The sequence below is a fragment of the Spirosoma pomorum genome, assembly GCF_054776615.1.
This window is the reverse complement of sequence record NZ_BAAHBP010000023.1, coordinates 1-57,671: the sequence shown is the minus strand read 5'-3', so window position 1 is coordinate 57,671 and position 57,671 is coordinate 1. Positions and strand designations below refer to the sequence as shown.

Annotated in this window: 50 protein-coding genes, 1 tRNA gene and 2 rRNA genes (1 of these 53 running past the window's edge); 21 read left to right on the top strand and 32 right to left on the bottom strand. The window is 51.6% G+C overall.

What is annotated here, in order from left to right:
- From purL to ACYVAD_RS12990, 3 genes are all read right to left on the bottom strand, one after another.
- Positions 1-702: the beginning of a phosphoribosylformylglycinamidine synthase gene (purL, locus tag ACYVAD_RS13000; protein WP_461139927.1), read on the bottom strand. It extends 2,970 nt beyond the left edge of the window; only the first 702 of its 3,672 coding nucleotides appear in the window; it begins with the start codon at positions 700-702; the stop codon falls past the left edge of the window.
- 217 nt (positions 703-919) lie between these two features.
- Positions 920-1,873, bottom strand: coding sequence for an acetyl-CoA carboxylase carboxyltransferase subunit alpha (locus ACYVAD_RS12995; protein WP_461139926.1), 954 nt, complete (start codon positions 1,871-1,873; stop codon positions 920-922).
- Between the two features lie 108 nt (positions 1,874-1,981).
- Positions 1,982-3,412 (bottom strand): MBL fold metallo-hydrolase RNA specificity domain-containing protein, encoded by a 1,431-nt coding sequence (locus tag ACYVAD_RS12990; RefSeq protein WP_461139925.1) that lies wholly within the window; start codon positions 3,410-3,412, stop codon positions 1,982-1,984.
- Between the two features lie 439 nt (positions 3,413-3,851).
- Between ACYVAD_RS12990 and ACYVAD_RS12985 the strand changes: the two genes are divergently transcribed.
- Positions 3,852-5,165 (top strand): esterase-like activity of phytase family protein, encoded by a 1,314-nt coding sequence (locus ACYVAD_RS12985; RefSeq protein WP_461139924.1) that lies wholly within the window; start codon positions 3,852-3,854, stop codon positions 5,163-5,165.
- 124 nt (positions 5,166-5,289) lie between these two features.
- Here ACYVAD_RS12985 and ACYVAD_RS12980 read toward each other — a convergent pair whose 3' ends face one another.
- Positions 5,290-5,508 carry a hypothetical protein gene (locus ACYVAD_RS12980; protein WP_461139923.1) on the bottom strand — a complete coding sequence of 73 codons (219 nt, stop codon included), beginning with the start codon at positions 5,506-5,508 and terminating at the stop codon, positions 5,290-5,292.
- Positions 5,509-6,094: 586 nt separating this feature from the next.
- Here ACYVAD_RS12980 and dacB point away from each other — a divergent pair.
- A complete protein-coding gene (dacB, locus tag ACYVAD_RS12975) occupies positions 6,095-7,603 on the top strand; it encodes a D-alanyl-D-alanine carboxypeptidase/D-alanyl-D-alanine endopeptidase (protein WP_461139922.1) in 1,509 nt (502 codons plus the stop codon).
- A 38-nt stretch (positions 7,604-7,641) separates the two neighbouring features.
- Here the strand turns inward: dacB and ACYVAD_RS12970 are convergent, their stop codons facing one another.
- The 4 genes from ACYVAD_RS12970 to ACYVAD_RS12955 form a co-directional block, all read right to left on the bottom strand.
- Positions 7,642-8,106, bottom strand: coding sequence for a response regulator (locus ACYVAD_RS12970; RefSeq protein WP_461139921.1), 465 nt, complete (start codon positions 8,104-8,106; stop codon positions 7,642-7,644).
- Positions 8,057-9,544: a sensor histidine kinase gene (locus ACYVAD_RS12965; RefSeq protein ID WP_461139920.1), complete on the bottom strand. Its 1,488-nt coding sequence runs from the start codon at positions 9,542-9,544 to the stop codon at positions 8,057-8,059. Before ACYVAD_RS12965 ends, ACYVAD_RS12970 begins: the two co-directional genes overlap by 50 nt.
- A 99-nt stretch (positions 9,545-9,643) precedes the next feature.
- Entirely contained in the window at positions 9,644-10,186 is a 543-nt protein-coding gene (gene hslV, locus ACYVAD_RS12960; protein WP_461139919.1) for an ATP-dependent protease subunit HslV, read from the bottom strand.
- Positions 10,187-10,468: 282 nt separating this feature from the next.
- The gene (locus tag ACYVAD_RS12955) at positions 10,469-10,948 is read right to left on the bottom strand and encodes an Lrp/AsnC ligand binding domain-containing protein (protein ID WP_461139918.1); all 480 of its coding nucleotides are present in this window, start codon (positions 10,946-10,948) and stop codon (positions 10,469-10,471) included.
- Between the two features lie 510 nt (positions 10,949-11,458).
- Between ACYVAD_RS12955 and lepA the strand changes: the two genes are divergently transcribed.
- From lepA to ACYVAD_RS12925, 6 genes are all read left to right on the top strand, one after another.
- A complete protein-coding gene (gene lepA / locus ACYVAD_RS12950; RefSeq protein WP_461139917.1) occupies positions 11,459-13,246 on the top strand; it encodes a translation elongation factor 4 in 1,788 nt (595 codons plus the stop codon).
- A 129-nt stretch (positions 13,247-13,375) separates the two neighbouring features.
- On the top strand, positions 13,376-14,443 hold the full coding sequence (locus ACYVAD_RS12945; protein ID WP_461139916.1) for a hypothetical protein: 1,068 nt from the start codon (positions 13,376-13,378) through the stop codon (positions 14,441-14,443).
- A gap of 352 nt (positions 14,444-14,795) precedes the next feature.
- Entirely contained in the window at positions 14,796-15,521 is a 726-nt protein-coding gene (locus ACYVAD_RS12940; protein ID WP_461139915.1) for an OmpA family protein, read from the top strand.
- Between the two features lie 73 nt (positions 15,522-15,594).
- Positions 15,595-16,371, top strand: coding sequence for an oxygenase MpaB family protein (locus ACYVAD_RS12935; RefSeq protein ID WP_461139914.1), 777 nt, complete (start codon positions 15,595-15,597; stop codon positions 16,369-16,371).
- Positions 16,372-16,391: 20 nt separating this feature from the next.
- A complete protein-coding gene (locus tag ACYVAD_RS12930; protein WP_461139913.1) occupies positions 16,392-17,777 on the top strand; it encodes an L-serine ammonia-lyase in 1,386 nt (461 codons plus the stop codon).
- A 96-nt stretch (positions 17,778-17,873) separates the two neighbouring features.
- Entirely contained in the window at positions 17,874-18,941 is a 1,068-nt protein-coding gene (locus tag ACYVAD_RS12925) for an AI-2E family transporter (protein ID WP_461139912.1), read from the top strand.
- 84 nt (positions 18,942-19,025) lie between these two features.
- On the opposite strand, the gene ACYVAD_RS12920 is transcribed toward ACYVAD_RS12925, so the two are convergent.
- Positions 19,026-21,563 (bottom strand): PspC domain-containing protein, encoded by a 2,538-nt coding sequence (locus ACYVAD_RS12920; protein WP_461139911.1) that lies wholly within the window; start codon positions 21,561-21,563, stop codon positions 19,026-19,028.
- 21 nt (positions 21,564-21,584) lie between these two features.
- On the bottom strand, positions 21,585-21,992 hold the full coding sequence (locus ACYVAD_RS12915) for a PadR family transcriptional regulator (protein ID WP_461139910.1): 408 nt from the start codon (positions 21,990-21,992) through the stop codon (positions 21,585-21,587).
- Between the two features lie 159 nt (positions 21,993-22,151).
- Here ACYVAD_RS12915 and ACYVAD_RS12910 point away from each other — a divergent pair, with 159 nt between their 5' ends.
- From ACYVAD_RS12910 to ACYVAD_RS12900, 3 genes are all read left to right on the top strand, one after another.
- Entirely contained in the window at positions 22,152-23,018 is an 867-nt protein-coding gene (locus ACYVAD_RS12910) for a tetratricopeptide repeat protein (RefSeq protein ID WP_461139909.1), read from the top strand.
- A gap of 169 nt (positions 23,019-23,187) precedes the next feature.
- Positions 23,188-27,189 (top strand): putative type IX secretion system sortase PorU2, encoded by a 4,002-nt coding sequence (gene porU2 / locus ACYVAD_RS12905; protein WP_461139908.1) that lies wholly within the window; start codon positions 23,188-23,190, stop codon positions 27,187-27,189.
- Positions 27,186-28,298 carry an acyltransferase family protein gene (locus ACYVAD_RS12900; RefSeq protein WP_461139907.1) on the top strand — a complete coding sequence of 371 codons (1,113 nt, stop codon included), beginning with the start codon at positions 27,186-27,188 and terminating at the stop codon, positions 28,296-28,298. The genes porU2 and ACYVAD_RS12900 overlap by 4 nt, the downstream gene beginning before the upstream one ends.
- On the opposite strand, the gene ACYVAD_RS12895 is transcribed toward ACYVAD_RS12900, so the two are convergent.
- The 5 genes from ACYVAD_RS12895 to moaC all read right to left on the bottom strand — a co-directional run bounded on the left by ACYVAD_RS12895 (position 28,279) and on the right by moaC (position 31,614).
- Positions 28,279-28,941, bottom strand: a complete 663-nt coding sequence (locus ACYVAD_RS12895) for a thiamine diphosphokinase (RefSeq protein ID WP_461139906.1) — start codon at positions 28,939-28,941, stop codon at positions 28,279-28,281. The two genes, ACYVAD_RS12900 and ACYVAD_RS12895, sit on opposite strands and share 20 nt — an antisense overlap.
- Positions 28,942-29,066: 125 nt before the next feature.
- On the bottom strand, positions 29,067-29,861 hold the full coding sequence (locus ACYVAD_RS12890) for a nucleotidyltransferase domain-containing protein (protein WP_461139905.1): 795 nt from the start codon (positions 29,859-29,861) through the stop codon (positions 29,067-29,069).
- A 64-nt stretch (positions 29,862-29,925) separates the two neighbouring features.
- On the bottom strand, positions 29,926-30,534 hold the full coding sequence (locus ACYVAD_RS12885; RefSeq protein WP_461139904.1) for a DUF6992 family protein: 609 nt from the start codon (positions 30,532-30,534) through the stop codon (positions 29,926-29,928).
- A gap of 14 nt (positions 30,535-30,548) precedes the next feature.
- Complete coding sequence (locus ACYVAD_RS12880; protein ID WP_461139903.1) at positions 30,549-31,160, bottom strand: NTP transferase domain-containing protein; 612 nt, start codon at positions 31,158-31,160, stop codon at positions 30,549-30,551.
- The gene (gene moaC / locus ACYVAD_RS12875; protein ID WP_461139902.1) at positions 31,141-31,614 is read right to left on the bottom strand and encodes a cyclic pyranopterin monophosphate synthase MoaC; all 474 of its coding nucleotides are present in this window, start codon (positions 31,612-31,614) and stop codon (positions 31,141-31,143) included. The genes ACYVAD_RS12880 and moaC overlap by 20 nt, the downstream gene beginning before the upstream one ends.
- A gap of 80 nt (positions 31,615-31,694) precedes the next feature.
- On the opposite strand from moaC, the gene ACYVAD_RS12870 reads away from it, so the two are divergent.
- A complete protein-coding gene (locus ACYVAD_RS12870) occupies positions 31,695-32,921 on the top strand; it encodes a molybdopterin molybdotransferase MoeA (RefSeq protein ID WP_461139901.1) in 1,227 nt (408 codons plus the stop codon).
- Between the two features lie 3 nt (positions 32,922-32,924).
- On the opposite strand, the gene ACYVAD_RS12865 is transcribed toward ACYVAD_RS12870, so the two are convergent.
- Both ACYVAD_RS12865 and ACYVAD_RS12860 read right to left on the bottom strand, forming a co-directional pair.
- Positions 32,925-34,103: a PepSY-associated TM helix domain-containing protein gene (locus ACYVAD_RS12865; protein ID WP_461139900.1), complete on the bottom strand. Its 1,179-nt coding sequence runs from the start codon at positions 34,101-34,103 to the stop codon at positions 32,925-32,927.
- 33 nt (positions 34,104-34,136) lie between these two features.
- A complete protein-coding gene (locus tag ACYVAD_RS12860) occupies positions 34,137-36,614 on the bottom strand; it encodes a TonB-dependent siderophore receptor (protein WP_461139899.1) in 2,478 nt (825 codons plus the stop codon).
- A gap of 175 nt (positions 36,615-36,789) precedes the next feature.
- Between ACYVAD_RS12860 and ACYVAD_RS12855 the strand changes: the two genes are divergently transcribed.
- Positions 36,790-37,356, top strand: a complete 567-nt coding sequence (locus ACYVAD_RS12855; protein WP_461139898.1) for a DinB family protein — start codon at positions 36,790-36,792, stop codon at positions 37,354-37,356.
- 74 nt (positions 37,357-37,430) lie between these two features.
- Here ACYVAD_RS12855 and ACYVAD_RS12850 read toward each other — a convergent pair whose 3' ends face one another.
- On the bottom strand, positions 37,431-39,137 hold the full coding sequence (locus ACYVAD_RS12850) for a helix-hairpin-helix domain-containing protein (protein ID WP_461139897.1): 1,707 nt from the start codon (positions 39,135-39,137) through the stop codon (positions 37,431-37,433).
- A 179-nt stretch (positions 39,138-39,316) separates the two neighbouring features.
- Between ACYVAD_RS12850 and ACYVAD_RS12845 the strand changes: the two genes are divergently transcribed.
- Both ACYVAD_RS12845 and ACYVAD_RS12840 read left to right on the top strand, forming a co-directional pair.
- On the top strand, positions 39,317-39,886 hold the full coding sequence (locus ACYVAD_RS12845) for a DUF2306 domain-containing protein (RefSeq protein WP_461139896.1): 570 nt from the start codon (positions 39,317-39,319) through the stop codon (positions 39,884-39,886).
- Between the two features lie 68 nt (positions 39,887-39,954).
- Positions 39,955-40,239 (top strand): 2TM domain-containing protein, encoded by a 285-nt coding sequence (locus ACYVAD_RS12840; RefSeq protein ID WP_461139895.1) that lies wholly within the window; start codon positions 39,955-39,957, stop codon positions 40,237-40,239.
- An 85-nt stretch (positions 40,240-40,324) separates the two neighbouring features.
- Here ACYVAD_RS12840 and ACYVAD_RS12835 read toward each other — a convergent pair whose 3' ends face one another.
- Both ACYVAD_RS12835 and ACYVAD_RS12830 read right to left on the bottom strand, forming a co-directional pair.
- Positions 40,325-41,119: a thymidylate synthase gene (locus ACYVAD_RS12835; protein ID WP_461140036.1), complete on the bottom strand. Its 795-nt coding sequence runs from the start codon at positions 41,117-41,119 to the stop codon at positions 40,325-40,327.
- A 117-nt stretch (positions 41,120-41,236) separates the two neighbouring features.
- A complete protein-coding gene (locus tag ACYVAD_RS12830) occupies positions 41,237-41,695 on the bottom strand; it encodes an OsmC family protein (protein WP_461139894.1) in 459 nt (152 codons plus the stop codon).
- 59 nt (positions 41,696-41,754) lie between these two features.
- Between ACYVAD_RS12830 and ACYVAD_RS12825 the strand changes: the two genes are divergently transcribed.
- On the top strand, positions 41,755-42,108 hold the full coding sequence (locus ACYVAD_RS12825) for a hypothetical protein (protein WP_461139893.1): 354 nt from the start codon (positions 41,755-41,757) through the stop codon (positions 42,106-42,108).
- 10 nt (positions 42,109-42,118) lie between these two features.
- Here the strand turns inward: ACYVAD_RS12825 and mtgA are convergent, their stop codons facing one another.
- The 3 genes from mtgA to ACYVAD_RS12810 all read right to left on the bottom strand — a co-directional run bounded on the left by mtgA (position 42,119) and on the right by ACYVAD_RS12810 (position 44,717).
- On the bottom strand, positions 42,119-42,964 hold the full coding sequence (gene mtgA, locus ACYVAD_RS12820; protein ID WP_461139892.1) for a monofunctional biosynthetic peptidoglycan transglycosylase: 846 nt from the start codon (positions 42,962-42,964) through the stop codon (positions 42,119-42,121).
- Positions 42,965-43,059: 95 nt separating this feature from the next.
- Positions 43,060-44,217, bottom strand: a complete 1,158-nt coding sequence (gene hemW / locus ACYVAD_RS12815; RefSeq protein ID WP_461139891.1) for a radical SAM family heme chaperone HemW — start codon at positions 44,215-44,217, stop codon at positions 43,060-43,062.
- A gap of 47 nt (positions 44,218-44,264) precedes the next feature.
- A complete protein-coding gene (locus tag ACYVAD_RS12810) occupies positions 44,265-44,717 on the bottom strand; it encodes a GNAT family N-acetyltransferase (protein ID WP_461139890.1) in 453 nt (150 codons plus the stop codon).
- A 250-nt stretch (positions 44,718-44,967) separates the two neighbouring features.
- Between ACYVAD_RS12810 and ACYVAD_RS12805 the strand changes: the two genes are divergently transcribed.
- A complete protein-coding gene (locus tag ACYVAD_RS12805) occupies positions 44,968-45,786 on the top strand; it encodes a DUF4198 domain-containing protein (protein ID WP_461139889.1) in 819 nt (272 codons plus the stop codon).
- Between the two features lie 7 nt (positions 45,787-45,793).
- Here the strand turns inward: ACYVAD_RS12805 and ACYVAD_RS12800 are convergent, their stop codons facing one another.
- From ACYVAD_RS12800 to ACYVAD_RS12790, 3 genes are all read right to left on the bottom strand, one after another.
- Positions 45,794-46,594 (bottom strand): PhzF family phenazine biosynthesis protein, encoded by an 801-nt coding sequence (locus tag ACYVAD_RS12800; RefSeq protein WP_461139888.1) that lies wholly within the window; start codon positions 46,592-46,594, stop codon positions 45,794-45,796.
- Between the two features lie 35 nt (positions 46,595-46,629).
- Complete coding sequence (gene hxpB / locus ACYVAD_RS12795; protein WP_461139887.1) at positions 46,630-47,319, bottom strand: hexitol phosphatase HxpB; 690 nt, start codon at positions 47,317-47,319, stop codon at positions 46,630-46,632.
- A 188-nt stretch (positions 47,320-47,507) separates the two neighbouring features.
- Positions 47,508-47,801 (bottom strand): YciI family protein, encoded by a 294-nt coding sequence (locus tag ACYVAD_RS12790; RefSeq protein WP_461139886.1) that lies wholly within the window; start codon positions 47,799-47,801, stop codon positions 47,508-47,510.
- A 224-nt stretch (positions 47,802-48,025) separates the two neighbouring features.
- On the opposite strand from ACYVAD_RS12790, the gene ACYVAD_RS12785 reads away from it, so the two are divergent.
- The 4 genes from ACYVAD_RS12785 to ACYVAD_RS12770 all read left to right on the top strand — a co-directional run bounded on the left by ACYVAD_RS12785 (position 48,026) and on the right by ACYVAD_RS12770 (position 51,826).
- Positions 48,026-50,452 (top strand): S9 family peptidase, encoded by a 2,427-nt coding sequence (locus ACYVAD_RS12785; RefSeq protein ID WP_461139885.1) that lies wholly within the window; start codon positions 48,026-48,028, stop codon positions 50,450-50,452.
- Between the two features lie 31 nt (positions 50,453-50,483).
- Entirely contained in the window at positions 50,484-50,981 is a 498-nt protein-coding gene (locus tag ACYVAD_RS12780) for a hypothetical protein (protein ID WP_461139884.1), read from the top strand.
- A gap of 26 nt (positions 50,982-51,007) precedes the next feature.
- Positions 51,008-51,250 carry a hypothetical protein gene (locus ACYVAD_RS12775; protein WP_461139883.1) on the top strand — a complete coding sequence of 81 codons (243 nt, stop codon included), beginning with the start codon at positions 51,008-51,010 and terminating at the stop codon, positions 51,248-51,250.
- 486 nt (positions 51,251-51,736) lie between these two features.
- Positions 51,737-51,826 (top strand) — tRNA-Ser (locus ACYVAD_RS12770).
- A 70-nt stretch (positions 51,827-51,896) separates the two neighbouring features.
- On the opposite strand, the gene ACYVAD_RS12765 is transcribed toward ACYVAD_RS12770, so the two are convergent.
- From ACYVAD_RS12765 to ACYVAD_RS12740, 6 genes are all read right to left on the bottom strand, one after another.
- Complete coding sequence (locus ACYVAD_RS12765; RefSeq protein ID WP_461139882.1) at positions 51,897-52,703, bottom strand: M90 family metallopeptidase; 807 nt, start codon at positions 52,701-52,703, stop codon at positions 51,897-51,899.
- Positions 52,704-52,904: 201 nt separating this feature from the next.
- Positions 52,905-54,317: an MBL fold metallo-hydrolase gene (locus ACYVAD_RS12760; protein WP_461139881.1), complete on the bottom strand. Its 1,413-nt coding sequence runs from the start codon at positions 54,315-54,317 to the stop codon at positions 52,905-52,907.
- Between the two features lie 200 nt (positions 54,318-54,517).
- Positions 54,518-56,665, bottom strand: a complete 2,148-nt coding sequence (locus ACYVAD_RS12755; RefSeq protein ID WP_461139880.1) for a xanthine dehydrogenase family protein molybdopterin-binding subunit — start codon at positions 56,663-56,665, stop codon at positions 54,518-54,520.
- A 2-nt stretch (positions 56,666-56,667) separates the two neighbouring features.
- Positions 56,668-57,132 (bottom strand): (2Fe-2S)-binding protein, encoded by a 465-nt coding sequence (locus ACYVAD_RS12750; RefSeq protein WP_461139879.1) that lies wholly within the window; start codon positions 57,130-57,132, stop codon positions 56,668-56,670.
- 123 nt (positions 57,133-57,255) lie between these two features.
- Positions 57,256-57,367, bottom strand: a 5S ribosomal RNA gene (rrf, locus tag ACYVAD_RS12745).
- Positions 57,368-57,501: 134 nt separating this feature from the next.
- Positions 57,502-57,671, bottom strand: a 23S ribosomal RNA gene (locus ACYVAD_RS12740); the annotation flags it as partial.

Below are 57,671 nucleotides of genomic sequence, written 5' to 3'. Positions count from 1 at the left end.
TTCGTAGAAATCAGGCTTGTCAGCTGACTTAGGCGCAAACTGCGTTACCGTTGGTCCTTTGACGAACGCTACGTTGTCTTTGTAAGCCGAAACAATGTCGTTCGGATGGGCCTCCGACGTTTTTTTGATGAGCTTGAACAACGACGTTGGCATTTCTTCGCCATCGATCACGAACGTACCGTTGAAGATCTTGTGTCGGCAGTGCTCCGAGTTGGCCTGCGAGAAGGCAAACACTTCGGAGTCAGTGAGTTTTCGACCAATTTTAGCAGCCAGATTAGTCAGATAGCCAACCTCTTCAGGACTCAGGGCCAGCCCTTCCTGCTTGTTGTAGGCATCAATATCGTCAATTTCCAGAACTGGTTCCGGCGTAATATTGATGCTGTAGATGTCCTGGGTCAGCGCCGTGTATTTCTGCGCGATCATCGGATCGAACTCGTTGAAATCAGCCGGAACCGGCTTAAACTCTTCGATGCGGATAATACCAACGATACCCATGTTCTGGGTAATTTCGACGGCGTTGGTGCTCCAGGGCGTAACCATCGCGGCCCGAGGGCCCACGTAGGACCGGCTCACAACGGCTTCGTCTGCTTGTTTCGCGTTGCCGAAGAGCCAGTTAAGTTTTTGACTATCTTCTGTTGAAAGTTGATTTTCTGTTTGAACACCATAGACGTAATCTGACGGGTTCACAAAGAAATGAATCATTATATTGGCTTGTAAAGTAGTCGGTGAACTGAAACGCAAATTTACTAAATTAACCGCTCTTCCTTGTCAATTCAGCGATTTGACCTCTATTGACTAACCGTTCTGAAATAATCCGGGTTCGCTGTAGCCTATTCCACTCGGGCGATCCAGTGCCTTAAAAAGCAAAAAGCCGCCGGGATTATTCCCAGCGGCTTCATTGATCATACAGTCTCAATTTCTATTCAACCACCACGCCCATCGAGCAGAATTTGTCGATTCGCTGGTTGATCCGTTCCTGCGGATCGATAGCGTTCAGCTCGCTGAGCAGGTTCAGAATAGTTTCTTTTAGGTGCTGCGCCATGGCCTGGTGGTCGTTGTGCGCCCCACCTAGTGGCTCGTCCACAATACCGTCCACCAGTTTGAAGGTCGTCATATCCTTGGCCGTTACCTTCATAGCTTCGGCTGCCTGCTCTTTGAAATCCCAGCTCCGCCACAGAATCGTCGAACAGTTTTCGGGCGAGATAACTGAGTACCAGGTATTTTCCAGCATGAGCACCCGGTCGCCGATGGCAATGCCCAGTGCCCCACCCGAAGCGCCTTCGCCGATCACGATGCAGATAACCGGCACCGTCAGCATGAACATTTCTTTCAGGTTGCGGGCGATAGCTTCGCCCTGGCCGCGCTCCTCGGCTTCCAGTCCCGGGAAGGCACCCGGGGTGTCGATTAGCGTAACGATGGGCTTGTTGAATTTTTCAGCCAGCTTCATCAGCCGCAGGGCTTTCCGATAGCCTTCAGGGTTGGGCATCCCGAAGTTCCGGTGTTGCCGCTGCTTGGTGTTACGTCCTTTCTGCTGACCGATCAGCATGACGGTCTGCCCGCCAATTTCGCAAAAACCGCCCACCATGGCCGGATCATCGCGAACGGTACGGTCGCCGTGCATCTCAATAAACTGGTCGCACATGAGCGAAATATAATCGAGCGTGTACGGCCGGTCCGGGTGGCGCGACAACTGAACGCGCTGCCAGCGGGTCAGATTCTGAAAAATATCCCGACGCAGTTTGTCGATGCTGCTCTCCAGCGCGGCAACCGCTCCACTGACGTCTACATTGTTGGTTTTAGCCAATCGTTTGGTTTCTTCCAGCCGTGCTTCGAGGTCAGCAATCGGTTTTTCAAAGTCAAGGTATGTTCTCATAAATAGAAGGGAGGAAGGAGGAGAGTGAGGAGAGGAGGAGAGGAAATATCCCGACGTAACGGGCACACTTTTTCCTTTCTTCCCTCTCTTCCTTCCTCCCTTTGCTCCTTATAATTCAAAACTTTCGCCTTTTTTCGGGATGACTACCTGGGGGTATCCTTCTTCGGCTAGGGTTACCTTAAAGGCTTCCATACTGTCAAATTCGCCGTGCACCAGGAAGATGTTCTTCAGGGTTTCGGGCGATTGCATTCGCACAAAATCCAGCAGGTCATTTCGGTCGCCGTGTCCACTGAACACGTCAATCTTCTCAATGTTTGCCAGCACCTGCCGTTCTTCGCCTTTGATAGTCAGCGTCGACTGACCGTTCAGTAACCGCCAGCCCAGCGTTCCTTCGGCGCAGTAACCAATAATCAGGATGGTCGAATAAGGGTTGCTGATGTTTTCGGCAACGTGGTACTCAACCCGCCCACCCTGCACCATCCCCGACGAGGAGATAATGATACATGGTTCGCCGTAATTCGACGCGGCTTTACTGGCTTTCGACGATTCCAGAAACTCAAAGTTCTGAAAATCAAACAAGGTTTCGTTTTCCTTGTAGAATTCCTTAGCCTCGCCATTCAGCATTTTGATGTGCTGCATGTAAATCTTGGTACTCTCAAATCCCATCGGACTGTCTGAGAATACCTTGATGGGCGGGAATCCACGCTCCGTATAGAGCCGGTTCAACGTATAAAGCAGCGCCTGCGTCCGGCCAACGCTGAACGACGGAATGATCAGCCGACCGGGAATATCGATACAAGTGCGCTGAATTATATCGGCCAGCGCGTCCTCCGGCGACATCCGGTTTTCGTGGAGCCGGTTGCCGTACGTGCTTTCGCAGACTAAGTAATCGACGGCCGGAACGGGAGACGGATCCACCAGCAGCGGGTAATTTTTGCGACCAATATCACCCGAGAAACAGATACTTTTCTTCTCGCCGTTCTCCATAACGTTGATCACGATATGAGCCGCTCCCAGCAGGTGACCCGCTGGAAAGAACGTTACGTCTACGCCCTCGGCTACCCGGAATTTCCGGTTAAAAGCAATAGGGACGACGTTTTCCATCGTCTCTCTCACCTGCCTATCCAGAAACAGATCTTTCTGCATCTGAATCTGGCGATCTTTTACGCGCTGTTTCTTACTGGCGTTCAGTTCGTTGATGCGCTTCTGATTGATCGAAGCCGCATCTTTGAGCAATACGTTCGTGAGGGCAAAGGTTGGCTCAGTGCATAGAATCTGACCTTCGTAGCCTTCGCGGAAAAGGTTGGGCAGATTCCCCGAATGATCAACGTGGGCGTGGGTAAGCAGTACTAAATTTATACTCGAAGCCTCAAACGGGAAAAACCCCAGTTGAGGAGTTGTTGGAGCGGGCTGGTCGTTTGGGCCAGATCGTTGCAGATCAGACCCGCAGTCAACCAGGATTCGGTAATCGTCTTCTAGTTCCAGCAGGTACATGCTACCGGTTACCTGCCGGGCCGCCCCCAGAAATGATAATTTCATGCGTCAGCTTAAATATCCGATGTTATTAATGTCTTGTAATGGTTGAGGTAGCGCAAGTTGGGTGGCCTGATGCCTAAGTTTGCAAAAGTACGAATTCGAAAGCAGATAGCCGCTATTTCCTTTTAATACGCTCTGTTTTCCGCGTTAAAAAGCCTCTCTCCTGCTATGTACCGTTCGGTTGCTTTCAATACATAGAGCAGGCGCTGTCATCCCTCCAATCCCATCCAGTTTCTGTCTTTCTCACCGTCAACTGACCTATCATTTCCGGCAGTTTTCGCAAGCAAACCCGCGCTAGGCAGACTATGCCAGCAGGATAAACTAAGTCATTTTCAAAGCTTAATCGCTACGTAATATACCAGCCTCTGAAATCACAATAGGGTAATATAGTGCATTTTACCTTTGCGGATACAACGCTGTCTACCTCAGCGCTACACTCCCCATGAAACTACCGTTTACGTCTTTTTTTCCGGCGCTCAGTTGTACGGTGCTGGCTGGTCTTTTTGTCGTCTCCTGCAATGATCACCTCGTTTCAGCGATCAATTACCCTGCTTTTGCCGAAGCTTCGAACCCCAGTGTGTTGTCGACCGCGCCGAATGGTACCATTATCTACAATGGCGGGTTTGGCTCGGCCCTGGCAACCGACCCAACGGATGCGAATGTCTTTTATCTGCTAACCGACCGCGGTCCCAACGCAGCAGGGTCGGCCGCTAACTCCATTATTTTTGGCAAAGACGATTTTACGCCCCAGATTGGCAAATTCCGGCTGGTTAACAATCAACTGGTGCTGGAACAGACAATCCTGCTCAAAAACGCGGCCGGTCAGTTGCTGACGGGGCTACCAAACCCATCGGGGCAGGGCAGCACCGGCGAAACGGCTCTCGATCTAAATGGGCAGCCTATTACGCCCGATCCGAACGGTCTGGACTCGGAAGGGCTCGTCCGGGCGTCGGATGGTAGCTTCTGGATCAGCGACGAATACGGCCCTCACATCGTACACGTCGACGCAACGGGCAAAACGCTGGAACGCATCAACCCATTCGGCACCGGCACGGGCGGTCGTACCTTGCCCAAAGTACTGGCCCGTCGTCGGCCGAACCGGGGCATGGAAGGCCTAACTATTACGCCCGATGGCAAAACGCTGGTTGGCCTGATGCAGTCGCCCATGTACAATCCGTCGTCGTCTGCGGTTTCGGGCTCGACGGTGCTGCGTGTCGTTACGTTCGATATCGCTACCGGTGCCACCAAGCAATACCCTTACCTGATGGAAAACGCCAGCCTGACGGGATGCAGTGAAATTGCCGCTATTACGTCCACAACGTTCCTGGCGCTGGAACGGGATGGCGACTACGGCGGTAATCCAGCCAAGCCCGCTACGTTTAAGCGGATTTATAAATTTGATCTAGCTGGGGCAACCGACATTTCTGACCCAACCAATGCTGATGCTGGCAAGCTCTACAATGGCCTGACAGTAGAGCAGCTGAAAGATAAAGCGGGTTTGCAAAACGCAGGCGTGGTCCCCGTTACAAAAACGCTGGTTTTTGATCTATTGACCCAGATTTCGCCGGTCTACCCCCACGACAAGGCGGAGGGGATCGCTCTGATTGGCAATAATCGGTTGGCCATTTCGAACGATGATGATTTCGGCGTAGTCGACAACGGGCAGAATGGCTTTGCCCCTAAGATTCTGCCCGCAACCGGTAAGGTCGACCGGAACCGCATTTATTTCGTTACGTTGCCAACGGCACTAAAATAGGGCATCACGTATCTTTACAAAACGCAAAACCGCGTTGCGGACCCAATCGGGTTTTGCAACGCGGTTTTGCGTTTTTCTACGTCCAGTTGCGCGCTCGCTATCTGATTACGCTGGCAAGTTTTGATCAGTAAGTCGGCTGTTCTTTATCACTAAGAATTCGCTTGATAACTCCGTAACGGCCGCCGTTTTTCTGTCGCGCTTTGTTTAAGTGATAGCAGCATAAACAGCCCGGCTTCCCTCCTTTACCCTGCTGCCGATCGCCGGCGTCAATACTTTTTCCCTGAGGACAGTCTTCGTTCGTATGGTATACCAACTGACTCCGGCAATAAAATGGTGTTGTCATAAGTTTGCGTCGTCGTGCGACAATTTCGCGGGCAAAGTAAGTGCCGAATGGCGAATAAAATGGGCTGCGAGCGGATTCATAATAGTTCCGTAACAATGGCTCATCCGCTTGTCAGACGGGCTGGAGACGTAAGCAACTCGTTTTGTGGGAGCTACCGATTCCAGGTTTAGCACATCCACCAGATTAGCCAAGGCAACGCCAGAAAGGTGAGCATAACAAGAAGGAAAACTAACTTGATTCGACGCGGGTACTGGACATATCGGCTGTTGCCGGCCAACAAATTCATTAATTCATTTACCCAGTGGGAAATCATAAAGACGTAAAACGGTGACTAGTCATGCTTTGACGTTGGTTACCGCACTCGTCACCGACTGGCTGATTACGAAATTGTAAACAGATTACTCCGTCTAATAAAATCCGGAGAACGTTAGCGGTTCCCTCAATTGCCAGGGTCTGGTCCTATATTTGTTGCTCCACACCTCGGGAGGCAACGTATCGATTGGATCATCCGGAAAAGCATGTCCGTTGACCGGGTACAATTTGCCAAACCATGTAGCCCTGCCATTGCCTACTCGAAAATCATTCTATGCCGCGTTTTTATCTGCTGATTTTTACCTTATTTCTTACGTATCCCCTGCCCCTTCGGGCACGTCATTTTTCGTCGGCTGACTCGCTGGTTCTCCAGCGACTGTACAAACAGTTAGAGTCGTTCCAGGCCGGCCCGGCAGCTCGGTATGGCACCGTGGCGCTGTCCGTTCGGCGGGTGCGGGATGGCGCCGAACTCGTTGGGTATAATCATCAAAAAAGTCTTTCGTCAGCATCAACGCTCAAACTCATTACAACAGGAACGGCGCTGGCCGTGCTGGGCAGCGACTATACATACACAACCACCCTGGAATACGACGGTACTGTCAGGGACAGCATACTAACCGGGAATTTGTACATCCGGGGCACAGGAGATCCTTCACTGGGTAGCTGGCGTTTTCCCAACTATTACGATCTGACTGCTTTACTGGCGAGTTGGGCTGATGCGGTTAAAGCCAAAGGTATCCGGCAGATCCGGGGGACCGTCGTCGGTGATGCTGGACTATACAAGGATCTGACCACGCCCAACACCTGGCCTTTCAGCGATCTGGGCAACTATTACGGCGCTAGTTTAAGCGCGCTGAACATTAACGAAAATTTGTACCGCGTCTTTTTCAAACCTGGTCGGGCGGTGGGTCAGGCAGCCACTTATTCGCGGACAGATCCGTCGTTGCCCTACCTAACGTTTCAGAACACAGTGACGACCAACGCGGCAAAAACCGGTGACCAGGTGACTATCTACGGCGCTCCGTTCCAGACGCAACGCTGGTTGGCGGGCAAGGTGCCGCTGGGGCCGGAATTCGGCGTCAAAGGCTCCCTACCCGACCCGGCCTTCTTTACGGCCTACGCTTTGCAGCAAACCCTCACCAGCCGGAACGTAACGATCAATAATCCCCCCGTTTCCGTTGGCGGAGGGAATGGTATGACCGTCAAAGCCAACGGTAAACGAACGATGTTATCCCAGCATAAGTCCCCCCCATTACTTGAGATAGCCCAGCAAACTAACTTTCAGAGTATAAATCTCTACGCTGAAGCGCTGCTACGCACAACGGCACTGACCCTCGACAAAAACGTTCGTTCGACGGAAGCTAGCATCAATACCCTAATTGCGTACTGGATAAAGAAAGGAGTCAATCTGAATGGCTTCCGGATTCGGGATGGCAGCGGGCTGTCGACTACGGGTGCCCTGACGGCCACTACCATGACGGGCGTACTGAGCGCGCTGGGGCGGGAGAAAACCTTCCCGCAGTTTTACGAGACGATTCCGGTAGTCGGTCAGACGGGAACAGTGCGCGGACTGGCGCGGGGAACAACTGCGGCCGGAAGAATCCGGGCGAAAAGCGGCTCGATCGAGGGCGTCCGTGCCTACGCCGGTTACTTCACCGCAGCCGACGGGGAGCCGATGTGTTTCTGCGTGATTGTAAACAAATTTACCCCCGGCCATAACCGAACCGTTACGTCCGAACTGGAGAAATTATTTGTCAACCTGGTTAGCTTATCGGGCCGGTAGCCAGAGCAGCTGATCTCCTCCGGCCACCAGCCAATATTCTATTCTTCGGTTTCGTGTTCACAAACGGTCACGACATTGAACCAATACTGACCAATAGCTTTGGTCACTTCGCTCAGGCGTTGGAACGTCGGGGGCTTCGTGATAAAGCTGTTAGCGCCGTTATGGTATGAGGTTTCAATGTCTTCCTTAGCGTCAGACGTTGTCAGAACAACAATAGGTATGTGCCGCAGTTGATCGCTCGTTTTTATTTCCCGCAGGGCTTCGCGACCATCTTTCCGGGGCATGTTCAGGTCCAGTAGAATCAATTCCGGCAGGGTATGAGCCGCCCCATTGTACCGGCCCCGGTAATACAGGAAGTCTAACAGGTCTTCACCATCTTCTACAAACGAAATGCGACTTTTAGGATAATGCTGGTGGAACGCTTCCTTGGTTAGGTAGCGGTCATCCTCATCATCATCCACTAATAGTATGTGAATAGATTTCAGTTGAGGTTGATCGATCATAATCATCTGGTAATTGACTTTCCGGCAGGATTACCATAAAGGTAGTTCCCTGATTTGGTTGACTGTGGGCAGTAATATGCCCGTGATGATACAGGACAACGCGCTTGCAGATGGCCAGCCCAATACCTGTTCCTTCGAACGTCGTCTTGCCATGCAACCGTTGAAATAGTTTAAAAATGTGCTCAATATATTTTTCTTCAAAACCGATGCCATTGTCTTCGACGCTGATGCAGACGTACCGTCGGTTAGTCATCAGCTCGGGGTATTCTCCTGCTCGCACTTCATTCGCCTGTATACGTAACGTCGGCGTAACGTCGGCCCGGTGAAACTTCAGGGCGTTTGAGATAAGATTAGTAAACAGATGGTCAATCTGGCTGGAGACGGCCGGTATGGTTGGCAGTTTTCCCAGTTCGACCTGCACGTTGAGCCCTTTGATCCGTAACTCCTGATCGTCCAGAATACGCTGAATAATCTGATTTAGGTTTACGGGGCGAAATTCTTCCTGATGACTGGAAATCCGGGAAAAGTTCAGCAAGTCTTTAATCAGCTTCGACATGCGCTCGGCCGATTTCGTGATCTTACCCATAAACATCATACTATCCGCGTCGAACAGATTTGTGTACCGATCGGTGATCAGATTAGCGAATGACTGAATTTTCCGGAGCGGTTCCTGCAAATCATGAGACGCCACAAACGCAAACCGTTCCAGCTCTTCATTGGACGATTCCAGCTGACGTAACTGATCCCGCAGTTGCAACTCGTAGGCCCGGAGCTGGTCTTCGTTTCGCTGCCGTCGCTCCAGTTCGTTTGTCAACAATCGGTATGACATACCTAGCGCCAGAAATGTCAACAGGGATAGCACAAAGATGACTGCAATAGCACTCCGGAAGTAGTAGTCGGTCTGCTCCATGTGCGTATTGAGCAGCACTTTCTCGGCGGCAATGGCCCGGGCAGACCACACCCGAATCTGATCCATGTACCGTTTGTCGACTCGGAGATAAATTGCCCGTAGCTCGGGGGTCATCCTTTCTGCCTCGCTGACCAACCGCGCCAGGTTAGCTAGTTTTATTTCAATGAGCTTATTAAGCGTATCGATTCGGCTTGATTGCCGGCTACTTTCTTCCGCCAAATAGTGCAGCCGGGCTAACTGACTGGGAATAAGGGGAAGAGCTGCGTTATAAGGCTCCAAAAAAGCCCGGTCTCCGGAGCCAATAAATCCCCTCACACCGGTTTCGGTATCTTTCAGTGATGACAGCACATCCTGAAGCTGACCAATTAACTCCTGGGTTCGCTGTACTCGTTTGCTCTCTTCGTTGTACCGATCGTACGTCAACAGCGACATTAAAAACCCCAGTGCAATCAGCACACTGGCTACCAGGAACCCAAACGCAATACGTCGGTTCGTTGATCGCAGAAGTGATGGGTTTAGTTTCGCCATAACGTTACGGGAGCCGAACGGGACAAATATAACCAAAAAGAGACAGGTCTCCCACGGAGTCAGACCAGCCACATAAGGCGCCGGTCAGCGGAAATTTACTTAGTCAAGCGATTGAACAACCAGGTTGTGGTTGGTGTAAATACACACGTCAGCGGCAATGTGCAGGCTCTCGCGCACCATTTCTTCGGCCGAGAGCTCAACAGCATGCTTTTTCAACGCCAGTGCAGCAGATTGCGCATACATCCCCCCTGATCCAATCGCAGCTACGTCACTATCGGGTTCAATGACGTCGCCCGTACCCGAAACCAGCAGCAGATCGTCTTTCGACGCAACGATAAGCATCGCTTCCAGTTTACGCAGGTAGCGATCCGTACGCCAGTCCTTGGCTAATTCGATGGCCGCCCGTTTAAGGTTCCCGCCGTAAGCATTCAGTTTTTCTTCAAATCGCTCAATGAGCGTAAAGGCATCGGCAGTTGAACCGGCGAAACCAGCTAGTACTTTACCGTCCATCAGTGAGCGAACTTTACGGACGTTACTCTTGGCGACCGTGTTGCCCATGGTTGCCTGTCCGTCGGCACCGAGCGCCACCTGGCCGTTATGCCGAATACCAACTACAGTGGTTGCGTGAATTGTGGGTTGCATTGATAGATGACTATATTATTGCTTATAACGCAGTACGCACCCTTTTCATCGCACCCGGTGCGAAAAAATCGCAGAATGTACGTTCCGGTTAGTCGCTAATAGATGCGGGGATGAGCTACCATAATTACCGACTTGTTGCTTCTTTATGTACGCCCATACAGTTGAAAATCGTTTCAGACAATGAGATTTTAACGCATCCAAGCAGCCGTCAGCATGCTCGACGGGTACTCATACACCCTTGATTTCGCGACACATGCGCTCAGTTGCTGCTCAACGACAGCGCTACTCGCTCTCCTCACTGAACGGGATCGGGCGATTAACGCTTTCTTCGAGTGAAATAAACGTTTCGGTACGTTGAATACCGCTCACCTTCTGAATCTTGTCGTGTAATACTTCGCGCAGGTGCTGCGTATCCCGGCAAACAATCCGGGCGAAAATGCTGTAGATACCCGTCGTATAGTGAATGTTGACTACCTCCGGAATTTTCTCCAGTTGCTTGGCTACTTCGGCATAGAGTGAGCTTTTGTCCAGATAAATCCCCAGGAAGGCACTGATGTCCCAGCCCAGCTTCGTGTGATCAATGACCAATTGAGAGCCCCGGACAATCCCCATCTGCTTAAGCTTGTTCATCCGAACATGGACTGTACCACCCGAAACGAAGATCCGTTTACCGATCTCAGTATAGGGCATGTTAGCATCCTGCATCAGTAAACTCAGTATTTTCAGATCAGTATTATCAATTTCTAAATTTTTGTCCGCCATGCCGGTAGCTTATTTGATGAATGCTAACAAAACTAGCCTATTTTTAAATATACCCTAAACTTTCAACTTTTTTTCTGAAAAATTTGCAACATATTGAATCCGTCTATTATATTTGCATTGTCAAGTTGATCGAGCGGGGTCACACGCCGGTCTTCTTGATAACTTTACTCACACTGTAGGATGTCGAAATTGGCAGACGTGCCCTCCTGTCTCGGGGGTGGTGATAAAGGATAAACGCAGCATAATGCCGCTCTTCGGAGCGACTGGGGTTGACCACCAGAGTTGTACTGTGGCTAACTGCACCGTGGGCGGTTCGAGTCCCCCTCCTACAGCCATGATCGTTTCGACGATCGAATTGGTTTTTAGTTTGTTGATGAAGTGTAATCGAACACGCCGGCTCCGCGATGAGACCGGCGTTTGTTTTTTGTTACGTATCGAAACCGACTCAAACGCAGACTTTTTTGCCTATTTTTGCGGTTTATTAGTAAAAGACTCCCCCGTTTTTCGAACGTGAAGCATATCCGTAATTTTTGCATTATTGCCCATATCGACCACGGCAAAAGCACGCTGGCCGACCGCCTTCTTGAATTCACCAAGACGGTTGGTGCCCGCGACATGCAGGCGCAGTTGCTGGACGACATGGATCTGGAACGTGAGCGTGGTATTACCATCAAAAGCCACGCCATTCAGATGAACTACACCCACAAGGGTGAAACTTACACGCTTAATCTGATTGACACCCCAGGCCACGTCGATTTTTCGTACGAAGTATCACGGTCTATTGCCGCCTGCGAAGGAGCCCTGCTGCTGGTTGATGCGGCTCAGGGTACCGAGGCTCAGACGATCTCAAATCTGTACCTGGCTTTGAACAATGATCTGGTTATCATTCCGGTACTGAATAAAATCGACCTGCCGGGCGCTATGCCCGAGGAGGTAAAAGACGAAATGGTGGACCTGCTCGGCTGCGATCGGGACGATATTATTCCGGCTAGCGGTAAAGAGGGCATTGGCGTTCCCGAAATCCTGGCGGCTATTGTCGAGCGGATTCCGGCTCCGAAAGGTGATCCGACCGGCCCATTACAGGCGCTTATTTTCGACTCGCATTTCAACTCATACCGGGGTATCGAAGTAATCTTCCGGAATGTTAACGGCCGTATCCGTAAGGGCGACCGGGTGAAATTCATGAACACCGGCAAAGAGTACATTGCCGATGAAGTAGGTACGCTGGGGTTATCGCAGGTCCCCAAAGATGTTATTGAATGTGGCGACGTAGGCTACCTGATTTCCGGGATCAAAGTGGCAAAAGAGGTAAAAGTGGGTGATACAATCACCACGCTTGATAACCCGGCTACCACGGCGATTCAAGGTTTCTCGGAGGTTAAACCGATGGTTTTTGCCGGTATTTACCCCGTTGAAACCAGCGAGTTTGAAGACTTGCGTGACGCCATGGAAAAGCTGCAACTGAATGATGCAGCTCTGGTCTGGGAACCTGAAACATCGGCGGCTCTGGGCTTTGGATTCCGCTGCGGCTTCCTGGGCATGCTCCACATGGAGATTGTTCAGGAACGGCTGGAACGCGAGTTTGACATGACCGTTATCACGACTGTTCCGTCAGTACGGTTTGAGGTCCTCACCACCAAAGGGCAGGAACTTCAGGTATCGGCACCAGCCGAGATGCCCGAACCGAACCTGATCGACATCATCGAAGAACCGTTCATTCGGGCGCAGATCATCACGAAAGCCGAGTACGTTGGCGGTATCATGAGTCTGTGCATGGACAAGCGAAGCATTCTCAAAAATCAGGTTTACCTGACCGCTGACCGGGTTGAACTCCAGTTCGAAATGCCACTGGCTGAGGTTGTATTCGATTTCTTCGACAAACTCAAAACGATTTCGCGCGGCTATGCTTCGCTCGATTACGAGTTCATCGACAACCGTGAATCAGACATGGTGAAGCTGGACGTAATGCTTAACGGGGATAAGGTTGATGCCCTATCGGCCATTGTGCACCGGTCGAAATCGTACGAATGGGGTAAGAAACTGTGCGAGAAACTGCGGGAACTGATTCCGCGTCAGCAATTCGAGATCGCTATTCAGGCTGCCATTGGGCAAAAGATCATCGCCCGCGAAACGCTGAGCGCCCTTCGCAAAGACGTATTGGCCAAGTGTTATGGTGGTGATATTTCGCGGAAGCGTAAACTGCTCGAGAAACAGAAAAAAGGTAAGAAGCGCATGCGCCAGGTCGGCAACGTCGAAATACCGCAGGAAGCCTTCATGGCCGTGTTAAAGATCAACTAGTCATCGCTACGCATAAACAAAAAGTCTCGCCATGATTCATGGCGAGACTTTTTGTTTGTACCCTTGTACATGGATTTCTCCATCTGAATTCATCTACACCACATCGGCAACTTAGCGAACCAGTCTCCCATGCCCACCTTCATTTTCTTTTTACTCATTTCTCTACTATCAATCGTCAATCCAGTACAGGCGCAAGTCCAGTATAAAGACTTTCTCATAAGCGACAAGGCCATCTGGGTACTCACGACCGGTGGCGAAGTCAGAATAATTGATCGCGAACACAAAAAAGTAACTAAAACGATACGTAATGATGCTGCTATTACCCATCTGGCGCAGGACAGACAGGGAACAATCTTTGTTGCCGACAATGTAAATCAGCTTAAAACGTATAACGAAGCTACTGACTCCTGGCAAATTCGGCAGACGCTCACCAATACTATATTGGGTCTGGTTTTTAACAGCCAGAACAAAGGGTATGCCATTACGGACAAAGGAATTCAGGACTTGGCAACGGGCCAGCTCTACTTTTCTAAACTGTCCCGGCTTGCCAATCAAACCATGCACGAAGACAGGTGGGAAGGATTGAGTTGCTTCCACATGGACAAAGACAACAACATCTGGGTTGGATTTGACTTTGGCGAGTGGGGCGGAAAACTATTCATTTTCGATACCGACAAGAAAACCTTCATCAAGCCGATTCTGGCAGACATTGAAGAAAGGCTCTATCCTGTCCAGTCCTTTTCCGAAGATTCGACCTCCGTCTACGTATCAGCCGCCACGAACCATATGCAGACAAGTGGCACGATCAGTCGATTCAAAAATTTCCAGGAGACGTTACTATTCGACAATGAAGCCCATTGGAGTGAACCCGTTAAAGTTAACACTGGAACGGAAATGTACACGATTCAGGGCGAGGGCATCGAGTCGGTTGTCTATAGCCCGTATGAGAACGTCCTTTACTTTGCTTCGCAGAACGGTATTTTCCGCGGTAACATACCGAGCAACCGTACAGAAGCCCAGCACTGGAAAAAGATAGCTACATCCAGTTCAGAACTAACCACGGCTCCCGCGGGCATTACTATTGTACCCCACAACATCAATAAAATTGCCGCTGTGAAGAAAACCACCCTTGTTTTCCTTTCTCAGTTCGACGGAATCGGTATCCTGGAGAATGGACACGTAACGATGCTAAAGTAGGGTAGCCAGTTATCACGGATTCAGCCATACAGCGTAAAAAGTTCGGCGGTCGTACATTTCCCGTGTGCGATCATTCAAGTGATGCATAGAGGCCAGAATCTCGTTGATTATCTGTTTTTCATCCTCCGCGATTTTTTCTACTCCCGAACTGTACTGCACGTACTGCGCGATAATAGGAATTCGTGTTTAAAATCAAGTTATGATAAACGAGGACAAACAGCGCGTGTTCGGTGAGTATTCATTACGCGAAAGAAAGTGAGATAAAGACCAGAGGCTCTAAGGATCATTGGCGAATCGGTTAAACCGGCACTGGTTTTGCGGGAGTTTGTCAACTAACTCATGCAAGCAGAAAATGCGTTCTGGTCTATTATTCATCTGCTGGCTATTGATAAGCCCGTTGGTCTACGGCCAGCGAAAACAACAAACGGCGCAGCCAACCCTATTCACTCTGACGGCAGTGGATGATGCCAGTTCGGCTTTTGTATCGACTACGTTTACAGTCGAAGCTCAACTGGCCAAGAAGAAATTTACGGGTGTCAGTTTGGGCAGTAAACCCTTTACGTTCTCCTTACGACACGCGGATACGTTGACCGTCGTTGCCGAGGCACCCAGGTATTACATCAGTGAAGAGCTAATGGCCGTTTCCTGCGACACCTGCGCTGATTATGCTTACGTAGTCAGACTGGCCAAACGGGAGGAAAAACCGGATTCTGTTTTTCGAGACTTGCAGGTAAATCAGACGTTTCAACTCGACAAAGTGTATTTCGATCAGAGCAGTTACGTCCTACGCACCGAGTCGTACCCGCAACTGGACAAACTTGTTAAGACGCTGCGAACGACGCCGAAACTCATCATTGAGATTGCAGGCCATACGGATAACGTTGGCGATCGGCGACTCAATCAGGCTCTGTCCCATAACCGGGCCAAAATCATTCAATCCTACCTGATGCGAAACGGTATCACCGAAAATCGCCTGCGCTTTGTAGGGTATGGCGACTCGCGGCCGGCGGCTCCCAACGACTCGGAAGAGAATAAGCGTAAAAACCGCCGGGTCGAATTTGTGGTACTGAGTATCTAAAAAATTGTCGCCTGGCTGGTTATTAATTGCCGGTTATTGTTGTTATGAGACGGGACTCTCTCTAATCCATTTCATGACGCTTAGCGATTCGTCAACTACTCATTTTGTCGCGCCCGGCTCCATCGTTCGTAAGATCTGGGGAGATGCCGACGTAATTCTGTTGATTTTTGCTGGCTCGGCCGCCGAGTTCGCGCTCAACCGGGCCGTCGACTGGCTATTCTTTACGGGCAAGCTCCCTGCTGATCCGATTGGTCGCCTTTTTTCGACAGTACGTTACGCCCAGGAAATTGTTTTTGCGCCTGAGCCCAAAGCCCGGCAGGCCATTGCCCGTATGGGAGCCATCCACGGTGGGGTCGAGCAGAAACGGGGCTACCAGATTCCGGACTGGGCCTACCGGGATGTCTTATACATGCTCATCGACTATTCGATCCGAGCCTACGAAACCCTACACCGCCCCTTGACCCTATCCGAACGAGGAGAAGTCTTTAGTACGTTTCGGCAAGTTGGCGCTGGCATGCACGTTCCTGATTTACCGCAGACGTATACTGACTGGGTCGTTGACCGGCAGGCCCATCTTAATCAGGATTTGGTTCGTAGTGAGTTCACCGATACGCTATTCCAGCGGTATCGGGATCAACTGGGCGGCTGGCGCTATGATTTGTTACGTCAGGCACAGGCCGTAATGGTGCCCGACCAGGTACACCAGTTGCTGGCCCTCCCCCGCAAGCCCTTGCTGGCTTATACGGTCGGCTTGTATAAAGTTTTAAACGGCCTGGGTCTGCGTTCGATCGTTCAGCGTATCTTGCTGCCTACCCAGTACCTGAAGCAGATTCAGGATCTGGACCAGTAACTCTTCATCAACTCTTTACCATGGCGACCAGTAACCCGATCACCACGTCAATTTTCGACCTGTTTAAAATAGGACCGGGTCCATCCAGTTCGCATACAATCGGCCCGATGAAGGCCGCCTTTGATTTTCGACAGCGGTTAGCTACTCTTCCTGCCAGTGTTCAGCAGCAGGCCGATGCCATTCACATTCATCTCTACGGCTCGTTGAGCGCCACGGGAAAAGGCCATGGTACCGACCGCGCTATTGTAGCGGGCTTACTAGGCTGGCAGCCCGAAACCGTTGATCCCGACGAACTACTGACCTTACTCCGCAATCCCGACGTAACGTATTCGGTAGAATCGGGTCAGATGACTCTGCCCGTTGGGCCGCAGCACATTCATTTCGAGCGGGTGCGCTACGATTCGCCTTACGCCAATACGATGGTTTTGAAACTGGCGGCTGGCGGTCAGACCGTGTACGAAGAAGAATACTATTCCATTGGCGGTGGATTCATCATCCGCAAAGGCGAGCCGGAAGCAGATCCGGCTAGTACATCGGTACCCTACCCATACGGTACGATGAATGAGCTAAAAGCACAACTGGCTACGCATACCATCACGCTCGATGAGCTGATGTTAGCCAACGAAGCCGCACTGACGGGGTTAAGTCGCTCGACCATCAACCAGAAGATTGATCAGATTCTGGATTTCATGCACAAGGCCGTTCGGCGGGGGCTGCGTCACAAAGGTATCCTGCCCGGAACCATACGGTTGAGCCGCAAAGCCCCTATTTTGTACCAGCAGGCCAAAGGCATGAGCCAGTCGTCCGACAGCTTTCTGATTTTCCTTAACGCGTACTGCTTGGCGGCATCGGAAGAAAACGCGGCCGGAGGCATTGTCGTAACGGCTCCTACGTCGGGCGCGTCGGGCGTTATTCCGGGGCTGACGTTTCTGGCCAAACATCACTTCCATTACGACCGTACTACGTTACGCAGTGGTATGCTGGCCGCTGCCGCCGTTGGCTTTCTGGTGAAGCACAATGCCAGTATCTCCGGGGCTGAAATGGGGTGCATGGGCGAAATCGGTACGGCTTCGGCCATGGGCGCGGCCTTCCTGACCCGCTGCGCCCAGCCGGCTGGCTCCATCAACACGATTGAAGCAGCTGCCGAGATTGGTATTGAGCACCACCTGGGCATGACCTGCGATCCCATCGGCGGTTACGTACAGATTCCCTGTATCGAACGTAACGCAATGGGCGCGGTTAAGGCCTATAATGCGTTTCTGCTGGCAACATCAGGAGCCGCATCCTTTCAAAAGATTTCGCTCGATGCCGTTGTGAAGGTGATGAAAGCCACCGGCCGCGACATGTCGACCAAGTACAAAGAAACCTCCGAAGCGGGACTGGCCCTCAGTGCCACAGAGTGCTAGACTTACGTACGAGGTAGGTTTTTCAAACAATTAGGCGTGGTTCGCGTAGTATGGGAGCAGATCGAAACGACCTGAATTCAGTATCCTGCGCGAATCATGACTAATATATATACCACCAAACAGCAGCGTGTTCTGCTTATTACCAGCCTGATTATCATTGGCGGGTTTATTATCGTTGGCCTCAGCGGTTACATCTCGGCCTTCCTGGGCGCCGGCATTCTTTACGTTGTCTTTCTCCCCTGGTTCAACGCCCTGGCGATTAAACGTGGCTGGAACCGATCGCTGGTGGTCACGTTTCTCATTATTTTCTCGCTGGTCGTTATCATATTCCCCTTCTTAACACTCAGTTTACTCTTAGTTGGTCGTATTCAGTATTACATTCAACACAGTGATGAGATTCTGGGACTGGCCAAGAAAATAGAAGATCTGACGGGTTATCAGATTACCAGTCAGCAAAATATTAAAACGGCATTGACTCAGGCGGGTACCTATGCCAGTCAGTTATTACCCTCCGTAGCGGGCAGCGCATTGGATTTCATTGTGATCATCGGGTTGATGTTCTTTACAATGTGGTACATGTACACCCAGCAGGAAGATTTTCAGAAAGGACTTCAGAAATACCTGCCTTTCAAGAAGGACACGCAGAAAGAACTGGGCGAATCGCTGAAAAACAACGTCAACGCTAACGTATTAGGTCAGGCGTTGGTGTGTCTGGTACAGGGGGCGCTCACTGGCCTAACGCTCTGGATATTCGGCGTTCCGGATGCTCCCTTCTGGGGGGTTGTGTCGTTTTTTATGGCGTTCATTCCGGTGTTAGGAACCCCCATTATTTGGGCACCGGCCGGCTTGATTCAGCTTTCTCAGGGAAACACGGCGCAGGGCATTGGCATTTTGGTGGTTGGCGCCGTGGTGATCATCAACATTGATAACCTGCTGCGTATTGCGCTTGCCAAACGTATGGGCGACATTCACCCCTGGATTACCCTGGCCGGTATTGTGCTGGGCGTTCCCATTTTCGGTATTCTGGGGCTGGTTATGGGCCCGCTCCTGCTCTCCTACTTCGTCGTGTTGATGAAAGTCTTCGAACGCGAAAACAGAAAACAGGAAAAGGAAGTTGTCAAAGACAAACTCGAAGTTCAGCAGCAAGCGACGCGGGAAGTATAGATCAACGAATGGAAAAGCGAACGAGCGGCCTCCGGCAGAAATCCTGCCGGAGGCCGCTCGTTCGCTTTTCCATTCGCTCACTTTTTATTCCTGTCTCGTCACCTTGCTGGCGCCAGAAGCTTCGGATTCTAGTGAGGTCACATGTCCTAGATTAACGTGACTGGCTCCGCTCGCTTCGACAATCGCTTTGTCGATCGTAGTGTCCGTCGCATCAACTTTGCTGGCTCCGCTCAAGTCAACATCCAGCGTTTGAATACGACCACGCAACAACACATTCGACGCTCCCGACATATCAACGTTCAACTTGTTGACCGTCCCGTCAAATACCGTACGGCAGGCACCACTCATGTCAAGGTCCAGATCATCGAAGTTCCCAAACCCAACCAGGCTGGCCTTCGACGCGCCCGACAAATGCAGCTCGTTGATCGTGGGAACCGTGATGGTTAGCCCCATACGCTTGCGGTTACCCCAGTCGAACATGCCTTTTCCGTCGATGGACACTTTAAGTTGATCCCCGTCCACTTTTACTTTGATGTCGTCCAGATCTTCTTCCCGACCATCAGCCACGACTTTGAACTGATCTCCTTTTCGGAAGCGTACCACAAAAGCCCCGGCGATATCTACTTTCTCGAATGAAGTCACCGAAAATTGCCGGGTGTTGGCCCCGACTCGATCAAAGTCGTCGCCCAGTTCGCGGGTAACGGCCCCTTGCACATCTTCAGTAATGTCGGTTACGTCACTGTCTTCTTCGTCACCCTGGTAATCCTTTTCGCGAGGAAAGTTCAGGCAAACCAGGCCTTCAGTCCGGCTGATTTTCCAGATACTAGCCCCCATCCGCTCAATTTCCTTTTCGCCAAACTCATTCCGGATGTAGCGAGCAAACTCTTCGGTCATGCGGAACGGTTTTTCGTACGGGATCATCAGCTCCATATCCAGGTCCTGCCCCCGGAAACGGGCGCCGGCTTTCAGTTCCGTGGTGTTGTTAAACCGGACGACCGAATCACGTACCACATAGCTGTACTCGAGTTGGCGGGCGTTGGCCTGCGCTTCAGCCCGAGTTGTACCCTGCGCCCGAAAACGCTGCACCAGATTGATCGTCGTCCCTTCGTAGCCCGTCAGCACGATGGATGGGTTTTGCTGAAATGAATCATCATCATTATCGTTTAGCGCAAACGTTGGCGTCGGAGCCGGCACGTTCAGTATTTTCGTTTCTTCGACCGTTCCCTTGCGCTGGAAACCACGGATCAACGGCATGGCTGTTCCACCAAAGATCAGCATACTCACGAGCCATACACCCGCCAGCGCCAGCGCCGTCCGACTATGAATGACTGCCCGGTTGGTAATCAGCATTACCCCAAGAATACCAAGTCCCAAAGCAGGCAAAAACCCGAGCAGGAACGTAGACAGAATCATAGGCAGCGTTATATCCGCCCGGAACAAGTCTACGGGGAAACCACGATTGAATGGCATGCCCGATCCAACGCCAACAGCGGCTCCCAGCATAACCAGACAGGCGGCCATACCCGCGAAGGCAGCAATCAGCAGCGCGATCCCCGCAATAACCCGGATCAGGGTCACCGTTCCGTTCAACAACGGCCCAAGCGCGCTGCCCAGCCCGTTAATAATCACCGATATAGCCCGGAACGGAAACAGCAGAATTCGGGTCAATGTAGTTTCGTTGTTGGGCGTTTCGTTAATATTCAGGTTCTGTTTAATGCTGTGCTCAATGTTCGACAACGTAATGGGCTGGCCCTGCATCTCCATTTTCTCGGTCAGCGTATTAGCCTGGGGCGAAATAAGCCAGAGCACGATATACAGCAGGAATCCGGCTCCGAACAAAACAATCCCCAGCACGAATAACAACCGAACGACACCGATATCGACCCCGAAGTAAGCCGCCAGACCAGACGCTACCCCGCCCAGCACTTTATCTTCGGGGTTCCGGTAGAATTTCTTGACGGTCTTGTCTTCTTCAATAGTCCCTACGCCGGGCAGGGCAATCCACATAGCGATATACGCAAAGACAGTAAAGCCACTTAAGCCACCAAAGAACTCCCCGTTAGGCGAAGCCCCCAGCAAAGCCGGTAAACCAACGACCAGGGCTACGAAGATGAGTCGGACCCAAACCACGTCCCAGTTGAAATAGTGAGCCAGGCCAGCCGCAACACCACCCAACGTTTTCCGGCGCAGATCGCGCACCAGCCGACGGGGCTGAGCGTAGGCACCACTACCGGTTGGCTGCGAGCTCCCAGCCGTACTACCGCTACCCGTGTTGACGGGGCGGGGGCCGATCGGAGGTACTGAGCCCGTAGCCGAGTGGCGGCCACCACCGGTAACCAGAATTTCTTCTTCCTCGACGGCTTCGAAATCAGCAACCGTCCCCATGGCGGCAACCAGTTCGTTAACATCTTCCACTGAGACGGCCTGTTTGTCAGCTGCTTTCAATTTTACCAGCAGTTTTTCGGCAATACGGTTCTCAATGTCTGTGATGATTTCCTGGCTGTCTTCGTAGGTCGAAAAGTACTGCTGAATCGTCGTCAGGTAATTTCTTAATTTCTCGTAGCCATCCTCTTCGATGTGGAAGATGACCCCACTGATATTGATGCTGATGGTCTTTTTCATGGCAATTACAAAGAGTGTAGGTTAAGCATTGGATGAAGAAGTGATCGGATCGGCCGGCGGCATCACAGGTGTGGCGCCATTAACCGGTTTCAGGTGTGGCCCGGCCTTACCAATAATGGCAGCGACGGACTCAGCCAGTTCCTGCCAGGTTTCGTTCAGTGCCTCCAGCGAGTTTCGTCCCAGTTCGGTCAGCACGTAATATTTGCGTGGTGGTCCAGAGGTTGATTCAACCCATTTGTAATCCAGTAACCCGGCGTTCTTGAGCCGGGTCAGCAGCGGATAAAGCGTTCCTTCAACCACCATAATCCGGGCGGAGGTCAACTCGTCCAGCATGTCGGACGCGTAGATCTCACCGCGGGATATGATGTGCAGTATGCAGAACTCCAGAATTCCCTTCCGCATCTGCACCTGAGCGTTTTCAATATTCATTGGTGTACGGATTTCGTTAATAGCATGAAACAAAGGTAGCATAAGGTACTTTGCAATGCAAGGTACCTTTCTAAAAACTTATTGATCTTCGTAGCAATGGTCAGAAACCAGGGATGAACGGTAGCAGTTGTTATCTGCGTACATATTTCACGTTAACCTATGCTTGAGTTTCTTGTCGTAGCTTCCTTCGTCGGCTACATTATCTACCTGCGCTATTACGCGGATCAACGTACTGAAGCCGAGAAAGAAGCCGATCGGTTGCGCGAAGGCATTACGTTGTTTGACGACCAGCAGTACGACCGGGCTATTGCTTATTTTACGCGGGACATCCAGACGAAAGCGAAGTCGCCCGTAGCTTATCTGTACCGCGCCCGCTGTTACCGGGCCAAGGGTGAAACGGCTTTAGCGCTGGCAGACCTGAGAGCGGGAAAAAGCTACGATGACAGTATTCCGGAACTGCACCTGGAAAGTGGTCAGATTCTTTTCGATCAACAGTCCTACGATAAGGCGTTCTATGACTTCGACAAAGCAGTTTTTTACTCGCAGGGAAGTTCGGCCGAGCCCTTCCGCTGGCGGGGTGAAACTCGTCTGCAACTCGATCATCCTGAAGAAGGGCAGCAGGATATAGCTCGTGCGGATGAGATCGAAGCAAAACAGCTAGCGCAACAGAGCGTAAGACCCGTGGCCCGCCGGTCGTTTTTTGATCGGCAATTTACCGTTAACGCAGGCCTCGTTCTCGTATCCGGCATTATTTTGCTAACCATCATCAAAATCAGCTCGGTTATTCACTGGCCGTATTTGTGGGCTGCCAGTTCAGCTATGGGTATTGGGTTTCTGGAACCACGTAAAGGTTGGTCGCTGGCGATTCTACAAACGTTTGTTCTGCTGATCGGGTATTACGTCGTGTTGGGTGGTAGCGAGGTAACCATTCACCGGGATGTACAGCTGTTTAGTTTGTTTGGCTCGATTGGTCTTACGTTCGTTGGCAGTTTTATTGGGAGCATGCTCCGAAAAACCCAGTACTAAGGCTGCCACTACACGCTTCTTCCCTGCTCGCATTCGTACGGACGTGGTGTTGCTCCATAACCAAGTATACTAGTAGACAAACTACTAGTAGCCAATTAGTTAATATCCAATAAAGTTTTTGTATCCGGTATGACGCGATGCGTACATTTAGTGCATCTCACCGTCTGTCATGTACCGTAATTTTCTTGGATTTCTTTCCCTGCTTTGCGCTGTCACTCAACTTCAGGCGCAGCCGTTGCCGATTGGTAATGAGTGGATCAACTATCAACAAACGTACCTCAAGATTCCTGTCGCCCAGAACGGCCGGTATCGGCTGACGGCAACCGATCTTCAGCAGGCCGGTATTTCTCCTGGTACGATAGACCCAACAACCATTCAATTATTCCACCGGGGCATCGAGCAGGCCATTTACGTTGCGGGGGAAGCCGATCACCGCTTTGATCCGGTCGATTTCCTGGAATTTTACGGTCGGGCGAACGACGGAGCTCCTGACTCGTTACTGTACCAGCCCATCAGCGCACATCCGCACGCGTATTACAGTCTCTTCAACGACACCACCGCTTATTTTCTAACCTGGCGACTTGACAGGCAGCCGGGCCGACGCATGGCAACGTATCAGGATACTGACTATGCATCGCTGCGACCAGAGCGGTACCACTGGGCCGAAGAACTACGGTTATTCACCGAAACGTATCCAGGTTACGGTGCGGGTATTGCTCCAAAAATCGAGTACAGTCATTACGAAGCTGGCGAAGGGTATACGGGAATTATTCAGCAGAAAGACAAGCCGTCCGCCAATCGCTTCACGCTGACCAATCCCGTTCGTGATGGTCCTCCTCCCCGGCTGAATCTGCTGCTGGTTGGTCGGGACTACACGGCCCATCAGGTTGAGGTACTGACTGGGAGCAGCTTGCAACGAACGCTGGCGACGCTTTCCTTCGCGCGTTGTGATAACGCCCAGCTGTCGACCGATTTTAACTGGAGTGACGTAACAGCAGATGGCAATTTGTCTCTGACCACTATCTCACGGGGGGATAGTCTGTCTCCTACCGACCGGTATTCCATATCATACGTACGCGTGCAGTACCCGCAACGGCTCGATGCGACCAACCAGTCAGTACGTATTTTTCAGTTACCTCCCAATTCCACCGGGCGCTCCCGACTGGACATTACGAATGTGCCGCCTGACGCGCAATTTTGGGATGTTTCTGACCCCAATACGCCCGTCAGGGTGATAGCAGTTTCGGCTTCGCCGGATACCACGCACCTAGTTCTTCGCAGTACGCAAGCTGCCCGGATGCTGTTGATGAGTAGCCAGTACATGGCCGTGCCCGCTCTTCACCCCGTTCGGTTTATCGACTGGTCCAGCCGCCGACCAACGTACGTTATTATTACGCACGAGAATTTACGGCAATCGACTAGCACCGCCCCGGACCCCGTCCGCGAGTATGCTGCGTACCGGGCGTCAATAGCCGGTGGCGGGTTCGATACGTTGACCGTCACCATGCAGCAGCTCATTGATCAGTATAGCTACGGAGAACGGCATCCGCTGGCCATCCGACGGTTTATGAGTCAATTGCTTCAGCAGAGCCGAAACGCCGACCGACGGCCCCAATACCTGTTATTGCTGGGCCGCAGCCGTAGTACACCCGGCATCCGACGCGATTCCCGACAAGCGACGCTCGACCTGGTGATGACTTACGGTTTTCCCGGCTCAGACAGTCCATTTACTCAAGGGCTGGATGGGTATCCGGATAATGTGCCAGCGGTACCAACGGGGCGTATCAACGCCGGAACACCACAGGACGTACTCAACTACCTCGACAAGATAAACGAGTACGAATCGCAGGCGGTGGAATTGTGGCGCAAAAACGTTTTACACCTAAGTGGTGGCGCTACCCCAAGTGAGGCTACTCTTTTTCGGTCGCTGGTTAATGGCTACCGGGACCAAATCAGTACATACAGCCTGGGCGCTCGCGTGACTACGCTAGCCAAGCAAACCGATAATCTGGTCGAAGGGCTCAACGTAGCACAGCCCGTTAATGAAGGCATTGGCTTGATGACGTTCTTTGGCCATTCCGGTCTGGACGTAACCGATCTGGACATTGGGTTCTGCTCCAGCGATGCCCTCGGGTATCGCAATAAAGGACGCTATCCGCTGTTACTCATCAACGGCTGTGCCATCGGTAACTTCTTTTTCGGTCGGCCAACGCTCACCACCGACTGGGTCCTGACGCCCGACCGGGGAGCCATTGCCGCAATTGCGCATAGTCACCTGGGGTATGTTGACTATCTGCATCAGTACAGCCGCACCTTCTACGACCTATTAGCCGACAGCACCTGGCAGAACCAGTCGATCGGTCGGTGGCAGCAGGAAACAATGCGCCGGGTGCTGGCGCAGACACCCAGTGGTGAGAGTCTGGCAAACTGTCAGCAGATGGTGTTGCAGGGCGACCCGGCCATTCGATTGTTTCCGTTTCAAACACCGGACTATGCTATAACCACCAACGGCATTCGGGTATCGGGTAAAGACAATCAGCCGCTCACCACCGACAGTGATTCCGTCCGTCTTCAACTCATCATTCAGAATTCGGGGCAATACCGGTCCGGCCCATTACCCTTACGAATACGGCGACTAGCGAACGGGCAGGAAATAGGCAGCTTTTCGTTCATGTTTCCGCAGGCGGTGGCTTATAAGGATACCATTAATTTGTCGATACCTAATCAGCGCGATGCGGACGGATTGAATCAATTTCAGGTGATCGTTAATCCCACCGATGGTCCAGTGCTGACTACCGAAGATAACCATACAAACAACTCGGCCAGCGTCGAACTGACCCTACCCAGCCAGCGCCCTACACTTATTTATCCACCCACTAACGGCACCGTTAGCACACCCACGGTTACCCTATTGGCGCAATACGTCGCATCAACTCCTCAGACGTTTCTGCTCGAACTGGATACGACCCGGCGGTTTAATAGCCAATTTCGTCAACGCACTTCGATCACAACAACAAGCATAATCAGCCATCAGCAAACGCTCTTGTCAACCGCAGGCACGACCTATTACTGGCGCGTACGCCAAATCGGCACATCCATCGACTCCACGCAGTGGACGCTAGGCTCGTTTACGTATCAGCCAATTCCGCAGACCAGTGGGTTACCAGAAGGTCTGCTTCAGTTAGCGCAGCCGTTGCCCACGGAAATATGGCAAGGCGATACGGTACGCATTCCGCTGTTATTTACCAACCTCAGCCCGTATGCCTTCAGCGATTCCCTGCTCGTGCAGCAAACGGTATACACGAGCAACTTGGCGAGTCCGCAAACGAGTCAATGGCGAGTAGCTTCGCCTTCGCTCAACGATACGTTACGTATTTTATCGCGACTACCAACGGCGACACTGCCGGGTTTGAATCGGCTTGTTTTGACGGTTAACCCCCGGATTCAGCCCGAGTATTCTTTTCAAAACAACACGCTCGATCTGGCGATCCCTGTCCAGCCCGATCAGCAGGGACCTTTGCTCGAAGTGGCGATTGACGGTGCCCGCATTGACAACGAAGCTGTCGTATCAGCGAAGCCTGTAATCGATGTGCTGGTGACGGATAACAATCGCTCCCTTATTCGACAGGATACCCTGGGGCTGGATATGTTCCTGCAACCAATCGGTGATAATCAGTCCCGGCAGCGGCTCCACTGGCGCAACGCCCGAACGTTGTCTAAACATCGAGACCTTATCTTTCGGATTCAATACCCATCAACTCCGCTCCCAGCAGGAACCTACCAATTATCGGTGACGGCCCAGGATCTCTTGGGGAATGCTGCCGCCCCGTACCGGGTTAATTTCCGGGTAGTGGATGAGCGACGGCTTGATAAAGTTGTTACGTACCCTAATCCGTTCCATGACTGGGCGATCATCTCCTGGCAACTCATTGGTGATCAGGCACCGGAACGTATTAGCTTGACTATTGCCGATTTAACCGGCAAGCCCATCCGGCACTGGCACGGCCATCCACGCATTGGCCACAACGAATGGCGCTGGGATGGCCGGACTGATGCGGGAGCGTTAGCCCCATCGGGTCTGTACGTGTACCAGTTAGCGATCAATGAGACTGCGGTTGTACCCTGGTCCAGCCCGACCTCGTACCAGGGCCGTTTACTACTCGTTCGATGAGCCTGTCAGCCCTACGCCCTCTACCGACCGTAATTCGTTACGTTCCCGCCCTGACGGGGCTACGGGCGATGGCGGCCTATCTGGTTTTTCTGCATCATTACAATCCAGCGACCGTGGGTTCAATCGCTCACCGACTGCTGGATCAGGGATACGTCGGGGTAACCGTATTTTTTGTTTTGAGCGGATTTCTGCTCTATCACCGCTACGCAGTTTTATATACACCGGGTGGCAGCTGGCCTTGGAGAATATATCTCCAACAACGCTTCGCCCGGCTCATGCCTCTGTACCTACTCCTGCTGGTCCTAACGCTGTTCGTTCAGTCAATGGTAGCAGGTAGGCAACCAAGTGGGTTGCTCATCTGGTTAAATCTGACGTTACTGAAGGGACTCGTTAACGGTTATAAATTCAGCGGGCTATCCCAGAGCTGGAGTCTAACAGTCGAATGGACGTTCTATATCCTGCTTCCAGCCTTGATACCGGCGTTACGTCGCTGGGGCCTACTTCTGTTAACAATTAGTCTTTGGAGCATTGGCCTCATCCTTTGGGGAACACTCGGGCAATTGACCGAGCATGGGTTCTTTGAGCCGCTGCCATTCGTGACTTTTTACACCTTTTTCGGGCGAGCGTTTGAGTTCGTACTTGGTATGGAACTGGCCCGACGCTGGCGGGCTGGCCAGCTACCCCAAATTCGATTTCCTCTGCCGTCTAGTTTAGTAATCATCGGGAGCTGTCTGATCGGCCAGTCCTGGTTGTCAGCAGGCAGTCAGGGCACAACTGTGCTGTTTTGGAGCGAATTTATCTTGTACAGCCTGCTACTACCACTTGGGGTCGGGCTGCTATTTCTTAGTCTGCTCCGGGAGGCCTCTTTGTTACGTCTGCTACTGGAAAACCCTTTCGTGCAAGCGCTAGGCCGTAGTTCCTACGCCTTCTACCTGATTCACCTGAGCCCAATCAGCCGGGCATTATTAAGAATAGGTGTAGTGACGAACATTGCCCTTTTATTTGGGATTCTGATTCTCCTGGCGTATTGTTTACACCGATGGGTAGAACAACCACTGTATCGTTGGTTGGCTCCGCACGCACATCCAGCTAATCCCAGCATTCCATAATCAATAGATCGCCAGAGCGGGCTTCGATACGAACAAAGCCATCCTGAGCAGCTTCGTTGCTACTGCCGGTTCGGTAGCCTAGCGTCAGGCGCTCGTCGTGCAGATTGTACGTTAACCCTTCGGTAATTACGCCGTCGACGGTGCCGACTGGAATCAGCGATACAGGCGTTTGGGCCGCATACCACTTTTCAAATCGACCCACCAGCGGAAAGATTTTCGAGTAATCATCCAGCATCACGATACGGATCTGATCCTTATACTGCACGATGGTCGTTAGGTTCGTAATGGTGTGATCGGCCCGCCGTCCGGTAGCCCAGACAATATTCACGGCCGGGTACCCGCGCTCGATCAGGTACTCGATACCTTTTTGTAAATCAGTCTTGTTCTGGTCCGGTGCGTGTACAACATCCAATGGGTACTGCTGCGCCCGAATGGTGTCCAGATCCAGATTTCGATCAAAATCGCCGAGTAATACGTCGACTTTGATCCCCAGGTCGAGCACCCGCCAGATGGCACTATCAAGCACCACAACCGTGGGGCTCCATTCCAGCAACTGCCCTACTAATTCCGGCTGGCAGGCTTCACCATTGGCAATCAGCAGCGCCGGTTCCTGTTTCTCGCGAACAACGTGATGGGAGGACATGGAAAAAAAGGGAGAAAGGAGGAAAGGGAAGAAGGAGGAAAGGGGAATAATTAGCAGAAGAGCTTTTCTTTGTTCCTTTCCTCCCACTCCTCCTTCCTCCTATTTTACTAGTTTATTCACGTGTATTACTGCTGTTGAAGGACAGCGAAGTACTGTTTAACGGCCGTCGCAGCCGCGTTGTTTTTTCGCAAAGTAGCGGGAGCCAACCGATCGCGCAAGTCTTCGTACAGGCGCATCACCTCCACCAGACTGTTTAATAGCGAGTTACGATCTGGCGTGGCTACGGTTTTTTTAAGATTGGTCAGATCATCCGCTAGAACTGTCGTTTCCACACGCCGTACACCCCGCGGCAGGTTCCCGTTCTTCAAATGCGTCAGGGGACCAATAACCACATTTCGCACGAAGGCAATGAAATCAAGCGCTTCAAAATATTCTCCCCGTCCAACTTTGAGTAGTGTATAATGCATCCAGATCCAGGAACGATCTTCCGTGTTCTGGTAATCGAAAGCCGGATACTGCGCTGTTGACTGACGTAGTACATCACTCAATTGATGATCACGTTCCCAAAGGATAACTGGCTCCTCGACCCGGTGATAAAACTCTTCCAGCGTCAGAAACTTGATATCGACGTGCAGCAAGGGGTCCGCGTAGAGGGCGATTAGCAACCGGATTTCACCAACGTGATCGCCCCGGAACGAAGCCAGCATGTCTCCGAATCGGGCGGCACAGGCGCGCATCGATTCAAGGTCAGGGGCAATGGACCGGGCAGTGACCAGCACTAGATCAAGATCGGAATAGGCGTCCATCTCTCCGGTTATCCAGGAGCCACCGGCCGCCAGACCAATTGATTCCGCATCCTGCTGAACACTATGAATCGCCTTCTCGATGAATGGTTGAAAGGATTGTAAACCTGCCTGCATGACTCGTTGCGATTAGTAAATTACCGCAGAACGGCCCTGCTCTTCGATTAGTTCGCCGAATCGTTCATTTGATCGGTATTACAATTCCAACCCCGGCCGGAGTCACTTCCAGCAGTTGTTGCGCCTGTTTATCCCCTCGATTTTTGAAAATGAAGTAGTTCACCAAGTCGAATGCCAGCAGGAAACTTCCCTGGACGAGCACCGATTTACCGTAGCCCCGTAGCTGATCGGCTTTGTCAGGATGCGTTTTGGCCCGCTCCAGCAAATAAGCGCCACCGACCAGATACGCTACGTCCAGCCCCGTATTGAGCAGCAGCACCTGCTTCATGTTTTCGTGCTGCCGCACAGCCTGACTCAGGGTTTCACCTCCGGCGTTCTGCTTGCGCGACCCCAGTAGACCCAGCCCGGCAATGCCCAGATTGACCAGGTTCCAGTAGACGTTCATCTGGTGGAAATACTTGGCCTCGCCAGAGGTTTGACCCGCGCCAACGGCCCCAACGGCAATGTTCGCCAGCGCATAGCCGCCCAGTGCCAGCCCCAGCGTTTTTTGATGGCGGATGCGCTGTTCGCTAAAGGCCTGCAATTCCGGGCTGGGTGTTACGCGCTGCGCCGAAGCGGATGCCCCCAGTAAAACCGATCCGGCCGCCAGTGCCAGTTGTCGAAGTCTGTTCATCGTTTCTGTTTCTGCTATGAACGCGAATCCCCGTTTGTTGTTTGGTTGAATAGCAACGCGTGCCCGGCGGGATCGTTGACATTCATTAACTCGCGGACATCTGGCACCGTCAGGAGGTGTATCTCGTTCGTACGTAATAACTTCCGGGGTGACTGCTCCCCCTGCGCCACCGCCTTTTGTATGACCGGCCAGAACGCGGGTTCGTAAATACCCAACAGCGGCTCGGGCAATTGACCATCCGAGTCATAAAAAACGGTGGCCAGCTTCGCCGGATTTCTTCCTTCGATTAAAACATTCAGCGAACGATTCGTCAGTAGCGGCATATCACAAGCAACTACCAGCCAGGCGGCATCGGGCTCCTGCCGAAAAGCCGACAAAATTCCGTTCAGGGGCGTTGGTACATCAAATGCATCAACAATGAGCGGCTGCGTTGTTTGAGATAAAGTCACGGCCTGATCGGCGTTTACCGACCAGAACACCTGCTGACAGTAAGGCAGTAACAGCTCCGTCAGGTGTTCGCGCTGGGGTTTATTGTGGTAGGTCAGCAGCGACTTGTCCTGCCCCATGCGCGTGCTACGTCCCCCGGCTAGCACCAGGCCATTGAGCTTAGTCACGTTTGAAATCACGTTTGCCACCGGTTTTCTCCATCAGCTTCGTTTCCCGAATGACAATGTCGTGCGAGAGGGCTTTACACATGTCATAGATCGTCAACGCAGCGACCGACGCTCCCACCAACGCTTCCATCTCTACCCCGGTTTTTCCCTCCGTCGATACGGTGCAATCAACCACAGCCTCATCACCGTCGGTTGTAATCGTGATAGAACAATTATCCAGGCCCAGTGAATGACAAAGCGGAATCAGATCATCGGTTCGTTTCGCGGCCATCGTCCCAGCAATGATTGCCGTCTGAAACACGGGCCCCTTTTTAGTCTGGATGTCAGTCCCTGTCAGGTGCTGCATGATATCAGCGCCCAGCCCAACGCGGGATTGCGCCCGGGCCGTCCGTCGGGAACTAACTTTAGCGCCTACGTCAACCATGCCGGGATTCCCGTCGGGCGTAATGTGAGATAAGGTATTCATCGGGTATGTTTATTTGGGCAGGATGCCGTTTTTTGTAATTGTCTTTGCTCTTCTCCAACAAAGTTAATCGCAGTATTCATATGCTTCCCGTTGCCGATGCCTTTGCCCTGACCCAGCAACACCTGCTGACCTTACCAACCGAGACCGTTTCTATTGACGAGGCTAACGGCCGTGTCCTGCGCGAAGCGGTGCTGGCGGATCGCGATTTTCCGCCCTTCGACCGGGTGGCGATGGATGGCATTGCCATTCGTTACGCGGATTATCAGGATGGGCTACGTGAGGTCGGGCCACGTAAGGACGGGCAACGCATATTCCAGATCGCAGGTACTCAGTTTGCCGGGCAGCCTCAGCAAACGCTATCTGATGAAAACACGTGCCTGGAAGTCATGACGGGCTCGATGCTGCCGCAGGGAGCCGACACCATTATCCGTTACGAAGACGTAACAATAGCCGACGGGCAGGCAACAATTAAGATCGAGGACGTAACAAAGGGGCAGCATCTACATTTTCGGGCCACCGACCGCCGGGCAGGTGATACGTTACTGCCAGTTGGGACCCGGTTAAGTCCTGCCGAACTGGCCGTAGCCGCTTCCGTTGGTCAGGCGACACTCACGGTAACCACTCAGCCCCGCGTAGCACTGATTTCAACGGGCGACGAATTGGTTGACGTTACCGACAAACCCCTGCCCTACCAGATTCGTCGGTCGAATACGTACATGCTCCGGGCGGCTCTGGCTTCGCTGGGCATCCAAGCGACGTTGCATCATATCGTTGACAATGAAACAACCATGACCGATCGACTGGCTGCCCTGCTGGCCGACAACGACGTCCTGATTTTGAGCGGGGGTGTTTCGGCCGGGAAAGCCGATTTTGTACCAAGTGTACTAGCCCAGCTGGGCGTTCAGCAACAGTTTCACCAGATCAAGCAGCGTCCTGGCAAACCACTCTGGTTTGGTACTACAGCCGACAAAACGGTTTTTGGTTTACCGGGTAACCCCGTATCGACGGTACTGTGTGCGTACCGATACGTACTGCCTTATCTGAAAGCTTGCCTGGGAATTCCAACACTGCCAGTGCGATACGCCCAATTGGCCCAGTCCGTTACGTTCCAGCCACCAGTCACGTATTTTGTTCCGGTGCGGCTCGAATCGGCATCCGATGGTCGGTTGCTAGCGCATCCGTTACCCGGCTCCGGCTCAGCCGATTTTGCCAACCTGCTTGATGCCGACGCGTTCATGGAATTGCCCGCCAGCCAATCCACCTTCGAGAGCGGCTCCGCCTTTCCGATCTGGTCGACGCGGGGTTAGTCCTTACTTTAGCACCGGTTTCCGGACTGGGGCCACGTGGGTTGTCCCCGAGATCTGACGGGTGTGCTTCGGCGCTGGCTTCTTTTTACGTTTACCCCACCAGACCAAAAATCCGGTGACGGGCAACGTAGCGGTCAGCAGGGCAACGATCAGCGCTATGAGTTTCGTTGGCCAGCCGAACAGGCTACCGGTATGAACGGGAAAAATTAACCGACGAGCCTTAAAGCCCTTCGTTTCCTGATCATACAGCCGCTGGCTGATTAAGTGAGTCGTTCGGGCGTCGAAATACAGGAAATCGACAATGTTACTGATAGCAGCCTCGTCGTTCGCTTTGGACACCGTGATTGCCTGATCTTTCTTTTCGGGGAATGTAATCAGCACTTTTCCCGAGTGCGGTAATTGGCGGTTCGTCTGAGCGTAGATATTTTCCAGCGGATACGCCTGGTGCGCACCAGGACGAGATAGGTTAGCCGGTGCTTCCCGTTTTTGCTGGGGTTTTCCGTCGAGCGCGTAGAAGAGCAGGTTATTGACCCACTTGTAACTCCAGACCAGCCCGGTTAGGGCAATCAGAAACACGAAAGGAAGGACGTAAAAACCCAGTACGGCGTGCAAGTCCCAGTTGAGTCGCTTAAAAGACGCATCCCATTTAACCCGGAACCGCTGCGCCCTATTTTTTCGGTTTGGCCACCACATAACCAGCCCCGATACCATAATAATCAGGAATGCACTACACGACAGGCCCGTGATGATCTTACCCGTGTCGCCCAGACACAGGTAGCGGTGCAGCCGCAAGACCACTGAGAAAAAGGCGTCTTCCTCCTGCCGCGAATCAACGACGTTTCCCGTGTACGGATTAAGCGCTACGGCCAGGATGTCCTTTGGTTTCTTGCTCTGGCGAAACTCGACAACAACGGTTCGATCTGGACTTGGCTCGACAGTGATTCGGCTGATTTCCTTCTTGCCAACCTGTTGCGTCGCTGTTTGGACTAACTGATCTATGGGTACCCGACGCTGATCATCAGGTACCGACACCGTATGAAAACCGGAATCGATTAGTGGCTCCAGCTCGTGCTCGAAAACGAGGAGCGAGCCGGTTAGGGCCACAATAAAAACGACCAGGCCAGAAGCCAGGCCCAGCCACAAATGCAGCTGGGCCAGAACAGATTTGACAGTTAGTTTCACCAGATCAGTTGATTACATTCGTTTGCGGTATGCTTAAAACACGTAGGAGACGGTTGCCATGAAGTTTCGGGGAGCGCCCGGAAACAACCGCAGATAATCGTAGCCGCCTACCCAATACGTCTTGTTTGCCAGGTTGTTGAGGTTAACTTGGAACTGAAACTTCTCTATTTTATAATATACAGCCGCGTTGAGGAGCGTATAGCCCGGAATCGTCTGCGCGTTGTTGAGCGATAGGTTACGTTCTGTTACAAAGTTGCCCCCCAGGCCGACGCCTAATCCATTGAGCGTCGGCGAAACGAAGGTATACTTTGTCCAGAAGCTTCCCTGCTGCTTAGGGGCGTTGGGTTTTTGTAGGTTAACCAATACCTGATCGGCGGCCCGGACTCCCCCATCCGTGATTTTCGCGTCATTGTAACTGTACGCAACAATGATATTCCAGTTTGGCAGGATGCTACCCGTAGCGTCCACTTCCACACCTTTCGCCTGTTCCTGCCCGATCTGCCGCATCAGGTTTGGATTATCGGCGGCATTCGCTGAATAAAGCGTGTTGCGCTGAATGATATTGTACACAGCCAAATTGGCGGTCAGCCGACCGTTGAACCACTCCGTTTTCAGACCAGCTTCGGTCAGACTGCTCTCGATAGGATCAAAGGGGCCTCCCGACATTGGGTCGCTCTGCACCGTCGCATCCTGCGGGTTATATCCTTTGGTATAGGTACCGTAGACGTTAATGTTGTTCGTCAGCGTATAGACCGCGCCAATCCGGGGCAGTAGCGCGTGTTGAATGACGTTTGTTTCATTGTTGGTGGTGTAGCCCTTCTTGTCAACGTAGGTGTCGTACCGCAGGCCAAGCAACAGCTGCAATCGATCGAATTTAGCCTGCTCCTGTAGATAGAGGCCATGCAACTGATACATCACCGGCGTGGTAGACGCATTCGCGACAACGTTATACGTGTACTTCGTCGGGTCTTCCAGCTGGTTGTTCTGAAGGGCTAGGTCGTAGGACGGTACGTTGGGCTTGGGAATACTGCGTACTATCCCATTTGGCGCGGTGTAATTGTAGAATACGTATCGTTCGGGGGTTTTAGGGTTATACGCAGCGGCTCCGCCCGCTTTGAGCAAATACCCGTTGGCCGTTTGCTGTCCCGATCCTTTGGGTGTCGACGACTGGATGTAGTCGTAACCCGCCACAAATTTGTGTTCCACCCGCCCCGTCGCAAAATTATGATTCAGGAACAGAGACACGTTATCCATGAACGACTTGGTCTGCCGGACAAACACCTGCCGGGCAACCAGATTGTCGATAGCCCGTCCGGCCGAATCAATGGCGTTGACGTTGCTGCTCCGGTGTTCGAGCAGATTTTCGGTGTAGCCCGTACGCAGATAAGCCAGGTTAATCGCCGTGTTATTGCCTATCTGATGGTTAAAGGAGGTCGTGATCAGGTAGGTTTCTTCGTTCAGGTAGTCGTTAATGGCATTGAGTGACGTAGCAATCGAGCTAGAATACAGATTATTTCCAGCAACCGACTGGCCCCGGTCGAGCCGACTGTCGGACTTGTTATAAACGAGGTCAAAGTTGATCCGGGTGCGACTGGTCGGCAGGAATGATACTGATGGTGCAATGACGATGTTCTTGTCAAACTGTAGGTTCCGGAACGACTGCGCGTTGAAGTAACCCACGTTGATCCGGTACAGCAACGTTTTTTCCTCGTTCATCGGTCCGGTGAAATCCGCCAGCGCCCGTACCGTATTGAAGCTACCCGTTGTAAACTGCAACGATTTTTGCGGGGTCGTCAACGGTTTCTTCGTTACCCGGTTGATGGTCCCTCCCGGCGAGGTATTCCCGTACAGCGCCGAAGCGGCTCCTTTCACCACTTCGACCCGTTCCAGGTAATTGACGGGCGGCTGCTTCCAGAAGCCCGAAAACGTGCGTAATCCGTTGAACAACTGCGTTGTGCTGCCGCCGTTCATCCGGAAACCCCGAATGGTCAGATCGTCGTAGAACGTAAACTGGTTAACCCCACTCATATTTTTAACCACGTCGCCTACCGTAAAGGCTGCCTGGTCGCGAATCAGCTCTTTCGTTACGTAGGCAACCGCCTGGGGTACTTCCTTCAACGGCGTTGCAGTCTTGCTGGCAATGAATGACTGATCATTCTTGTAGGTCGTTTCGCGTCGCCCAATAATCTCAACGGTCTGGAGTTGCTGAGTAGTCTCACGCAAAGTCAACTCCAGTGTCAGAGTGGCATTATCCGTTACGGTGGCCGAACGCTCGCTTGCCTGATAGCCAACGCCCGACACAACAAGCTGGTATTTTCCGGCCGCTAAGCCTGACAGAAAGAACTCGCCGGAAGCATTCGTCATGCCCCCCCGAGTGGTTCCTTTTATTGCAATGTGGATGGACTCAAGGGGGTCCCCGGCCTCGTTTGTTACGTATCCTTTTATGCCGCCCGTTTGCGCTAATGAGCACAAACTGACCAATATACATAGTATTGTAAACGGTAACCTCATAAACTAGCTTCGCTTCAGGTGGTAGTAAATCGACGCAAAGTTGCCCTTATTTAGATTAATTTCAAATAATTAAGTCAAAGAATCATGTCTATCGGACACGTTTGCTATCTATACTTATCCTTACTGCTCCACTTTTTCTAATTTGCGGACCAACCCTTATTCGTTCCTACCCGCTATGTCCCTTATCATTTCTGACCCCGTTTCGGATGCGGAGCGCACCTACGCGCTTGACTTACTCCGTGAATCGCGTCAACGTCTGCACCAGCTTTTGACGGACGTTTCTCCCGTGCAGGCAACGTTTAAGCCCGGCCCAGACCGCTGGTCGATTGCCGAGTGCGTCGAACACATTACGTTAGTCGAGACGGGATTTATGAAGGTGCTGCAAACCAGCCTCAATGAGCCAGCCGACTCAACCAGACGGAGCGAGATTCGGGTTTCGGATGTAGATGTCCTGAAAGCCGTGCGTAGTCGAGCCATTCCGATTACAGCGCCCAGCTTTGCGGTACCAACCGGACGTTTTGCGAGCGTCGAAGTTGCCCTGGAAGCCTTCGATAACCAGCGCGAAAATGCTATTCACTTTTTGCAAACGGAGTCGGGCGATTTGCGGGCTCATTACTTCCTTCACCGCCAGTTAGGGACAATGGATCTTTACCAGACGGTCTTGCTCATGGCAGCCCACGTTTTCCGTCACTGCAAGCAGATTGACGAGGTCAAAACATCCGAGGGGTTCCCCGAAGCGTGATCAAAAAATAAGTCCCCATCAACGGAGTTTTATTGACTCCGCCGATGGGGACTTATGATGACGAAATGGGAAAATTAGCGCTGAGTTATGGCTGTTTTTCGGTCGGCCAGGTAAGTACTCATCTCGCTTAACGTCAGCGCGTTGAAGGTCATAGCCTTGGTTAGACCACCTTTCCGTCCAATCGCTACGCCATAATGCATGTCCAGCAAGCCCGCAAAATTATGCGCATCAGGGTTAATGCTGAGCATAACGCCCTGCTGCATGGCATAATCAATCCAGCGCCAGTCGATGTCAAGGCGATACGGACTAGCGTTGATTTCAATGATGACTTTGTGTTCGGCGCAGGCGTCAATAATGGCCCGGTGATCAATGGGATAGCCTTCGCGAGCCAGCAGCAACCGCCCGGTGGGGTGCCCTAGAATGGTGGTGTACGGATTCTCGATGGCTCGCAGCAACCGCGTCGTGGCTTTTTCCAGCGACATGGTCAGGGTCTGGTGCACGGAAGCCACGACGTAATCAAACGTAGCCAGCGTTACGTCATCGTAATCCAGTGACCCATCGCCCAGAATATCCGATTCGATTCCTTTGAAAATGCGGAAGCTGTCTCCGAAGCCCGCGTTAAGCCGGTCGATTTCCTGCTGTTGCTGCCGAACCCGATCTACATCCAGCCCATTGGCGTAACTAGCGGTCTTTGAATGATCAGCAATGCCAAAATAGGTCAGGCCCAGCTCGCGGCAATAAGCAGCCATGGCCTCGACCGATTGTTTGCCATCCGACCAGGTGCTGTGGTTGTGCAGTGTCCCCCGCAAATCGTCCCAGGTTACCAGTTCGTCTATCTGGTGACGGCTGGCCCACCGGAAAGCAAAATCATCTTCCCGCATTTCCGGAATAATGTAAGGTAATCCTGCCCGCTGATAGATTCCCGTTTCCGTCGCGTCCGGACTGCTATAGGCCGCTTCGAGCAGAGAAATTCCACCAGCGCCCACCTGCTTTAAATGCGCATCAGCCGCCGTATGGATGAACAACTGCCGGTCCATCTGATCGGCAGGATAAAACAGCAATTCGAGGATTACGTCCAATCCTTCCAGATGGCCCCGCCAGGCAAAGGGCGATGATATCAGCGTGTCCTGTACGAAGTTGGGCAACCCGTTCAGCGTCAACATGGCCGATACCGGATCGCTGGTTTGAATGAGAAACTGTACCGTGTCGACCTCCTGCGCCTTCCGCCGAACTTGTCCACTGATTTCTACGCGCTCAAAATGCTTGATCAGCTCCGTATGCAGCACATCGGCGTACATGGCCGCCATGTCCATGCGCACCTTACCCTGCTGCTCCTGCATAAATTCCAGCGCAGTTAGAATTTTCTCCTGCGTGTTCGCACCGAAGCCTTTTATTTTGGCTATTTCGCCGTTTTCACCCGCTCGCTTCAGATCGCTTAGGTTATCGATACCCAGTTCGTGCCAGAGCGTCCGGACTTTCTTAACGCCCAGTCCTTTGATCCGGAACATGTCCAGCACCCCGGCTGGCGTTATGGCCAGCAGGTCATCCAGGTCGCTGAGATGTCCTATATCAATCATTTCCCGAATTTTTCCGGCAACGGCTTTACCTACCCCCGGTAACTTAACGAGCTCCTCGGCCGTGAGTTCGCTCAGGTCTTCGGTCGATTTATCCAGATTGAATGCTGCCGTCTGGAACGCCCGTGTCCGGAACTCGTCACGTTCGTGCAGCTCCATGAGCCGGGCCGTCTGTTCCAGCAGATCAACAATGTCAGAATTGGTCATGTATTACGTAACGTTTATCCTGCAAATTAGGCAATCAACCTGATTCTTTCGAGTCAACCAGTCGGGAGCTTTTATTCGACCGGGGTCTCTATTCTCATTTACGGCAACACTTTTTCGTATCGTTCGTATAAGTAGCGAGGATGTAACCAAACTGAGTACGGCTCTTTTATCCAACCGGTATGACGACGATTTTGCATTCATCGGTTAGCGTGACGCACCTGATGGCTGCGTTGCTGGCCATGCTTACAGGTACCTACATTTTATTTGCTCCGAAAGGCACACCAGCTCACCGACTCATTGGTCGAACTTACGTAGTCAGTATGGTCTTGCTGTTGGTAACCGCCTTTCGTATCTACTACCTCTTTGGTCGTTTTGGCATTATTCACTGGGGAGCCGTGGGGAGCGTTGTTACGTTATTGGTCGGTGTGGGAGCCATTGGCTTACGGGCCCACCTGTCGTCGTGGCTTCAGTGGCACTACATTGGTATGGGCGCTTCCGTCACAGGGCTGTATGCGGCTTTCGTCGTCGAAAGCACGTATCGCCTGTTTTCGCCCGTCTATTTTTGGTGGGTAACAATCGGAACAGCCAATATCGTCTTCGTGATTGGCGTCGTCTTACTGTATCACCATTACCCTTCCGGGGGTTCGCTAATCAGCCAGCCGTTACGTAAAAGATTTCATCGGAAAAACCGGGTGGTTGACGCGGTAGATCAGGCCATTTGTCGGAAAGCCGTTTCGGTCCATGACTAAGTACGCTACCTTTCGATCCTATTAACCAACAAGGCAAGATCAACTTCACTCTTAGATACATCGTCGTTATGGACACTCAACACAATCCCGACTTATGGAAACAAGCCAAAGAACGCGTTGGCTTCCGTATGCATCTGCGCACCTACCTAATCATCACCATCGGGCTATGGCTAATCTGGGCCGTTACGTTGTTTGCCCTTCCATTCCGTCCCCGGTTTTACTTCCCCTGGCCTTTGTTCCCTACCCTCGGATGGGGCATCGGGCTGGTGTCGCACTACCTGAGTGTGTACCGGCGGGATAACCAACGAAACATGGTCGAAGAAGAATACCAGAAACTGCTGGCCCAACAGTAAACAGGTCGTTACGTAAAAGCGGTCGGGTGTTCGACAAAACCAGTTTGAGTTTTGTCGAACACCCGACCGCTTTTTTATTCTCGGGCTATACTGCTACCGGAGCTTTAATGGCCGGATAGGGATTGTAATTCTCCAGCGTAAAATCGTCGTATTTAAAGTCAAAAACCGATTTTACATCGGGATTCAGGCGCATCGTCGGTAGCGGACGGGGTTCCCGGCCCAGCTGCGTTTCGACCTGTTCGAGGTGGTTCAGATAGAGGTGCGTATCACCACCCGTCCAGATGAACTCGTGGGCTTCGTATCCGCATTCCTGGGCAATCATCATGGTCAGCAACGCATACGAAGCAATGTTGAACGGCACACCCAAAAACACATCGGCGCTACGTTGGTAAAGCTGGCAGGAGAGCTTACCGTCGGCAACGTAAAACTGAAATAGCGCGTGACAGGGCGGCAGGGCCATTCCTGGTACGTCGGCGGGATTCCAGGCCGATACCATCATCCGGCGTGAGTCGGGCGAATTTTTGAGTTGTTTCAACACGTCACTCAGTTGATCGATCGTCCGGCCGTCCGTTGCCTCCCAGCTCCGCCACTGCTTGCCGTATACCGGTCCCAGATCACCGTTTTCGTCCGCCCACTCATCCCAGATCGACACACCATTGTCTTTCAGGTATTTGATATTGGTGTCACCTTTTATAAACCACAGTAACTCGTGAATAATCGATCGGGTATGTACTTTTTTGGTGGTCAACAAAGGGAAACCGTCCTGTAGATTGAACCGCATCTGGTAACCAAATACGCTGATGGTTCCGGTGCCCGTCCGGTCGGTTTTTCGGGTACCATTGGCCAGAATATGACGGAGTAAGTCGTGGTATTGCTGCATAACTGATAAATAGCGTTCTGTCTGCGCCATTGGCCGTGCGAGCCGAAGAAACAGAAAAGCAAAGAAACGAAAAAGGCGCCGGACGGGCGCCTTCTAGTAAATTTTTTTCCGGTCGGCTCACGCCAGTTCGAAGGAGTACGTAATCTCCGCCGACGGCCGGAACTGCGCCGTTGCCGAGCAGTATTTCTCCATCGACAGATCGACGGCCCGTTTCACTTTCTCGGGATTTAGATCACCTTTGAGGTGGTACGTAATATGAATTTTCTGGAACGGAGCGGGCGTAGCGTCTTTTTCCCGCAGGCCGTCTACCGTCATCCTGAAATCCTCAATAACTTGTTTCTGTTTTTGCAGAATCAGCACTACATCTATTCCCGAACAGCCCGCCAGGCCCATCAATAACATCTCCATGGGCCGGGCACCGGCGTTATGTCCACCGATGTCAGTGGCAGCGTCCATATGCTGGGTTACACCCGATGCACCAACGGCTTCAAAGTGGAAAGCATCGTCTACGCGAACCAGTTCGATTCGCATTGTTTTGTAGTCTTTAGCCGAGTCAGTTGGCTGTAAATCAAGCATCAGCTTTTGTGTTTATCGGATATACTTGCTATTTTCACTCACTCAAATTAACCAAGACCATGTCCGAGAAATTCACCGAAGACCTCTTTGATCTTAAAAATGATCGACGGCTCAGCGTTTATCTATACCGGGCTGGTTTTGGCTGCTGGCTGCTCTACATTGTGTCGGGCGCCCGTTTTATGCAGTCGGTCAGCCTCTACCGAACAGATTTCGGGGTGTTCTCGTTCTTCCTGATGGTACTGGGTCTGTCGGCCTCAATGATCTACGATTATTACCATCAGCCTTCGGAGTTTGAACAAAAGAAAAAATGGCTGGCGTTCAGTTACTTCGTGCTGGCTGTACTCATCTACGTATTCATTCTGCATAAGGAGCCGATTAGTCTGGGCGAGTTCTTTCCGCTTAAACTCTGGTAGGCTCTGATCTTCACAAATTCCGGATATATTTCTGCCCGCCCAGATAACGCATCTGACGGCTGATCTGCCGGGTTCGACGCTGGATATAGCTGGATGGCTTAGCAATCGAAAACAAGCGGGGATTGGGGAGAACGGCCGCAATCCGAGCTGCTTCGGTACGGGTCATTGAGGCCGCCGAGTGATTGTAATACCGCTGCGATGCCGCTTCGGCGCCAAAGGTCATCGACCCCATTTCGGCTACGTTCAGGTACACTTCCAGAATCCGCTCCTTACCCCAGATCAACTCGATCAGCACGGTGAAGTACACTTCCAGCCCCTTTCGCAGGTAACTGCGCCCGTTCCAGAGAAAGACGTTTTTGGCTACCTGCTGCGAAATAGTACTGGCCCCCCGTGGCCGTTTCCGGGTGCGGTTGTCTTTGATTGCGTCCTGAATCTCATCGAAGTCAAAGCCCCAGTGTTTGGGAAAATCCTGATCTTCCGAGGCCACAACGGCCAGCGCGACTTCCTTACTGATCTTATCGTACGATCGCCAGTTTTTATAGACGTGACTACTTTCGTCCGTTCCGAACGTATCCACCCAGCGGGACACAATCAGGGGCGTTACCCAGACTGGTACGTATTTGAGCACGACTACGTAGCTAACCGAGGAGATGAACAACCATAGGAACACTTTGAGAACAACCCAATAGGCCCGCTCCAGTGTGGGTCGCTGACGAATGTACTGGCGGATTTTTTGCCAGTGCGACGCTTTTCGCCCCGTTTTCTGCAGCCGCTGCGTCACCGTATGCGAAACTTTCGGGCGGGGTTGTTGCGGAGGCTGGTTACGAAACGTATTGGCAGGTCGCTGCGGATTCATACAAACGAATTTAGGACGCGAAAATGAGGTATTTTATCCTAAACTAACAAATCCGACGATTAGTACAGTAAGACTACCAAGCGGTTTCTTTCACGTCATTCCTCAATAAACAGCGTCGCTGCCACGCGGTCGGCAAACAGTTTGCCCGCTTCGGTCAGCCGCAGTTGATCCTTGTCCCGCATCAGCCAGCCCGCATCGTAGACTTCGGCCAGATCACGGGCCTGCTGTTTGGCAAAGTCAGCGCCTAATAACGCTGTCAACTCCGTGAGCGAGCAGCCCCACTTTGTCCGTAGCCCCGTTAGCAGATACTCGTTTACCTGGTCGGCGGTAGTCAGTTGCTCCACCGTTACGGGTAGTTGCCCTTGCTGGATAGCCGCAACGTAACGGGCGTTATTAGCGATGTTGTACTGCCGGCTAGTCCCGTTATACGAGTGCGCACTCGGCCCAATACCCAGATACGGTTTGCGCTGCCAGTACGCCGTATTGTGCCGGGCGTAGTGACCAGGTTTGGCAAAGTTGGATATTTCGTAATGCTCGTAACCATGATCCGTCAGCGCCTTCACTAGTTCTTCAAACTGCTCGGCAGCCAGATTTTCATCGGCTGGTTGTAGTTTCCCTTTTTGCTGCCACCGGCCAAACGCTGTATCGGGTTCAATGGTCAGGGCGTAGGCTGACAGGTGCGGTACGTCCAGCGCCAGCACGTTGTACAAGTCAGCCGACCAACGTTCGGAACTGCGATTCGGGATTCCGTAGATCAGATCCACACTCATGTTCTCGAAACCTGCTTCCCGCGCCTGCCAGACGCAAGTTTCGGCCTCTGTAGCGGTATGTGCCCGGTTCATCCAGCGGAGCGTTTCTTCGTCAAACGTTTGAATGCCAATGCTCAATCGGTTAACGTATTGACGTAACGTAGCCAGTTTCGATCGGCCCTCGGCAGGGCGTCCCACGGTGGCCTTGTCGTTCAAATCGTCGGGGTTGGCTTCGAGCGTAATTTCAGCAGTGGGCGAAACGGTGAAGTGCGTATGAATCGTTTCAAACAGACGCTCCAGCTCAGATTCCGTCAGCAGCGATGGCGTTCCTCCACCGAAATAAATCGTTTCCAGCGTTTTACCGGGCAGATAGTCCTGCTGCAACGCCATTTCAGCGCAGAGGGCATCAACCAGCGCCGACTTCTGACTCAGATTGGTGCTGAAATGAAAATCGCAGTAGTGACAGGCCTGGCGGCAAAAGGGGATGTGAAGATAAAGATGCATCTATCGGTATGACAACCGAAACGGGTCGTGGGTTCCAACGGGCTTCCTTACAGGCGTTTTTCAAGTACAATCGTAAGCCCGTGTTTTCCCTGCACGGTACCAATAATGTCGAAGCCAGATTTGATGTTCAGAATGAGCATCGATCGCCAGGTATTGTAGGTCTGGGTTCGAATGCTTTTGTATCCCTGTTCACGACACCAATCGTGCTGTTGCTGCATCAACCCGGCAGCGATACCACGCTGGCGAAAGTCAGGATGAACCCCACCCAGCCAGCTATAAAAATGAGTCGGTTTTCGGCGATAGCCTAGTTTACAACCAACTAGTCCGTCACCCAGGTAAGCCAGTTGCGTAACAACAGGCGTATGCGCGTTTTGAAAATGTAATTTCTCGCGCGTTGCTTCCGGGGATTCGTTGGGAAAGATGACAGCCAGCAGGTCAACCAGAGCGGCTAACTGCGGCTCATCAGGTAGTGCGGGATGTCGTTCGTAGCGTATTTCCATCCCGCGAAGATGAACTATTTTACCTCACAATAAGGCACTCAATCCGGGCATTTCTTACAACGCTTGCCCTTTTTGTACTTCTTGCAACACTTTTTCAGTACACACTCCTGTCCAACAAAAACATTCGTTTGGCCTGGCTGTTTTACGGCGAAAGTGTTAGTGACTTCTTCCTGAATATTGAACTCAACCGTCATTGTTTACCGATTATCTAGAACAAAATTAAGCTTGTTTAGAATTAATACAAATAAATATGATAAAGATTTTTTTTACGACTGCGCTTTTTTTGCTAATTGGCGTTGGCGCTGTGCTGGCGCACGAGTTCTGGCTACAACCCAATCGGTTCTTCGCCAATGTAGGCGATAAACTTACCATCCAGGCATTAGTTGGTGAAGACTTCTCGGGCGAGCAATCGAACGGCAAAAAAGAGAGAATCCTGCAGTATAAGCACCAGTCTGCCACCGGCACGACTGACCTGTCCCCTACCTTAACCGGCGATACGTACGGAACCTTGCCTGTATCGTTCACGGCGGTGGGCACTCATCTAATCAGCTTTTCCAACACTCCAGCGTTCCTGGCGATGCGAGCCGATAGTTTTCTGCTCTATTTGAAAGAGGATGGACTGGATAACGTCATCAGTGCCCGTCAACAGCAGGGTGCGGCTAGCAAGCCCAGCCGGGAAATGTACCAGCGTTGCGTTAAAACGCTGATTCAGGTAGGCGATAAACCTGATAACACGTTCGTCGAAAATACGGGGATGCCGCTAGAGATTATCCCGGCTCAGAATCCGTATGACCAACGCCCCGGTCAAATTGCGACCTTTCAAGTGTTATATGAAAATAAACCGCTTCCCAAAGCCTTGGTCCGCTACTGGAATCGCAACGGCTCCAATCCACTTGCGCAGGAACGGCAGCGCTCAGATGGACAGGGCCGGGTTCGATTCCGGTTACGGGCAGGCAACAATATGGTCAGTTTGGTCCATATGATTCCTTACGTGCGTACCGATACAACAAAACCCAGCCCTGCTGACTGGCATAGTTACTGGGGCAGTCTAACGTTTGGCTGCCGATAATACGGTATTAATCGACGATGTCGCCGGTCATGTACAGCTTCACCTGACCGGCAATATCAACCCGATCACCGTTGAGTTTACAACGCAGGTAACCGCCCCGTGTCGATAGCTGGCGGGCTACCAGTTCGTTCTTTTCCAGCCTTTCCGCCCAGTAAGGTACTAAAGTTGTGTGGGCCGAGCCCGTAACAGGATCTTCATCAATGCCCGATTGTGGCCCAAAAAAGCGGGATACGAAGTCAACTCCTGACTCAGCATCAGCGGGCGCGGTTACGATAACTCCTCTGGCTGGAACGGTGCTCATCTCCCGGAAGTCGGGTTCCAGAGCCTCAATCTGCGCCTGCGTTTCGTAAATAAGCAGGTAATCCGTCTTACCCTTGTAGACTTCGAGCGGTTTTTCGTCCAGGCTACTTAGCAAGGCGGGCGGCTGTAGGTTGGCCCTCTGAACAACATCAACCGGAAAATCGAGCGTTAACCAGCCATCCTGGCCTTTGCATACTTTTAACATCCCGCTCCGCGAATCAAAGTGAATTTCGTCGGCTTCGGGTTTATCCTCCAGGAAAAAAACGACATAGCCGGCAGCCAGCGTAGCATGGCCGCACAGATCTACTTCTACCGTAGGCGTAAACCAACGGATATGGTAGTGGGCATCGCCGTCGGTTTTGACGTAAAAAGCGGTTTCAGCCAGGTTGTTTTCAGCGGCAATCTGCTGCATTTGCCCATCGGGTAGCCATTCGGCTAATGGCATAACGGCAGCAGGATTACCAGCATACAGCTGGTCAGTGAACGCATCAAGTTGGTAGAGACGCATACAGATTTACAATAAACTTACGTATCAAGAATGGTTTAGGAATGCACTTCGGGTTGCTGAAGCATCGCAAGCGTAGCCTGCGAGAACTCGGTCAGCGACGATAAAATTATGTCAGCAATCTCAAATTTGGGTTCCTGCGCTTCAAAGGCAGCCGGAACGGCGATGGTACGCATTCCTGCTGAATGCGCCGACCGTAGTCCCGAGCCTGAATCTTCAAACGCGACGCAGTTGGCAGGATCTACCCCCAATTTTCGAGCCGCACCCAGGTATACATCGGGCGCGGGTTTATTACGTGCTTCGAGGGTCGCTGAATGCCAGAGAGTCAGATACGGACGCAGTTGCAGCCGATCCACCACCACTTCAATTAAACTCATGGGCGAAGCCGAGGCAATAGCCGTAGGCAGGCCCTGTTGCGCAAAAAACGCCAACGCATCAATCGCTCCCGGCATGGGCTCAGCCATGAGTGCAATACGTTTGTGTACTGCTTCAGTCATTTCATCCGCCAGATTTTCATCACTGCGTCCACCGGCGGCTTCTTCCGTCCAGGGAGCGCGGGCGTGCCAATAACGGACTACATCCAGAATTGGCATCCCCGTTGTTTTCTTACATTCATCGTCGGTTAGCATCAGGCCCACCGATCCAAAAACTTCGCGTTCAACAGCTCGCCAGTGGGGTTCAGAGTCCACTAGTAGCCCATCCATGTCAAATATTGCTGCGTGTATCAAAAGTCAGTTTTTAATGTTTTTGGGCCGTAACGAATCGCTGATGGCTCCCTCCAGGGTATCGTCATCGAAGACAGTCGTATCCGGTCGTAAGTTTGTTTGTTGTTCCGCTGGCTTTGTTTGGCTCTGACAGGCAATCAGAGACAGTACAATTAATCCCATCAGTAAGCCGAGCTCTAACCGTCGATAGTTCATACAACTGCCGGGCGAAAAGGTTTGACGGTCAGCTTACTCTTATCCCATACACCTTCAACAAGGTAAGGATCTGTTTGTAAGTAATTGGTTAGCTGCGCTTCTGATTCCAGATCCAGCACGAGCATCGAGCCAATCATCTCGCCCGCATCATTGAGCAACGCTCCTCCCAGCAGAAAGTGTCCATCGGCCTTCAGTTGCCGGACATAGTCCAGGTGAGCGGGGCGAACTGCCATTCGGCGATTCAGGGCTTCCGCATCGGTGTAATCATAAGCGTAAACGACGTACTGCATCTATACACGGGAATTAACAGGGCAAGATACTTTTTTCACTCGTTTCCTCCCAATACCAGCGGTCTTTCTTATAAAGTCTACAGCAGGTCTGAGGTTGTATCTATTCATTTTTTCTCTTTACTCCTAGTCAATACCCATGTTCTGCTCCCTCATCTCCTCCGCTGGATTGCCCGTTTTCGCTCATTTCTCATTAATTTGAGGGCTTGAATAACAACCAGTGATTGATGAAAACACCTTTCTGGCTGCTTAGCCTGCTAGCGACTCAGGCGCTGGCCCAGCCTGCCCCTAAACCGACGGCGCGACCAACCCTAACGATCGAAACGATCATGCAGGATCCGAAAACCTGGGTCGGTACCTCCCCCACAAATCCCTACTGGTCGGATGATTCCAGAACGATTTACTTTAACTGGAATCCAGAACGCGCCTTGGGCGATTCGCTGTACAAAGTTTCTCTGGCGGGAAAAACGCCCGCTAAGCCCGTCAAGGTCAGTGCCGCCGAACGGCAGTCGTTACCCACGGCGCCCGTTGAAGCGTACAACAAAGCTTACACGCAGCGCCTGTTCGAGAAAAACGGGGATATTTTTTGGCTCGACGTCAAAACCGGCCGCGTTCGTCAACTGACAAACACGGTCGACCCGGAAAGTGATCCGCTTTTTACGGGCGATGAGAAAGGCGTCGTGTTTCGCCGGGGTGGCTCAAACCTCTACAAATTTGACCTGCAAACCGGCGAGCTAACCCAGCTAACCGATTTTAGACCTAGCAGCAAAAAGCCAGATCCCAAAGCAACCGACGAAGAAAAGTTCCTAAAGGCCGATCAGTTGCGCCTGTCGACGGTTCTTCGGGAACGTAAGGAAAAGAAAGACGAAAGCGAGCGGATCAACAAAGCCAACCGGCCAAAACGTCCCAAAGAAATTTACCTGGATGACAAACGGCTGATGACGGCCCAGCTCAGTCCCAACGGCCGCTACGTTACGTATAAGGTGGGGAAAAGTGCCCCTAACGCCAAAAATACCATCGTGCCAAACTACGTAACCGAATCGGGGTACACCGAGGATATTTCGGGACGGACTAAAGTGGGCGCACCCATGATGAGCCAGGAATTTATGGTGTACGACATTCAGAAGGACACGGTCTGGACCGTTGGCACTAAGAGCATTCCCGGTATCTATGACAAACAGGCGGATCTGCCAACGCCTAAAGGTGCCAAGGCCGACACGACCAAGAAAGCTCGGCCCGTCACGATCAGTGGACCGGTCTGGTCCGACGACGGCAAGTTGGCCGTTATTGTCGTACGATCGCTGGACAACAAAGACCGCTGGATTATGCGGCTGGACCTGGGCGATGCAGCCCCCAAACTCACCCTGCTCGATCGCCAGCACGAAGACTCCTGGGTAGGAGGGCCAGGGGTGGGTTCCGGTTTTTCGCCTGGCAATATGAACTTCCTGAACGACAACCAAACGCTCTGGTTTCAGTCGGAAGCCGATGGCTATTCGCATATCTACACCATCAATGTACAAACGGGTGGTTCGAAAAAGCAGCTGACCAAAGGGAAATTCGAAGTACAGCAAGTGCAACTCTCGAAGGACAAAACGCACTTCTTCCTGCAAACGAATGAAATTCATCCTGGCGAACAACACTTTTACCGGATGCCGGTTACGGGTGGCGAGCGAACGCGTTTGACGACAATGCCGGGGGCGAATGACGTAACGTTATCGCCTGACGAGACCCGGATGGCGATCCGGTATTCAACCAGTAACAAACCCTGGGAGCTTTACGTAGTGGATGTGCCAACGACGAGTAAAAAAGGCAGTGCCACGTTAACAGCCGTCAAATTAACGGACTCACCTACCGATGCGTTCAAAGCGTACCCCTGGCGCGAACCGGCCTTCGTTACGATTCCTTCGCGCGACGGTCAGCCCATCTACGCCCGTCTTTACAAACCGGCTTCTGATGCGCCGGTTAAAGCTACTGGCAAAGCGGTCGTGTTTGTGCACGGGGCTGGGTATCTGCAAAATGCTCACAAATGGTGGAGTCAGTATTTCCGCGAGTACATGTTTCACAATCTGTTGGTCGATAAAGGGTATACCGTCCTGGATATTGACTACCGGGCCAGTGCCGGCTACGGGCGCGACTGGCGTACGGGCATTTACCGGCATATGGGCGGTAAGGATCTGGACGATCACGTTGACGCAGCCAAATGGCTCGTGCAGACGCAGGGGGTGAACGAAAAAAGCATCGGTATCTACGGTGGTTCATATGGCGGTTTCATTACGTTGATGGCGATGTTTACTACCCCGGATGTGTTTGCCGCCGGAGCAGCACTGCGCCCCGTTACCGACTGGGCAGCCTACAACCACGGCTACACGGCCAACATTCTGAACGAACCCCAGGCCGATTCACTGTCATATCGTCGCTCGTCACCCATCAACTTTGCAGAAGGGTTAAAAGGCCATCTGCTTATCTGCCACGGCATGGTCGACGTAAACGTTCATTACCAGGATGCCGTCCGGCTGGCTCAGCGACTGATTGAGTTACGGAAAGAAAACTGGGAGCTGGCCTCGTACCCCGTCGAGGACCACGGCTTTGTGGAACCAACGAGCTGGATGGATGAATACAAACGGATTCTGAAGCTATTTGACGAACGACTATAACCGTTAAGGTAGATTTTGGGTTGTACAACGCATGACCACTTTTCGCTCATTTTTCTGTACACTAGTGCTGGCCCTGATCTGTTCGGGACTACACGCCCAGACGACTTCGCCCCAATCGGCCAGTGCACTTGCCATTCCGGAAACGGGCGATAATCTAATTCGAGTTGGCTCATCAATGCCCGATAGCCTGCTTTATCTGAGAGCGGGTCAGGTGCTGATCGAATCTGGCTTCGCCATCAGTAAAGCCGACGGCGATCGAATGTCGCTGCAGACTCAAGTTCGCCAAATCGACAAAGCAACCATGTTTCCTTACCTGGTTGTATCGGTCATCAAGGGAGCGGTGCAGATCATGGGCTTTATGGAGCCTACGCAGAAAACCTCCTCGCGGCAACCCGCAAAGCCTGCGGTTATTACAAACAGCGGAGATAAAGAAACGCCGATGCGAATCGGGTTTGACTACATGAGCGACTACGCGCAACGGCTGGCCAATAGCATCAACGGAACAATTACATACACGAAACAGCAATAGGTTGCTGTTTTAGACCTTATAACAATATGAATTCTGATTTATCCCCCGAAGAACTAGCTCGTCAACTGGAGGACGAAGCAAACAAAGCGCAGGACCGGCAAATTGAGCAACAATTCCGGGATGCTTTCCTGCAACTGGAGCCAGCCATTGATCTTTCCAAGGTTACCATCGTGAGCGATATTGCTAACGACAACTTGCTTATTGACGGTGTTGACGACGAATTAATCGACCAGGCCCTAGTTATAGTCCGGGGCGATGGCGACGAATAAGCTCGCAAAATGGTATAAACGTAACGGGCCAGTCATGTACATGACTGGCCCGTTACGTTTATACTGTTCTAGTTAAGTCGCTGCGTAGGATTCCACCCAATCGAAGCTAAGCGAATTGCTTTATCCTGGTCTAATCCACTAGCATGCAACGCTTTGGCAATTTCAAGAACCCGATTTAGGGTTAACATTTGCTTTACCATTTCCTTTGTTGCTATAGTAGTTTCGCGCATTTTGTAACTAATATTTGTTCTCAATTTACGAACATTATCAATTTCTAGTTTTCTGATTCATAAAAAAACTTATTAATAAGCGATAAATTATTGATATATTTTTCACTTTTGATATATCGCCTTTCAGACACTGGTTACTTATACCCCATTGCCGTACAAATGGGGTATAAGTATATTTCACAGGCGTTTGAAAAGCTCAAAGAAACTCTTACTTTTGTGCCACCAAAATGAAAAAGGAATACCTTTCTCATTGATTAGAGAGCTGCCGGAGTGGTCGAACGGGTCTGATTCGAAATCAGAAGTACTCGCAAGGGTACCGGGGGTTCGAATCCCTCGCTCTCTGCCAAACGGGTCTTATTAAACTGACATTCAGCTTAATAAGACCCGTTCTTCTTTTTACCTGCTTTCGCTACAGACTATAGCGCGCTTTCAACCTCTTTATCCGGTTCGGCTGGATTCTGATGGAAGATCTCCTCCAGCCGGGAAAATAAATCCGGATGTTTTTGTTGCAGCAAGTCAGGACGCTTGAAAAAATATTCGGATACTACCGCAAAAAACTCAGCCTCGTTAGTCATTCCATACGGATTGATATCCGACTGATTTTCCTTAATTTCCTGAATACTCCGGTGAATGAGTTGCACCCAGGGCTTTACGTGTCCTTTGTCAAGCAAGTATTCAGGCAGACCGTCCGTTGCCCCATCAGCTTTGTCGAGCAAATGGACAAACTCGTGGATACCCGTGTTCGATTTGCTGTTTTCATTGGCAAACCCGTCGTGTAGAGCGGGCTTCGACAACACCATTGTGCTTTGTAAAGCGCCCCCTTCACCTACCATACCCAGAATCGTTCGGTTCTCGCCCGTGGTTTCGTAATTTTCGTTGAAGCGATCGTCGTATAACAAAACGTTAGTCAACTGATAATAGTACCAGCCCTCAAAACCGAAAATAGGAATTACAGCGCTGCTGGCGACCAGCAATTTATCTATTTCATCAACGGTCGTTCCGACCCCGTCAATTTGAGTATGCTGCAAAAAATGACTTACCCGGTCCTCAAATAGTTTCTTTTTATCGTCAGGCAATGAGCGATAGTACGCTACGTGTTCCTGCAGCAACTGACTGTCCGTACTAGGAAGCTGATCCGGCTCCTTGACGGTCTGCCCCTGACGGACGTATTGCCAGATCAGACCGCCTATGAGAAGAATTACAATAATTGATACGATTAGCATTTTCTTTACTTACTACTGTTATGGACAAACGGTCAGTTCTATAGGATGGTTTTGCTTTCCTGGTCATTCATAAAGCGTTCCTAAAACGGCTAAGCTTTGGCCCCTTCCTGCGGACGGACGTTGGAGCGGATACCAAAAAGGGCCGGGCAACATTTGCCCCGGCCCTTTTTCACCACTACGCTCTATACTGCTAAAGTATAACTAACGTAACGTACTTGGACATACGTAATTAGTCGTGGTAATACGATTCGTTTTCTGAATAGCGCTAAATCCACCCGCAACATCGACTACGTTTTCATATCCCCGCGCTTTCAGTATTGAGGCAGCTACCATAGACCGATAACCGCCTGCACAATGAATGTATACTGTTTCATTTTTCGGAAACTCTGCCATACGCTCATTGATGTAATCCAGCGGGATATTGACAGCTCCGTCGACATGCTCAGCCTCGAATTCACCGGGTTTCCTAACATCAACAATTGTAACTTTCTCCGTTTCTACCCGATCGGCTAATACATCGGCCGAGATTGACGAAATCGTATCAACTTCCTTTCCGCTAGTCGCCCAGGCTTCAAAACCACCCTTCAAATAGCCCAGCACCTGATCATAGCCGACCCGTGCCAGTCGGGTCAGCGTTTCCTGTTCGGTACCGGGTTGACAAACGAGTAAGATCTCTTGCTTTATGTCCGGAATCAAAGCGCCAACCCAGGGAGCGAACTGGCCACCCAGACCAATATTAATCGCTTTTGGAATAAAACCTTTGGTAAACTCTTGTGCTGCCCGAACATCCAGTACCACGGCTCCCGTTTCGTTGGCGGCTGCTTCAAATGCGTCGGGCGCTAGCGGCTGAGCGCCCCGGTTCAGAACCGTATCAATGCTTTCATAGCCCTGTTTATTGAGTTGTACGTTCTGCGGGAAATATTTCGGCGGAGCCAGTAGCCCATCTGTCACTTCCCGGATGAACTCATCCCGGCTCATAGACGCCCGTAGTGCGTAGTTGAATAGTTTCTGATTCCCCAGCGTATCTGTTGTTTCCTTGCTCATGTTCTTCCCACAGGCCGAACCCGCTCCATGAGCCGGATAGACTATCATACTGTCAGGCAGTGGCATGATTTTATTACGCAGGGAATCGAATAGATAACCTGCTAAGTCATCCATCGTCAGGTCTGATTTCTGAGCCAGATCCGGCCGGCCAACGTCACCGATAAATAACGTGTCACCACTGAACAGGGCTTTCTCTTTACCATGCTCGTCTACTAACAGGTAACAGCTCGATTCCATTGTATGACCCGGTGTGTGCAGTACCCGAATGGTTACGTTACCTAGCTTTAACTCTTCGCCATCTTTCGCGATGTACGCATCAAAACCTGTCTGTGCATTCGGTCCATACACAATGGTTGCCTTAGCTTTCCGCGCCAGATCCAGATGACCCGATACAAAATCAGCATGGAAATGAGTCTCTAATACGTATTTAATCGTCGATTTATCATTGGCTGCTTTATCCAGGTAGGGCTGCACCTCACGAAGCGGATCAATAACGGCTACTTCGCCCGCACTTTCAATGTAATAAGCCCCTTGGGCCAGACAACCGGTGTAAATCTGTTCTATTTTCATACGTATTTCATTCATCATAGTCCTGACAACTGGCCCAAAAAGCCAGTGTCGGGATCTTCTGTCACTCAAACAGCCAATTTGCGTCCGAAGTTGCACAAACCGGCGTAAACGGTGTAGTGACGCTGTCTAAAAAGCGAAACGCGACCCGGACAAAATTAATTTTGTCCGGGTCGCGTTTCGCTCATTTTGGTAAGGAATAGCTAAGAAATAGCTTTAAAGCCCTCCTGTTCCGCGAAAGGCTGGTCACGCAACCGCTTACCAGTCGCTTTGAAAATGGCATTAGCAACGGCAGCAGCGGCTGGCGGCAGCGAAGGTTCTCCTAACCCTGTAGGTTCAATGCCATTATCAACGAAGTGAACTTCCACTTCCGGAATCTCACTCAACCGAATCAAGCGGAACTCATTGAAATTCTTCTGTTCAGGAACGCCGTCTTTGAAGGTAATATTACCAAACATAGCATGGCCGATACCATCCACGATGCAACCCGCTACCTGCTGACGAGCCCCGCTCTGGTTGATCACGATTCCGCAATCAGCAGCTGAGTATACTTTTTGAATGACCGGCTTCCCCTTTTTCACCACCACTTCACCCACTTGCGCGACGTAAGATCGGTGCGAGAAATACACACTAAATCCCTGGGCAATGAGTTTCCCATCGGGTCCTTTCTTCTTGCCCCAACCTGATTTTTCGACGGCAAGTTGAATAACCCCTTTCATTCGATCCAGGTCATACTTGATAGCGCCCACAGGTTTCTGTTTCGCTTTATCCAATAACTCTATTCGGAATTGAACAGGATCTTTACCAGCAGCCTGCGCGACCTCGTCGAGAAAAGCCTGTTCCGCGAACGCCAGGAAGTTAGTAATCGGTGCCCGCCAGGGACCGGTCGTGATTGGCGACTTATGATCAACACTATCAATCAGTAGGTTATCAACTGCTCCAGCTGGGAAGTTGTCCTCACGCGTTGGATTACCTGCGTTTATACCTACTCCACGTAGCTTGTAGCCAATCATGTTTCCCTGTTGGTCCAATGCAGCTTCAAACCGATATCGAACAGCGGGGCGGTAGCTGCCTCCTGTCATGTCGTCCTCTCGAGTCCAAATCACTTTAACCGGCGCCTTAACGAGTTTCGACACCTGCACGGCTTCAACTACGTAATCCGCTTTCAGACGGCGGCCAAAGCCACCACCCATGCGTGTCATCTGTACGCTTACTTTATCAGGGGAAATTTTGAGTAGTTTGGCGGTTTCATTACGGGCTAGCTCCGGCGTTTGTGTTGGTCCAACAAGTTCGGCACCGTCCTCGCGCACGTGCGCGAAGAAGTTCATCGGCTCCAGCGGATTGTGAGGCAGAAACGGGCATTGGTACTCAGCCTTCACTACTTTAGCCGCGTTTTTGAACGCCGTTTCAACGTCACCGTCTTTTCGGCGTACTGTTGCCTCCGAACTATCCAGTAGCTCCTTGAATAGACGATTATGATCAGCCGTGCTCTCTAACGTATCCGCTTTCTCCCATTCTATTTTCAGCGCATCCTTTGCTTTCTTTACCTGCCAGGTCGATTTACCAACAACTGCTACGTTATTATCGAACGTAACGACGTCAACAATGCCCGGCATCGCTTTGGCAGCTTTATCATCAACCGACTTGAGCTTATACCCGAAGGCAGGCCGTTGCAGCATAGCGAATAACATCCCTTCCCGGTAGAAGTCCAGACCAAAAAGTGGCTTACCAGTTATAATTCGCGGATTATCAACATTTTTGATCGTTTGTCCGATCAGCTTGAAATCTTTCGGATCTTTCAGCTTGACATCTGTCGGTACGGGTATCTGGGTCGCTTCAGTGGCCAGTTCACCATAACTTAATTTGCGGTTAGTGCCTGTATGTGTTACGTAACCAGCAGCAGTTGTACACTCACTAACTGGTACGTTCCAGCGTTTCGCAGCGGCACCGATCAGCATTTGGCGAGCCGTAGCTCCTGCCACCCGTAGCCGTTGCCAAGAGTGAGGAATAGAACCACTACCTCCAGCCACCTGTCGCTCGAATTTCTTTGTATCCAATGGAGCCTGCTCCACGACAACATTTTTCCAATCCGCATCCAGTTCCTCAGCTACTACAATAGGAAACGCGGTTTTTATCCCCTGACCTACTTCCGGGTTAGGGGATAAAATCGTAATCGTTCCTGTGGGGCTTATGGACAGATAACTATTAAAGCCTGAACCTGCTTCCGCTAGCGACGTAGCAGTCTCTCCAGCCTCCGCTTCTATCCAGTTAAAACCAAGCATCAAACCACCACCTGCGGCAGCCATAGTTTTCAAAAACGAGCGCCGGCTCTCTTTCGGTAACGTCATCATGGCTATTTTTTGGTTTTAGTGGCAGCACTTTTCACAGCTTCACGAATGCGATGGTAGGTACCACAACGGCACAAATTTCCCGACATAGTGGCATCAATATCAGCCAGTGTTGGCTTAGGATTTTTCTTCAGCAAGGCTGCTGCGGTCATAATCTGTCCGGCTTGGCAATAACCGCATTGCGGCACGTCGATTTCATTCCAGGCCTGCTGCACAGGATGGTCTCCTTTTTCAGACAGTCCTTCGATGGTTGTAATCTTAGCGTTCCCGATTGAAGAAACGGGCAATACACAGGCGCGTACCGCTTCTCCATTCATATGGACTGTACAAGCTCCGCATTGAGCAATACCACAACCGTATTTGGTACCGGTCATTCCCAGCGTGTCACGTAACACCCACAATAAAGGAGTATCAGGATCAACGTCAGCTGGATATTTCCGGCCGTTAATCTGAAGCGTGAAAGTAGACATGGATTATCAGGTTTAGATGCAGAGGCAAGATACAAAATTTCGATAAATGATTTGTATGCCATATAAACGCGGAGAGCCGACCTCGTCTGAGATCGGCTCTGTCGCCCGCTTTCGCAAAATCTTAGGTGGCACCTTCCTACTCTCCCGCTTGTGACAGCAGTACCATCGGCAGTACGGGGCTTAACGGCTCTGTTCGAAATGGATAGAGGTGATCACCCGCCTTAACAACACCAACCTAAGTATGTCTTCTGTTGCGCTTACCCAACCCCTAACAGGGCCGGCACAACTAATATCTTTTAATAGCTTTCGTCTTTTTCCTCACAGAGAGTAAATACACATACACAACTTCCATAAACATAACGCATAGATGGCAACTCGCCCTCGGGCACATTAGTACGGCTCGGCTCCATGGCTCTCACCACCTCCACCTGCCGCCTATCAACGTTGTCGTCTCCAACGACCCTTCTTATGTAGGAACACTCATCTCGGGGCCAGTTTCGCACTTAGATGCTTTCAGCGCTTATCTGATCCGCACGTAG

What these genes read in the sequence shown, in the direction of transcription:
- ACYVAD_RS12765 (WP_461139882.1), bottom strand. Translation starts at nt 52,703, where the DNA reads ATGCTAATCGTATCAATTATTGTAATTCTTCTCATAGGCGGTCTGATC.
- ACYVAD_RS12895 (WP_461139906.1), bottom strand. Translation starts at nt 28,941, where the DNA reads ATGTCCTCCCATCACGTTGTTCGCGAGAAACAGGAACCGGCGCTGCTG.
- ACYVAD_RS12910 (WP_461139909.1), top strand. Translation starts at nt 22,152, where the DNA reads ATGCTTGAGTTTCTTGTCGTAGCTTCCTTCGTCGGCTACATTATCTAC.
- ACYVAD_RS12810 (WP_461139890.1), bottom strand. Translation starts at nt 44,717, where the DNA reads ATGGAAATACGCTACGAACGACATCCCGCACTACCTGATGAGCCGCAG.
- ACYVAD_RS12930 (WP_461139913.1), top strand. Translation starts at nt 16,392, where the DNA reads ATGGCGACCAGTAACCCGATCACCACGTCAATTTTCGACCTGTTTAAA.
- ACYVAD_RS12855 (WP_461139898.1), top strand. Translation starts at nt 36,790, where the DNA reads ATGTCCCTTATCATTTCTGACCCCGTTTCGGATGCGGAGCGCACCTAC.
- ACYVAD_RS12850 (WP_461139897.1), bottom strand. Translation starts at nt 39,137, where the DNA reads ATGACCAATTCTGACATTGTTGATCTGCTGGAACAGACGGCCCGGCTC.
- ACYVAD_RS12900 (WP_461139907.1), top strand. Translation starts at nt 27,186, where the DNA reads ATGAGCCTGTCAGCCCTACGCCCTCTACCGACCGTAATTCGTTACGTT.
- ACYVAD_RS12755 (WP_461139880.1), bottom strand. Translation starts at nt 56,665, where the DNA reads ATGATGACGTTACCGAAAGAGAGCCGGCGCTCGTTTTTGAAAACTATG.
- ACYVAD_RS12750 (WP_461139879.1), bottom strand. Translation starts at nt 57,132, where the DNA reads ATGTCTACTTTCACGCTTCAGATTAACGGCCGGAAATATCCAGCTGAC.
- mtgA (WP_461139892.1), bottom strand. Translation starts at nt 42,964, where the DNA reads ATGAATCCGCAGCGACCTGCCAATACGTTTCGTAACCAGCCTCCGCAA.
- ACYVAD_RS12800 (WP_461139888.1), bottom strand. Translation starts at nt 46,594, where the DNA reads ATGCGTCTCTACCAACTTGATGCGTTCACTGACCAGCTGTATGCTGGT.
- ACYVAD_RS12890 (WP_461139905.1), bottom strand. Translation starts at nt 29,861, where the DNA reads ATGCAGGCAGGTTTACAATCCTTTCAACCATTCATCGAGAAGGCGATT.
- ACYVAD_RS12845 (WP_461139896.1), top strand. Translation starts at nt 39,317, where the DNA reads ATGACGACGATTTTGCATTCATCGGTTAGCGTGACGCACCTGATGGCT.
- dacB (WP_461139922.1), top strand. Translation starts at nt 6,095, where the DNA reads ATGCCGCGTTTTTATCTGCTGATTTTTACCTTATTTCTTACGTATCCC.
- porU2 (WP_461139908.1), top strand. Translation starts at nt 23,188, where the DNA reads ATGTACCGTAATTTTCTTGGATTTCTTTCCCTGCTTTGCGCTGTCACT.
- ACYVAD_RS12860 (WP_461139899.1), bottom strand. Translation starts at nt 36,614, where the DNA reads ATGAGGTTACCGTTTACAATACTATGTATATTGGTCAGTTTGTGCTCA.
- ACYVAD_RS12990 (WP_461139925.1), bottom strand. Translation starts at nt 3,412, where the DNA reads ATGAAATTATCATTTCTGGGGGCGGCCCGGCAGGTAACCGGTAGCATG.
- ACYVAD_RS12915 (WP_461139910.1), bottom strand. Translation starts at nt 21,992, where the DNA reads ATGAATATTGAAAACGCTCAGGTGCAGATGCGGAAGGGAATTCTGGAG.
- ACYVAD_RS12940 (WP_461139915.1), top strand. Translation starts at nt 14,796, where the DNA reads ATGCGTTCTGGTCTATTATTCATCTGCTGGCTATTGATAAGCCCGTTG.
- ACYVAD_RS12805 (WP_461139889.1), top strand. Translation starts at nt 44,968, where the DNA reads ATGATAAAGATTTTTTTTACGACTGCGCTTTTTTTGCTAATTGGCGTT.
- ACYVAD_RS12840 (WP_461139895.1), top strand. Translation starts at nt 39,955, where the DNA reads ATGGACACTCAACACAATCCCGACTTATGGAAACAAGCCAAAGAACGC.
- ACYVAD_RS12830 (WP_461139894.1), bottom strand. Translation starts at nt 41,695, where the DNA reads ATGCTTGATTTACAGCCAACTGACTCGGCTAAAGACTACAAAACAATG.
- hemW (WP_461139891.1), bottom strand. Translation starts at nt 44,217, where the DNA reads ATGCATCTTTATCTTCACATCCCCTTTTGCCGCCAGGCCTGTCACTAC.
- ACYVAD_RS12780 (WP_461139884.1), top strand. Translation starts at nt 50,484, where the DNA reads ATGACCACTTTTCGCTCATTTTTCTGTACACTAGTGCTGGCCCTGATC.
- ACYVAD_RS12925 (WP_461139912.1), top strand. Translation starts at nt 17,874, where the DNA reads ATGACTAATATATATACCACCAAACAGCAGCGTGTTCTGCTTATTACC.
- ACYVAD_RS12760 (WP_461139881.1), bottom strand. Translation starts at nt 54,317, where the DNA reads ATGAAAATAGAACAGATTTACACCGGTTGTCTGGCCCAAGGGGCTTAT.
- ACYVAD_RS12790 (WP_461139886.1), bottom strand. Translation starts at nt 47,801, where the DNA reads ATGCAGTACGTCGTTTACGCTTATGATTACACCGATGCGGAAGCCCTG.
- ACYVAD_RS12785 (WP_461139885.1), top strand. Translation starts at nt 48,026, where the DNA reads ATGAAAACACCTTTCTGGCTGCTTAGCCTGCTAGCGACTCAGGCGCTG.
- ACYVAD_RS12945 (WP_461139916.1), top strand. Translation starts at nt 13,376, where the DNA reads ATGCCCACCTTCATTTTCTTTTTACTCATTTCTCTACTATCAATCGTC.
- ACYVAD_RS12970 (WP_461139921.1), bottom strand. Translation starts at nt 8,106, where the DNA reads ATGATCGATCAACCTCAACTGAAATCTATTCACATACTATTAGTGGAT.
- ACYVAD_RS12995 (WP_461139926.1), bottom strand. Translation starts at nt 1,873, where the DNA reads ATGAGAACATACCTTGACTTTGAAAAACCGATTGCTGACCTCGAAGCA.
- ACYVAD_RS12985 (WP_461139924.1), top strand. Translation starts at nt 3,852, where the DNA reads ATGAAACTACCGTTTACGTCTTTTTTTCCGGCGCTCAGTTGTACGGTG.
- ACYVAD_RS12980 (WP_461139923.1), bottom strand. Translation starts at nt 5,508, where the DNA reads ATGACAACACCATTTTATTGCCGGAGTCAGTTGGTATACCATACGAAC.
- ACYVAD_RS12835 (WP_461140036.1), bottom strand. Translation starts at nt 41,119, where the DNA reads ATGCAGCAATACCACGACTTACTCCGTCATATTCTGGCCAATGGTACC.
- ACYVAD_RS12775 (WP_461139883.1), top strand. Translation starts at nt 51,008, where the DNA reads ATGAATTCTGATTTATCCCCCGAAGAACTAGCTCGTCAACTGGAGGAC.
- ACYVAD_RS12870 (WP_461139901.1), top strand. Translation starts at nt 31,695, where the DNA reads ATGCTTCCCGTTGCCGATGCCTTTGCCCTGACCCAGCAACACCTGCTG.
- moaC (WP_461139902.1), bottom strand. Translation starts at nt 31,614, where the DNA reads ATGAATACCTTATCTCACATTACGCCCGACGGGAATCCCGGCATGGTT.
- ACYVAD_RS12825 (WP_461139893.1), top strand. Translation starts at nt 41,755, where the DNA reads ATGTCCGAGAAATTCACCGAAGACCTCTTTGATCTTAAAAATGATCGA.
- ACYVAD_RS12885 (WP_461139904.1), bottom strand. Translation starts at nt 30,534, where the DNA reads ATGAACAGACTTCGACAACTGGCACTGGCGGCCGGATCGGTTTTACTG.
- ACYVAD_RS12935 (WP_461139914.1), top strand. Translation starts at nt 15,595, where the DNA reads ATGACGCTTAGCGATTCGTCAACTACTCATTTTGTCGCGCCCGGCTCC.
- hslV (WP_461139919.1), bottom strand. Translation starts at nt 10,186, where the DNA reads ATGCAACCCACAATTCACGCAACCACTGTAGTTGGTATTCGGCATAAC.
- ACYVAD_RS12955 (WP_461139918.1), bottom strand. Translation starts at nt 10,948, where the DNA reads ATGGCGGACAAAAATTTAGAAATTGATAATACTGATCTGAAAATACTG.
- ACYVAD_RS12920 (WP_461139911.1), bottom strand. Translation starts at nt 21,563, where the DNA reads ATGAAAAAGACCATCAGCATCAATATCAGTGGGGTCATCTTCCACATC.
- ACYVAD_RS12965 (WP_461139920.1), bottom strand. Translation starts at nt 9,544, where the DNA reads ATGGCGAAACTAAACCCATCACTTCTGCGATCAACGAACCGACGTATT.